The sequence below is a fragment of the Cupriavidus sp. FW216-B1 genome, assembly GCF_058789195.1.
On sequence record NZ_JBYTEL010000008.1, the window covers coordinates 57672 to 112544 of the forward strand.

56 protein-coding genes and 1 pseudogene (2 of these 57 running past the window's edge) are annotated in these 54873 nt (G+C 64.2%); 35 read left to right on the forward strand and 22 right to left on the reverse strand.

Annotation, left to right across the window (positions count from 1 at the left end):
- A protein-coding gene (gene guaA / locus AC3WXD_RS18275) for a glutamine-hydrolyzing GMP synthase (RefSeq protein ID WP_492324356.1) crosses the window boundary here: on the forward strand, positions 1–327 show its 3' portion. It extends 1293 nt beyond the left edge of the window; the window shows 327 of its 1620 coding nt (coding positions 1294–1620); its start codon lies off the left edge, out of view; its stop codon occupies positions 325–327.
- 307 nt (positions 328–634) lie between these two features.
- Positions 635–1837 carry a tyrosine-type recombinase/integrase gene (locus AC3WXD_RS18280; RefSeq protein ID WP_492324357.1) on the forward strand — a complete coding sequence of 401 codons (1203 nt, stop codon included), beginning with the start codon at positions 635–637 and terminating at the stop codon, positions 1835–1837.
- Between the two features lie 84 nt (positions 1838–1921).
- Here AC3WXD_RS18280 and AC3WXD_RS18285 read toward each other — a convergent pair whose 3' ends face one another.
- Positions 1922–2167, reverse strand: coding sequence for a helix-turn-helix transcriptional regulator (locus AC3WXD_RS18285; RefSeq protein ID WP_026437060.1), 246 nt, complete (start codon positions 2165–2167; stop codon positions 1922–1924).
- A 103-nt stretch (positions 2168–2270) separates the two neighbouring features.
- The gene (locus tag AC3WXD_RS18290) at positions 2271–3281 is read right to left on the reverse strand and encodes a LuxR family transcriptional regulator (RefSeq protein ID WP_492324358.1); all 1011 of its coding nucleotides are present in this window, start codon (positions 3279–3281) and stop codon (positions 2271–2273) included.
- A gap of 90 nt (positions 3282–3371) precedes the next feature.
- Between AC3WXD_RS18290 and AC3WXD_RS18295 the strand changes: the two genes are divergently transcribed.
- The 9 genes from AC3WXD_RS18295 to AC3WXD_RS18335 all read left to right on the forward strand — a co-directional run bounded on the left by AC3WXD_RS18295 (position 3372) and on the right by AC3WXD_RS18335 (position 9545).
- The gene (locus AC3WXD_RS18295; RefSeq protein WP_015039729.1) at positions 3372–3605 is read left to right on the forward strand and encodes a Plasmid-related protein; all 234 of its coding nucleotides are present in this window, start codon (positions 3372–3374) and stop codon (positions 3603–3605) included.
- 3 nt (positions 3606–3608) lie between these two features.
- Complete coding sequence (locus AC3WXD_RS18300; RefSeq protein ID WP_492324359.1) at positions 3609–4484, forward strand: helicase RepA family protein; 876 nt, start codon at positions 3609–3611, stop codon at positions 4482–4484.
- The gene (gene repC, locus AC3WXD_RS18305; RefSeq protein ID WP_492324360.1) at positions 4474–5343 is read left to right on the forward strand and encodes a replication protein C, IncQ-type; all 870 of its coding nucleotides are present in this window, start codon (positions 4474–4476) and stop codon (positions 5341–5343) included. Before AC3WXD_RS18300 ends, repC begins: the two co-directional genes overlap by 11 nt.
- 620 nt (positions 5344–5963) lie before the next feature.
- Positions 5964–6242, forward strand: coding sequence for a TraK family protein (locus tag AC3WXD_RS18310; RefSeq protein WP_492324361.1), 279 nt, complete (start codon positions 5964–5966; stop codon positions 6240–6242).
- A 349-nt stretch (positions 6243–6591) separates the two neighbouring features.
- Positions 6592–6963 (forward strand): conjugal transfer transcriptional regulator TraJ, encoded by a 372-nt coding sequence (gene traJ, locus AC3WXD_RS18315; RefSeq protein WP_492324362.1) that lies wholly within the window; start codon positions 6592–6594, stop codon positions 6961–6963.
- A 264-nt stretch (positions 6964–7227) separates the two neighbouring features.
- Complete coding sequence (gene trbJ / locus AC3WXD_RS18320; protein ID WP_492324363.1) at positions 7228–8013, forward strand: P-type conjugative transfer protein TrbJ; 786 nt, start codon at positions 7228–7230, stop codon at positions 8011–8013.
- A gap of 27 nt (positions 8014–8040) precedes the next feature.
- Positions 8041–8298, forward strand: a complete 258-nt coding sequence (trbK, locus tag AC3WXD_RS18325; RefSeq protein WP_492324364.1) for an entry exclusion lipoprotein TrbK — start codon at positions 8041–8043, stop codon at positions 8296–8298.
- On the forward strand, positions 8295–9245 hold the full coding sequence (gene trbL, locus AC3WXD_RS18330) for a P-type conjugative transfer protein TrbL (protein ID WP_492324365.1): 951 nt from the start codon (positions 8295–8297) through the stop codon (positions 9243–9245). Before trbK ends, trbL begins: the two co-directional genes overlap by 4 nt.
- Positions 9246–9308: 63 nt before the next feature.
- Positions 9309–9545: a type I toxin-antitoxin system ptaRNA1 family toxin gene (locus AC3WXD_RS18335; RefSeq protein WP_107431246.1), complete on the forward strand. Its 237-nt coding sequence runs from the start codon at positions 9309–9311 to the stop codon at positions 9543–9545.
- Positions 9546–9822: 277 nt separating this feature from the next.
- Here the strand turns inward: AC3WXD_RS18335 and AC3WXD_RS18340 are convergent, their stop codons facing one another.
- Positions 9823–10170, reverse strand: coding sequence for a helix-turn-helix domain-containing protein (locus tag AC3WXD_RS18340; protein ID WP_492324366.1), 348 nt, complete (start codon positions 10168–10170; stop codon positions 9823–9825).
- On the reverse strand, positions 10167–10523 hold the full coding sequence (locus AC3WXD_RS18345; protein ID WP_492324367.1) for a helix-turn-helix domain-containing protein: 357 nt from the start codon (positions 10521–10523) through the stop codon (positions 10167–10169). The genes AC3WXD_RS18340 and AC3WXD_RS18345 overlap by 4 nt, the downstream gene beginning before the upstream one ends.
- Positions 10524–10852: 329 nt before the next feature.
- On the opposite strand from AC3WXD_RS18345, the gene mads1 reads away from it, so the two are divergent.
- The 7 genes from mads1 to AC3WXD_RS18380 all read left to right on the forward strand — a co-directional run bounded on the left by mads1 (position 10853) and on the right by AC3WXD_RS18380 (position 21242).
- Complete coding sequence (gene mads1 / locus AC3WXD_RS18350; protein ID WP_492324368.1) at positions 10853–11053, forward strand: methylation-associated defense system helix-turn-helix domain-containing protein MAD1; 201 nt, start codon at positions 10853–10855, stop codon at positions 11051–11053.
- A gap of 58 nt (positions 11054–11111) precedes the next feature.
- Positions 11112–13904, forward strand: coding sequence for a class I SAM-dependent DNA methyltransferase (locus AC3WXD_RS18355; RefSeq protein WP_492324369.1), 2793 nt, complete (start codon positions 11112–11114; stop codon positions 13902–13904).
- The gene (locus AC3WXD_RS18360) at positions 13901–15955 is read left to right on the forward strand and encodes a DEAD/DEAH box helicase (protein WP_492324370.1); all 2055 of its coding nucleotides are present in this window, start codon (positions 13901–13903) and stop codon (positions 15953–15955) included. The genes AC3WXD_RS18355 and AC3WXD_RS18360 overlap by 4 nt, the downstream gene beginning before the upstream one ends.
- Positions 15948–17159: a GIY-YIG nuclease family protein gene (locus AC3WXD_RS18365; protein ID WP_492324371.1), complete on the forward strand. Its 1212-nt coding sequence runs from the start codon at positions 15948–15950 to the stop codon at positions 17157–17159. Before AC3WXD_RS18360 ends, AC3WXD_RS18365 begins: the two co-directional genes overlap by 8 nt.
- Positions 17156–19825, forward strand: coding sequence for a TrlF family AAA-like ATPase (locus AC3WXD_RS18370; protein WP_492324372.1), 2670 nt, complete (start codon positions 17156–17158; stop codon positions 19823–19825). Before AC3WXD_RS18365 ends, AC3WXD_RS18370 begins: the two co-directional genes overlap by 4 nt.
- Positions 19807–20982 (forward strand): RNA/DNA-binding domain-containing protein, encoded by a 1176-nt coding sequence (locus AC3WXD_RS18375; RefSeq protein ID WP_492324373.1) that lies wholly within the window; start codon positions 19807–19809, stop codon positions 20980–20982. Before AC3WXD_RS18370 ends, AC3WXD_RS18375 begins: the two co-directional genes overlap by 19 nt.
- Positions 20983–21044: 62 nt before the next feature.
- On the forward strand, positions 21045–21242 hold the full coding sequence (locus AC3WXD_RS18380) for a hypothetical protein (protein WP_492324374.1): 198 nt from the start codon (positions 21045–21047) through the stop codon (positions 21240–21242).
- Positions 21243–21793: 551 nt separating this feature from the next.
- Here the strand turns inward: AC3WXD_RS18380 and AC3WXD_RS18385 are convergent.
- Both AC3WXD_RS18385 and AC3WXD_RS18390 read right to left on the reverse strand, forming a co-directional pair.
- A pseudogene (locus AC3WXD_RS18385) lies at positions 21794–22320 on the reverse strand (SDR family NAD(P)-dependent oxidoreductase).
- A 178-nt stretch (positions 22321–22498) separates the two neighbouring features.
- Positions 22499–23554, reverse strand: a complete 1056-nt coding sequence (locus tag AC3WXD_RS18390) for an aldo/keto reductase (protein WP_492324375.1) — start codon at positions 23552–23554, stop codon at positions 22499–22501.
- Positions 23555–24169: 615 nt separating this feature from the next.
- Between AC3WXD_RS18390 and AC3WXD_RS18395 the strand changes: the two genes are divergently transcribed.
- A complete protein-coding gene (locus AC3WXD_RS18395; RefSeq protein WP_492324376.1) occupies positions 24170–25018 on the forward strand; it encodes an SDR family oxidoreductase in 849 nt (282 codons plus the stop codon).
- 203 nt (positions 25019–25221) lie between these two features.
- Here the strand turns inward: AC3WXD_RS18395 and AC3WXD_RS18400 are convergent, their stop codons facing one another.
- Positions 25222–26103, reverse strand: a complete 882-nt coding sequence (locus AC3WXD_RS18400) for a LysR family transcriptional regulator (RefSeq protein ID WP_059412794.1) — start codon at positions 26101–26103, stop codon at positions 25222–25224.
- Between the two features lie 142 nt (positions 26104–26245).
- On the opposite strand from AC3WXD_RS18400, the gene AC3WXD_RS18405 reads away from it, so the two are divergent.
- From AC3WXD_RS18405 to AC3WXD_RS18420, 4 genes are all read left to right on the forward strand, one after another.
- Entirely contained in the window at positions 26246–27019 is a 774-nt protein-coding gene (locus AC3WXD_RS18405; RefSeq protein WP_020201668.1) for an SDR family NAD(P)-dependent oxidoreductase, read from the forward strand.
- A gap of 237 nt (positions 27020–27256) precedes the next feature.
- Positions 27257–27604: a putative quinol monooxygenase gene (locus AC3WXD_RS18410; protein ID WP_059412793.1), complete on the forward strand. Its 348-nt coding sequence runs from the start codon at positions 27257–27259 to the stop codon at positions 27602–27604.
- 38 nt (positions 27605–27642) lie between these two features.
- Complete coding sequence (locus AC3WXD_RS18415; RefSeq protein ID WP_043365714.1) at positions 27643–28776, forward strand: NADH:flavin oxidoreductase/NADH oxidase; 1134 nt, start codon at positions 27643–27645, stop codon at positions 28774–28776.
- Between the two features lie 60 nt (positions 28777–28836).
- Positions 28837–29844, forward strand: a complete 1008-nt coding sequence (locus AC3WXD_RS18420) for a zinc-dependent alcohol dehydrogenase family protein (protein ID WP_492324377.1) — start codon at positions 28837–28839, stop codon at positions 29842–29844.
- A gap of 148 nt (positions 29845–29992) precedes the next feature.
- On the opposite strand, the gene AC3WXD_RS18425 is transcribed toward AC3WXD_RS18420, so the two are convergent.
- From AC3WXD_RS18425 to AC3WXD_RS18475, 11 genes are all read right to left on the reverse strand, one after another.
- Positions 29993–30925 (reverse strand): AraC family transcriptional regulator, encoded by a 933-nt coding sequence (locus tag AC3WXD_RS18425; protein WP_059412790.1) that lies wholly within the window; start codon positions 30923–30925, stop codon positions 29993–29995.
- A 306-nt stretch (positions 30926–31231) separates the two neighbouring features.
- Positions 31232–32191, reverse strand: a complete 960-nt coding sequence (locus AC3WXD_RS18430; protein WP_492324378.1) for a PDR/VanB family oxidoreductase — start codon at positions 32189–32191, stop codon at positions 31232–31234.
- Positions 32192–32217: 26 nt separating this feature from the next.
- Positions 32218–33117 (reverse strand): 2-hydroxy-3-oxopropionate reductase, encoded by a 900-nt coding sequence (locus AC3WXD_RS18435; RefSeq protein ID WP_492324379.1) that lies wholly within the window; start codon positions 33115–33117, stop codon positions 32218–32220.
- Positions 33114–33527: a RidA family protein gene (locus AC3WXD_RS18440; RefSeq protein WP_492324380.1), complete on the reverse strand. Its 414-nt coding sequence runs from the start codon at positions 33525–33527 to the stop codon at positions 33114–33116. The genes AC3WXD_RS18435 and AC3WXD_RS18440 overlap by 4 nt, the downstream gene beginning before the upstream one ends.
- 73 nt (positions 33528–33600) lie before the next feature.
- A complete protein-coding gene (locus AC3WXD_RS18445; protein ID WP_492324381.1) occupies positions 33601–34587 on the reverse strand; it encodes a D-2-hydroxyacid dehydrogenase in 987 nt (328 codons plus the stop codon).
- A gap of 9 nt (positions 34588–34596) precedes the next feature.
- Positions 34597–35100, reverse strand: coding sequence for an aromatic-ring-hydroxylating dioxygenase subunit beta (locus AC3WXD_RS18450; protein WP_492324382.1), 504 nt, complete (start codon positions 35098–35100; stop codon positions 34597–34599).
- A complete protein-coding gene (locus AC3WXD_RS18455) occupies positions 35093–36337 on the reverse strand; it encodes an aromatic ring-hydroxylating dioxygenase subunit alpha (protein WP_059412786.1) in 1245 nt (414 codons plus the stop codon). Before AC3WXD_RS18455 ends, AC3WXD_RS18450 begins: the two co-directional genes overlap by 8 nt.
- The gene (locus AC3WXD_RS18460; protein ID WP_020201657.1) at positions 36334–37329 is read right to left on the reverse strand and encodes an ABC transporter substrate-binding protein; all 996 of its coding nucleotides are present in this window, start codon (positions 37327–37329) and stop codon (positions 36334–36336) included. Before AC3WXD_RS18460 ends, AC3WXD_RS18455 begins: the two co-directional genes overlap by 4 nt.
- A 55-nt stretch (positions 37330–37384) precedes the next feature.
- Positions 37385–38200 carry an ABC transporter permease gene (locus AC3WXD_RS18465; RefSeq protein WP_020201656.1) on the reverse strand — a complete coding sequence of 272 codons (816 nt, stop codon included), beginning with the start codon at positions 38198–38200 and terminating at the stop codon, positions 37385–37387.
- A 10-nt stretch (positions 38201–38210) separates the two neighbouring features.
- Positions 38211–39020 (reverse strand): ABC transporter ATP-binding protein, encoded by an 810-nt coding sequence (locus tag AC3WXD_RS18470; RefSeq protein WP_020423699.1) that lies wholly within the window; start codon positions 39018–39020, stop codon positions 38211–38213.
- Positions 39017–39736 carry a GntR family transcriptional regulator gene (locus AC3WXD_RS18475; protein WP_231401571.1) on the reverse strand — a complete coding sequence of 240 codons (720 nt, stop codon included), beginning with the start codon at positions 39734–39736 and terminating at the stop codon, positions 39017–39019. The genes AC3WXD_RS18470 and AC3WXD_RS18475 overlap by 4 nt, the downstream gene beginning before the upstream one ends.
- Before the next feature lie 333 nt (positions 39737–40069).
- On the opposite strand from AC3WXD_RS18475, the gene AC3WXD_RS18480 reads away from it, so the two are divergent.
- Both AC3WXD_RS18480 and AC3WXD_RS18485 read left to right on the forward strand, forming a co-directional pair.
- On the forward strand, positions 40070–40693 hold the full coding sequence (locus AC3WXD_RS18480) for a TetR/AcrR family transcriptional regulator (RefSeq protein ID WP_492324383.1): 624 nt from the start codon (positions 40070–40072) through the stop codon (positions 40691–40693).
- 133 nt (positions 40694–40826) lie between these two features.
- Complete coding sequence (locus AC3WXD_RS18485) at positions 40827–41873, forward strand: aldo/keto reductase (RefSeq protein ID WP_020201652.1); 1047 nt, start codon at positions 40827–40829, stop codon at positions 41871–41873.
- A gap of 92 nt (positions 41874–41965) precedes the next feature.
- Here AC3WXD_RS18485 and AC3WXD_RS18490 read toward each other — a convergent pair whose 3' ends face one another.
- Positions 41966–42580 (reverse strand): TetR/AcrR family transcriptional regulator, encoded by a 615-nt coding sequence (locus tag AC3WXD_RS18490; RefSeq protein WP_059412783.1) that lies wholly within the window; start codon positions 42578–42580, stop codon positions 41966–41968.
- Positions 42581–42813: 233 nt separating this feature from the next.
- On the opposite strand from AC3WXD_RS18490, the gene AC3WXD_RS18495 reads away from it, so the two are divergent.
- Together AC3WXD_RS18495 and AC3WXD_RS18500 are read left to right on the forward strand one after the other, a co-directional pair.
- Positions 42814–44106, forward strand: a complete 1293-nt coding sequence (locus AC3WXD_RS18495) for an NADH:flavin oxidoreductase/NADH oxidase family protein (RefSeq protein WP_492324384.1) — start codon at positions 42814–42816, stop codon at positions 44104–44106.
- On the forward strand, positions 44103–45002 hold the full coding sequence (locus tag AC3WXD_RS18500; RefSeq protein ID WP_492324385.1) for an NAD-dependent epimerase/dehydratase family protein: 900 nt from the start codon (positions 44103–44105) through the stop codon (positions 45000–45002). Before AC3WXD_RS18495 ends, AC3WXD_RS18500 begins: the two co-directional genes overlap by 4 nt.
- A gap of 35 nt (positions 45003–45037) precedes the next feature.
- Here the strand turns inward: AC3WXD_RS18500 and AC3WXD_RS18505 are convergent, their stop codons facing one another.
- The gene (locus AC3WXD_RS18505; protein WP_020201648.1) at positions 45038–45445 is read right to left on the reverse strand and encodes a hypothetical protein; all 408 of its coding nucleotides are present in this window, start codon (positions 45443–45445) and stop codon (positions 45038–45040) included.
- Between the two features lie 56 nt (positions 45446–45501).
- Entirely contained in the window at positions 45502–46455 is a 954-nt protein-coding gene (locus AC3WXD_RS18510) for a LysR family transcriptional regulator (protein ID WP_492324386.1), read from the reverse strand.
- Positions 46456–46618: 163 nt separating this feature from the next.
- On the opposite strand from AC3WXD_RS18510, the gene AC3WXD_RS18515 reads away from it, so the two are divergent.
- The 8 genes from AC3WXD_RS18515 to AC3WXD_RS18550 all read left to right on the forward strand — a co-directional run bounded on the left by AC3WXD_RS18515 (position 46619) and on the right by AC3WXD_RS18550 (position 54307).
- Entirely contained in the window at positions 46619–47608 is a 990-nt protein-coding gene (locus AC3WXD_RS18515; protein ID WP_492324387.1) for an aldo/keto reductase, read from the forward strand.
- Between the two features lie 125 nt (positions 47609–47733).
- Entirely contained in the window at positions 47734–48240 is a 507-nt protein-coding gene (locus AC3WXD_RS18520) for a DUF1993 domain-containing protein (RefSeq protein WP_029043308.1), read from the forward strand.
- 61 nt (positions 48241–48301) lie between these two features.
- A complete protein-coding gene (locus AC3WXD_RS18525) occupies positions 48302–49267 on the forward strand; it encodes a LysR substrate-binding domain-containing protein (RefSeq protein WP_492324388.1) in 966 nt (321 codons plus the stop codon).
- Between the two features lie 234 nt (positions 49268–49501).
- Positions 49502–50149, forward strand: a complete 648-nt coding sequence (gene queE / locus AC3WXD_RS18530; RefSeq protein ID WP_454731654.1) for a 7-carboxy-7-deazaguanine synthase — start codon at positions 49502–49504, stop codon at positions 50147–50149.
- A 76-nt stretch (positions 50150–50225) separates the two neighbouring features.
- Positions 50226–50702, forward strand: a complete 477-nt coding sequence (gene queD / locus AC3WXD_RS18535) for a 6-carboxytetrahydropterin synthase QueD (RefSeq protein WP_020201641.1) — start codon at positions 50226–50228, stop codon at positions 50700–50702.
- A gap of 54 nt (positions 50703–50756) precedes the next feature.
- Positions 50757–51464, forward strand: a complete 708-nt coding sequence (gene tadA / locus AC3WXD_RS18540; protein WP_492324467.1) for a tRNA adenosine(34) deaminase TadA — start codon at positions 50757–50759, stop codon at positions 51462–51464.
- The gene (ldcA, locus tag AC3WXD_RS18545; protein WP_492324389.1) at positions 51461–52456 is read left to right on the forward strand and encodes a muramoyltetrapeptide carboxypeptidase; all 996 of its coding nucleotides are present in this window, start codon (positions 51461–51463) and stop codon (positions 52454–52456) included. Before tadA ends, ldcA begins: the two co-directional genes overlap by 4 nt.
- A gap of 228 nt (positions 52457–52684) precedes the next feature.
- The gene (locus tag AC3WXD_RS18550; RefSeq protein WP_059412776.1) at positions 52685–54307 is read left to right on the forward strand and encodes an ABC-F family ATPase; all 1623 of its coding nucleotides are present in this window, start codon (positions 52685–52687) and stop codon (positions 54305–54307) included.
- Positions 54308–54455: 148 nt separating this feature from the next.
- Here AC3WXD_RS18550 and AC3WXD_RS18555 read toward each other — a convergent pair whose 3' ends face one another.
- Positions 54456–54873, reverse strand: the 3' portion of a protein-coding gene (locus AC3WXD_RS18555; RefSeq protein ID WP_492324390.1) for a GIY-YIG nuclease family protein. The gene runs 356 nt beyond the window's last position; only the last 418 of its 774 coding nucleotides appear in the window; the start codon falls outside the window, past its right edge; its stop codon occupies positions 54456–54458.

The following is a 54873-nucleotide window of genomic DNA, read 5'->3' on the forward strand; positions in this document are numbered from 1 at the left end:
GCCACCATCGCCACCGAACAGGACGCCGCCGCCGGCCTGTGCGAACCCGCCCAGGTCGGCAAGAGCTGGTACGACCTGACCAGCCAGGCCTTCGCCGTGTTCCTGCCGGTCAAGTCCGTCGGCGTGATGGGCGACGGCCGCACCTACGACTACGTCGTCGCGCTGCGCGCGGTGCAGACCACCGACTTCATGACGGCGCATTGGGCGCATTTGCCGTATGCGTTGCTGGGGCGTTGCTCGAACCGGATTATCAACGAGGTACGTGGCTTGAACCGGGTGGTGTATGACGTTTCGGGGAAGCCGCCGGCTACGATTGAGTGGGAGTGATTCTACGTCTGGCACCGGCTGGCACCTGGTAGCAGGAAAACATAGATAATCCCGCGTCATTGCGGGCTTTTTTGTGATTTCATTCGGCACCGGCTGGCAATCTTTGGCATCGCCAAGCACCGTTTTTTCATGGCATGATGAATGGCATTGAATGCTTTAATGCCATGAGGTGTCATCGATACCATGTAGCTACCCTTCTAGCGATCATGGTATTGATCTGACGTAATGCAATGATTTCATTGTGTTTTTACGCCAGTATTGGACTGATTTTTGATCATGGTATTTGAGCCGAACTAGGGCGAGAACCATGCTGACCGATACCAAGCTGCGCAACCTCAAGCCGAGGGACAAGCTCTACAAGGAGAACGACCGTGACGGCCTCTATGTGGCCGTCACGCCCGCCGGGGCGATCTCATTCCGCTACAACTACTCAATCCACGGCCGGCAGGAGACCATCACTTTCGGCCGTTACGGTGTTGGGGGCATCACCCTGGCGGAAGCCCGCGAGCGGCTGGGCGAGGCCAAGAAGATGATCGCGGCCGGGAAGTCGCCTGCCAAGGAAAAGGCGCGGGACAAGGCCCGCGTCAAGGATGCGGAGACGTTCGGAGCCTGGGCAGAAAAGTGGCTGCGCGGCTACCAGATGGCCGACTCCACCCGCGACATGCGCCGCTCAGTTTACGAGCGCGACTTGAAGCCGAAATTCGGCAATCAGAAGCTGGTGGAGATTACCCACGAGGACTTGCGGGCACTGACCGATGCCATCGTGGAGCGCGGCGCGCCGGCAACGGCAGTGCATGTCCGCGAGGTGGTGATGCAGGTCTATCGCTGGGCCATCGAGCGTGGCCAGAAGGTCGAGAACCCGGCGGAGCTGGTGCGCCCAACGTCCATCGCCAAATTCGAGCCGCGCGACCGTGCGCTGACGCCCGACGAGATCGGCCTGTTGTACCAGTACATGGAGCGCATCGGCACAGCGCCATCCATTCGGGCGGCGGCCAAGCTGCTGCTGTTGACGATGGTGCGCAAGAGCGAGCTAACCAACGCGACCTGGAGCGAGATCAATTTCAGCGACGCGCTTTGGACGATCCCGAAGGAGCGGATGAAGCGGCGCAATCCGCACCTGGTGTTTCTGTCCCGCCAGGCGCTGGACATCTTCATTGCCCTGAAAACCTTCGCCGGTGGATCGGACTACGTGCTGCCGTCGCGGTACGACTCGGACCTACCCATGAGCAGCGCCACGCTCAACCAGGTGCTGACGCTGACGTATCGGCTGGCGCAGAAGGAAGGAAAGCCGCTCGCCAAGTTCGGGCCGCATGACTTGCGGCGCACGGCCAGCACGTTGTTGCACGAGGCCGGCTACAACACGGACTGGATCGAGAAGTGCCTGGCGCACGAACAGAGAGGCGTCAGGGCCGTCTACAACAAGGCCGAGTACCGTGAGCAGCGGACGGCGATGTTGCAGGACTGGGCGGACATGATCGACGAATGGACGCTCAAGCGGCCGAAGGCGTAAGTCAGAGGAGGGCGGCAGCGCCTCCAGAACAGTGACCTTGGCCTCGGCTGTCATTGACACTTGAGGGGCGCGGCGTTTTAGCGGCTAAAAAGCGGTGGCTGCGACCGACGGGGTGAAGCCGGGCCGCATGGCCTGCGTGCCCGATGACTTGCGTGCCTCGATCCACTCCTCGATTTCTGCCAAGTCCCAGGCGACGTTTCGGCTGGTGAGTGCGATCCGGCGCGGGAACTCCCCGCGCTGTTCCATGTTGAAGATCGTGCGCTCAGACAGCGGGATCATCGCCAGTAGCTTCTTCCGGTTGATGAGTGTCTTACTTGTGGTTGCCTGCATCCCCTGGCCTCTTCAGTCACTTGCGAATATGTGCCTGATGGTGCCTGTCAATGCGGATCGCTTCGGCCTAATGATTGACTCTTTTGGTTGACACCAAAAGAAATCAGCGGATGGGGCGCTTCTTCTTCAAGTGAAACATTGCGGGGATTGATGCCAGCGCCTTCGATACCGCTTGGCGCTCGATGCCCAACCTTCGCGCAATCTCCGACTGATTGAGTCCAGACCACTGGAGCATCAAGATCTGCTTCTTGCGATCGGATAGCTTCGAGTCCACCATCAGCCGCGCCTGGTTGCGCAGTTCCGCCTTGTCAGCCGGTTGCAACGTCTGGCGCATGACATAGTGGAAGAAGTAGCCGTCAACGAGTTGATCGCCCGATTTCACTTGCGGCGTTGCCGGCTTCGCGCATTGCTGGCTGAACCTGGCCAGCTCAAGTTCAAACTGCGCGAGTGATCGCTTCGCCTGTCTGTATGCGGGGTTCCATTCGCCATTCGTTAGCTTGGGTCGATGCCCCTCGCAATACTGGTGACTAAGTTCAAGCTTCTTGCGATTCTCAAGCTCCGCATCGTTGACCTGCTGCTCCGCAACCTTGGCCATGAACGCGGAAAACTCCGTCAGCTCTCCGCAGAAGTCGCAGAAGCCGTGTTTCCGTTGCGCATTGAGACTGACGCCCTGAGCGGGGGCAGACGTTTGCGGGCGTTTGCTGGCACAGCAGCAAACCAGTTCGATCAAGGCTTCGAGGGTCGCGGTAAAGCGATGATCCCTTGGTGTCTGTCGGTCTTCCGTTTTGATGAACTGGCGTAGCAACTGGCGCTGCACGCGAACCATCGCGTCAAGTCCTACCAGTCCAATGATCGCGCTGAAGCCCACACCCGTGCCGGCGCCGGGGACGTAGCCCGAGTAGCGTACTGGAAGGGTTGCCATGTAGGCGGCTACAGCAGGATCGATCACTTCCTGGATCAGTCGCCCGATGGGGTAGCGTCGCGAAGACGTGGAGTATGGCTTCCAACGTTCACGGAAATCTTTGATGGACTGAGAAACGGTGGGGTCGCAGCCTTCCCAGATGGGGATGTAGTAGCGACCAAGGCGCTTCTTTGCGTTCTCTTCGTTTTCCATGTCAACCATTATTGCCAACTAATAAGCTGCCATCAAGCCTGGCGCTGCGTAACCTTCGTTGCAATTCAGTTGATAACGGAGGTTTACGCAATGACGATGGAAGACACGCTGCTGCAACGCTTCGGCCCGCTGCTGAGCATCGCGCAGCTCGCCACTGTCCTGGATCGTTCGCCTGATGGGTTGCGGATCAGCTTGCGTGCGACGAACGAATGGACGCAGCGGATCAACAAGGCCCGCTTGAAGATCGGCCGGCGGGTCTACTTCCGAACCTCGCAGATCGCCGAGGTGCTGAGCGACGAGTCCCTGTACGGAACGGGGAACTGAGGAATGGCGATTGATGTACTGGCGGCGTTCGAGCACGAACCGCCGGTGCTGAACTTCATATGGCCTGGCTTCCTCGCGGGAACTGTCGGCGCGCTCGTCGCCCCAGGGGCCACGGGTAAGAGCTTCTGGGCGCTGGAAGCGGCCATGAGCATCGCATGCAGCGTCGCGGGTGGCGACCTCGTTGGCCTTGCTCCCGCGCACACCGGGCGCGTGGTCTATCTGGCTGGGGAAGACCCACCGCCCGCGCTTGTGCGGCGCATTCACGCCATCGGCCAGCACCTCGGGCACGCAGCCCGCCAGGCCATCGCGGAAAACCTCGCGTTGGAGTCAATCATGGGCAAGCGTCTGAACATCATGGACGATGCTCACTTGCGCCGTGTCATCGAGTACAGCGCCGGGGCGCGGCTGATCGTACTGGACACCCTGAGCCGTATTCACACCCTCGATGAGAACAGCAACGGCAACATGGCCCATCTCGTGGCCGTGCTGGAGCATGTTGCGGCTACTACAGGCGCGTCCGTGCTCTACCTGCACCACGTCAGCAAGGGAAGCGCCCGCGAAGGGCAGACCGACCAGCAACAGGCCGCGCGTGGCGCGTCCGCGCTGATCGATAACGCCAGGTGGTGCGGTTACGTCGCCCGCATGACCGAGGACGAGGGAAAGCGCCTCAGCGACCGCACCCATGACCGACAGCCCATCGGCAATGAGCGCCGCAGCTACTTCGTGCGTTTCGGCGTCAGCAAGCAGAACTACGACGCCACGCCGCTTGATCGCTGGTACATGCGGCAGACTGGCGGCGTTCTGGTGCCGGTGGAGCTGCATGAGGTCAGCAGGAATGAGAAGGGGCGCGATGACCGGAGGCGAGGCGATGGCTTTTGACCTCACCCATGCCAGGCACGATCCAATGCACTGCTTGGTTCCCGGCTTGTTCCGCAGTCTCAAGCGCGGTGAGCGGAAGAAGCTAAAGCTCGATGTGACGTATCACTACGCCGAGAATGCACAAGCGCGGTTCGTCGGCTTCGAGCCTCTTGGTGCTGATGACATGCGGCTGCTGCAAGGTCTTGTGGCTCTTGGAGGGCCGAAGGGCATCATCCTGACGCCAGAGCCATCAGGGGACTTGCCGAAGCAGCTCCGTCTACTTCTTGAACCGAAGTTCGATGCGGCAGGGGAGGATGCGCTTGTCGTGCGCGAGAGCATGACCAGTCTGCTCGGTGAGATCGGCTTGACCGATGGTGGCGACAACATCAGGGCGATCAGGGCGTGTTTGCTGCGCATGACAAACGTGACAGTGATGGTTACCAAAGGGATCAGACACAAGTCTTTTCACCTGATGAGCCATGACTTCGATGAGGAAGATGGGCGGCTATTCGTCGCGCTGAACCCTCAGATTACGGAGGCGATTCTTGGAAGGCGGCCGCATACCCGCATCGACATGGCCGAGGTACGGTCGTTACAAACCGACCCGGCCCGCTTGATTCACCAGCGTCTATGCGGCTGGATCGACCCGGGCAAAGCTGGGCGCGTGGAGCTGGATACTCTTTCTGGTTACGTCTGGCCGGACGAGGCGAACGCCGAGGCCATGAAGAAGCGCCGCCAGAAGGCTCGCAAGGCTCTGGCTGAGCTTGCCGCCGTGGGCTGGAAGGTGAGCGAGTATGCGGCAGGAAAGTGGGAAATCGGCAGGCCAAAGCCCGTAGTAACGTTCCCCAACCTCCGTAGCAACGCTCCCCTTCACCCGTAGCAACGTTCCCCCGCCAAAACTGAAAAATACAGCAACGGTGCGGGTTTGCGGCTAGTCCGTGAATTCCATCCATGATCTTCCAAGATCGTCCACTAGGCGCGGCACTTGTCGCCGCCCTTTAGGGCGACGCCAAGCCCTTGCCGATGGGACGGCCATTCGGTCTTCAAGTTTTACGCCAGAAGGGTAGTCGGCTCCGACCGCTCTTTTTAGCGGCTAAAACGCTGCGCCCCTCAAGTGTCAATGACTGGCGTTGTATGTTGTAGCACGATACAACATACAACAGGGCCATTCGTTGCCCGACCGCGACATGAGGCTGGCCAATTTTTCGCGCGCAGGCCGAACTGCAGCATCGTCATTTCTGGCGAGGCTGGCCACCATCACCGTTTCCCACGATGGCGGCCCGAACTGTTTGTTGACACTTGAGGGGCCGCGCGGGGCTCGGGGAACCTCCCTCTTGGCGTTCAACTTTTCCGTGATGCTGGGCCGCCATCGCTATTTCGATGGGTTATGTCTGTGCCATCGGCTCTATGTCAACCAATTCGGCCAATTATTGGAATGTTGTGTAGGCCGGTACTCCGTAACCTTCGGAGTAGTTCAGTTGATAACGGAGGTTTACGGAAATGGGTACCGAACTTGAACAAAGGCTGGCTGCGGTTATCGCGCACGAGCTGAAGACCGGAACGTTGAGGCGGATGAACTACCCGCCTGCGTTCATGTTGGCTCGCGAGGATGTGATGGAGGCAATGGCCGCAGGCTTCGATCTGAAGACCATCTGGGAGCACATGCGCGAGACCAGGCGCATTCCGTTTCGCTACGAGACTTTTCTGAAATACGTCCGTAGGTACATCACCAATGCGCCGGCTGGCAGCACGGCCACTGGTTTGGCGAAGCGGAGTTGAACCCGATATCCCTGCAATGAGGAGCGTTCGAAAAGGCCCACGCTCAATCGCTACAAGCACATGGCTGAAACGCTGCCAATGGCAATTGGATCGCTGCAAGCACACGGAAATTGGAAATTTCCGTTCATTGTCGCGCTGTTGGTGCGCTATTGCGCGCCAATGGCTGCTTATAGCGCGAGATTCGATGCTTCATACGATGCGAAATCAACGCCGTAAGGCGGGCAGGATAGGTGAAGTAGGCCCACCCGCAAGCGGGTTGTCCTTCTTCACTTCCCCTTATTCGCGCCGGGGGCGCTCAACGGGGCATCCTGCTCTGCGAGGCTGCCGGCTACCGCCGGCTGGAGAACGAATGGACGACGAGAAGAGGGTCACGCGGAAGAACAGCCCGCCCATCAAGGTGTACTGCCTTCCCGAAGAGCGCGAGCTGATCGAGGAGAACGCCAAGAGGGCGGGGATTAGCGTGGCGCGTTACCTGCGCGACGTGGGCCAGGGCTACCAGGTCAAGGGCGTCATGGACTACCACTACGTGCGCGAGCTGGTGCGCGTGAATGGCGACCTTGGCCGTCTGGGCGGCTTGCTCAAACTATGGCTCACCGACGACCCGCGCACGGCCCGCTTCGGCGATGCCACGATCCTCGCCCTGCTGGGTCGGATTGAGGCCACCCAGGACGACATGAGCCGGCTTATGAGGTCGGTGGTGCAGCCGAGGGCTAAGCCTTGAGCGTTTTAGCGGCTAAATTACCGTGTGCTGGACGCGACACAAGGCCCTTCCAGGCCATCGGCTGGAGCGTTATCAACTCTCGGGAGGACGCATAAGGCCAGGGACACCCCATAGGGCCGAGAACAGAAACACCGAAGTCCGGGCCTCAGTGCCAAGGGCGATACCGATTGGCTAGTGGCGTAGCTCTTCGATGAAACCTTGCTGTGGGCAAGCGCGAGCTTGGTCAAGGCATTGCCTTTCTTTCATCGAATGGAGATTGCGACCATGAAACACGTCCGTTTTTTAGCGGCTAAAACCACGCTCGCTGCCGTCCTTGCCGGCAGCATCATCATCACCCCGGCGCAGGCTGGCATTCCCGTCATCGACGGCGGGAACCTAGTGCAGAACGTCATGACGGCCATCGAGTCGGTGGCGCAGACGCTCAAGCAGATCGAGCAGTACCAGACCCAATTGCAGCAGTACGAGAACATGCTGCAAAACACGATGGCCCCGGCGGCCTACATCTGGGATCAGGCGCAGTCCACCATCAACGGGTTGATGAACGCCGTCAACACGCTGGACTACTACAGGAACCAGCTCGGCAGTCTCGACGCCTACCTGGGCAAGTTCCAGGACGTGAGCTACTACCGCAGCTCGCCGTGCTTCTCGGCCGCCGGGTGCTCGGATGCCGAGCGCGCCGCGATGGAGCAAAACCGCCGCCTGGCGAGCGAGAGCCAGAAGAAGGCGAACGACGCGCTTTTCAAGGGTCTGGAGCAACAGCAGCGCAACCTTACCGCCGACGCTCGCCAGCTCGAACGGCTCCAGTCAGCGGCACAGGGCGCGACCGGCCAGATGCAGGCCATCGGCTTCGCCAACCAGCTTGCCGCCAACCAGGCAAACCAGCTCCTGCAAATCCGTGGCTTGCTGATCGCGCAGCAGAACGCCGCGACCGCCAGGATGCAGGCGCAGGCCGACCTTGAGGCGCAACAGCAGGCCGCCGGCGCGACTTCCAGGGAATCCAGGATTGAGCGCACGGCCAGCCCGAGAAACTGGCTCGAACTGACCCGCTGACGGAGGCCCTGCACCATGAATAAAACGATGCTGCTTGCCGGCCTCGTGGTTGTGCTGCTGGCCGGCTGCGACAACAAGCCGGCCATCCCGCCCATGCCAGAGGTCAATGACACCAATTGCCAGATCGAGGCGATCAAGAAGATCGAGGACAGGGCCATGCGCGAGAAATTCGCCGGGCTGTGCTCGCGCCGGTCGCCGGCCGCCGGCGGCATCGCGCCGACCGAGAAGCCCATGAACTGGCTCGAACTGGCCGACCCGAAAGACCAGAAGGAGGTGAAGCCATGAAAGCACTGCACAAGGCGGCGCTAATCGGCGTCGCCCTCGCGCTTTACTCCTCCGCCGCATCGGCCCAGCTCACCAACCAGGGGATGCTTGACCAGGTGGTGACGGAGTTCGCCACGCGGGCCACGTCCTGGCAGACGGTGGTTATGAATGCCGCGATGTTCCTGTTCTGGACGCTGGGCACGATCTCGCTGGTTTTTACGTTCGGCTTCATGGCGCTACGCAAGGCCGACATTGGCGAGTTCTTCGCCGAGTTCATCCGCTTCATTCTGTTCTTCGGCTTTTTCCTCTGGCTGCTGCGCAACGGCCCCGCCTTTGCCAACTCGATAATCCAGTCACTGGCCCGGATCGGTGAGCAGGCATCCGGGGTGGCATCGGTGACACCCTCGGGCATCGTGGATATCGGCTTCATGATCTTGAAGCAGGCATTCACAAACTCGTCGATCTGGTCGCCCGTGGATAGCTTCATCGGTGTGGCCTTGAGCGTTGGCATCCTGATCCTGCTAGCAGTTGTCGCCGTGAATATGCTGCTGCTGCTCGTCTCGGGCTGGCTGCTGATGTACGCCGGCATCTTCTTCCTCGGCTTCGGTGGTTCGCGTTGGACGTCCGACATGGCGATCAACTACTACAAGACCGTGCTGGGCGTGGCCGTGCAGATCATGACGATGGTGCTGCTGGTCGGCATCGGGAACGACCTGCTTTCCAGCTTCTACGCCAGGATGAACACCGGCACGCTGAATTTTGAAGAGCTGGAGTGTGAACGGCCTGGCGATCAATCAACCGAGCTTGATGCAGCGGCGGAAGTTTCGGCCTTTGTTGATCGCTCTGCTCCGTCGGCCATCGAGGCCACCAGGGCAGCGGCCAGATCATCGGACAGCAGCTACACCGGTAGCAACAGGAACACGCCGCTGGCAGAAGCTGCCGGCTTCTACAGCAGCGGCCAGCGGTAAAGCGCGCCGGCCGGCGTGGGGCCGGCCGACACTTCCACAACCCACCTACCACAGAGGTGAATCATGGCAACTTTAAATCCTACCAATGCAATCGCAACCCAGGCAGTTCATCATGCGGCCGCGCAGCTCGCGGCCCTGGACTGGATCGACCAAGAGGCGGCGCGGCAGCTCTCACCAATGGCCGAGGCCGTGGCCAATATGTTCATGGTGCTGTACTACCAAGCCGAGACGGGCCAGGCCACCCGGGATGATTTTCGCCAGGCCCTGGACGCGGTGCGGCAATCTATGCACATCGCGTAGTCTCACGGCGGGTAAGAATAAGAATAAGAAGAATATTCTTCTTCTTACCGATCGACTAACCCACTGGGAAGGACAAGGGCGGCTACTAGGCCGCCCTTGTCTTTTCCGGTCATACCTCGTCAAAGGTGATGGTGCGCGTCGGTATGCTCGAGCATCGCCATGTCGGATGATGATGGCCGCTCTAGGCTGCTTCCTTGGCGTGGGTTCTCGCATCGGCATTTCCGGCGATGAGATCCACCTGCCGCACCGCCAGGCATGACGATGCTGGCCTGCTTCCCTACTTGATGCCGTGCATGGCCCGCGCACATGCCGCGACTTCGCGGGCGTGCTGGATATAGGCCGGGTCGGCCGTGGTTTCGGCATCGGCCAGGAACGCGGCTATGGCTTCGACGGTTTGCAAGTCCTCGGGCAGCAGCTCACGGCCAACGGCCGGTGCATCCCCCCATTCGCGCTGCTCCGGCGGCAATGGATACTGGCCGGATGCTTCGGCTTCGGCCAGCAACTCTTCGAGCGTGTAGCGCACCCGGTCGGCCGAGACGGCGCGGGCCGGGTCGGCTTTCAGTGCGTCATGGGCCGGGCCGGCCTTCTCATGCAGCCAGGTTTCCAGGTTCTTCGGGTCAATCATCGGCCGGCCTCATCGAGCAGCGCCGCCAAGCCTTCCAGGCCATCGACCGAATGCGCACGGAACCGGCCGGCCAGCAACTCGCCCAGCGTCAATCCAAGAGCCGCCGCCGCTTGGTCGTTCGACAACTGCCGTGCCGTGATGGCCTGACCAATCTTGGTTACGAGCGTGGCCTTGGCCTGCATTTCGTCCGCGTCGGGGCGGCCCAGGTCGGCATAGATGTTCGTGCTGCCTTCATGAATTTCCGGCGTGTCGTCGGCGTTCAGGTCGGCGAACAGGGCTTCGACGAAATCGAACCGCTTCAAGCCGCCCCGTCGGGCTTCTTCAATTGCTTCCTCGGTTTCCTTTCTGCCCATCGCACACCTCACGCTGATTTGCCTAGCCCGTCTCATCCAGATGAGGCCACAGAGAGCACGGCTGTGAAGGCCAAAGGGTACTACGTTGCGTGTTTGCCCTGGAAAAAGACACGCCGACCACCTTCTTGGCGTAACCCATCTACGACCTGCTGGCTAAAGCACATGACCTTGCCATCGAGCTGGTGCCACGAGTGCGCCGCAACGCATGGCGCCTGCCGAATCTATGGCTTTGCGCACATGAGATTAGAGGTTCATTTGGGTGGATCGGATGGTAAACTTGGCCAAACTTTGGAAAACTTCGCCGTGCGACACCAAGCGAGCCGCCTGACATGAACCAACCCGATAGCGAAATTCTCACGCTGGACGAAGTGGCGGTCTACCTCAAGGCAGGGAAGAAGACCGTGTACCGGCTGGCGCAGCAGGGGGATATACCGGGATTCAAGCTGGGCGGCACCTGGCGGTTTCGTCGCAGCGAGTTGGATCGCTGGATTGCCGCGCAGATAGCCGAGAAAACGCAGGACAAGACATGAGCACCCCGCAGAACAACAGCAGCCAGGCGGCCTCGCTCAGAGGGAGGGCTACACGCCCATGAACGCCGTAGAAATCGAACAAGCCATCACAGACTTGGCGGAGCAGCCGTTCGACAGCGCAGAGTTCCCCTATGCCTTCCTTGAGGCGTTCGGCAACAAAGCGACGACCATCAAGCGCCTGCGCGCGGGGGCGTCGAACAAGTCCGACCTCGGCGGCATTCTTCAGACCAGCAACATCCACATGCTGACCTGCGACGCAGGGCGGGTCACGCAGACGCTGGCCGCCCTCAAGGCCAGCCCTGCGACGGCCAAGGCCAAGGCGAAGTTCATCCTTGCTACGGACGGCGCGGACTTCGAGGCCGAAGACCTGACCAGCGGCGAGACCGTCGCCTGCGCCTTCAAGGACTTTCCCGATCACTTCGGCTTCTTCCTGCCGCTGGCGGGAATCAGCACCGTCCGCCAGATCAGTGAAAACGCTTTCGACATCCGGGCTACCAGTCGCCTGAACCGGCTGTACGTTGAATTGTTGAAAGACAACCCGGCCTGGGGCACAGCGGAGCGCCGCCACGACATGAACAAGCTCATGGCGCGGCTGATCTTTTGCTTCTTCGCCGAGGACACCGATATCTTTGGCGGCAGGGGCAAGTTCACCGAGACCGTCGCGCGGATGAGTGCGGGGGATTCGACCAATACGCACGAGGTCATCGCCACGCTGTTCCGCACCATGAACACCAAGCGTGAGGACCGGGCGACCGCAGGGCTTCCCCGGTGGGCGAATATCGACGATTTCCCCTACGTCAACGGGCAGTTGTTCTCTGGCGGCGACGAAGTGCCGCGATTCAGCAAGATTGCCCGGTCCTACCTGCTGCACGTCGGCGGGCTGGACTGGACCAAGATCAACCCGGACATCTTCGGATCGATGATCCAGGCCGTCGCCGAGGACGAGGAACGCGGCGAGCTGGGGATGCACTACACCAGTGTTCCCAACATCCTGAAGGTGCTGAACCCGCTGTTCCTGGACGACCTGCGAGCCAAGCTTGAAGAGGCAGGCGATAACCCTCGCATGTTGCTGAACCTGCGCAAGCGCATGGCAAGGATCAGAGTCTTCGATCCGGCCTGCGGTTCGGGCAACTTCCTTGTCATCGCCTATAAGGAGATGCGCGCCATCGAGGCCGAGATCAACAGGCGACGAGGCGAACCTGACTTGTGTTCGGTTATCCCGCTCACGAATTTTCGCGGAATCGAGGTGCGTGACTTTCCGGCGGAGATTGCGCGCCTTGCGCTGGTTATCGCTGAGTACCAGTGCGACGTGCTCTATCGTGGGCAGAAGCTGGCCTTGGCCGAGTTTCTGCCCTTGCGCAGCGAGAATTGGATCACCTGCGGCAATGCGTTGCGGCTCGACTGGTTGAGCTTAATGGATGTCGGCGGCTCAGGGGTGAAGCTAGTTTCTGACGATCTTCTGCAAACACCGCTTGATCAGGCTGAGATCGACTTCGAGAACGAAGGGGGGGAGACGTATATCTGCGGGAACCCGCCTTACGCCGGTCTGAGTTCCCAAACTCCGGAGCAGAAAGCCGACCTCAAGTGGCTCTTCGAAGGCCATAGTCAATATTGGAAGTCGTTCGACTACGTAATGGGCTGGTTTTGGAAAGCGCATGAGTTCATGCAACATCAGACGGCCAAAGCGGCCTTCGTTGCGACGAACTCAATCTGCCAAGGGCAGCTCGTCCACATGTTCTGGCCGCTGCTCCTGGACGCTTCGTCACGCATCTTCTTTGCCTACTCATCGTTTAAATGGCGCAACCTGGCTGCGCACAATGCTGGCGTCACCGTCCTAATCATTGGTCTGACCACCGACACAGGTAGGGGGGCACGACTCTTCGAAGCCTCGGATGGTGAGGAGGTCATCGAGAAATTCGTTCCGAACATCAACGCATACATAGTGCCCGGACCAAATCTTTACGTTGATGCGGCAAGTAGAGCGCCAACGGGTCGCCCGGACATGTACTGGGGCAACAAGCCCACAGACGGCGGAAATCTGATCTTGTCGCCCGATGAGGCGCGGCAGATCACCCGTGAGTCGCCGACTGCTAAAAAATTTTTGCGGCCCTACTTTGGTTCGGATGAGTTCATCAAGGGTTCGCCTCGCGTTTGCATTTGGGTCAATGATGCTGACGAAAGCGAGGCCAGTTCCGTCCCGAGCCTTGCTCTCCGCTTTGAACAGGTGAGGGAGTTTCGGGAAAGTAGCAAGGCGAAGGAAACGCGCCCCGCTGCGCAGTACCCGCACAGATTCCGGCAGATTCAGGGCAAACCGGGCAACCAGTCAATCATCGTTCCGATCCATTCGAGCGAGTCTCGGCCGTATCTTCCAGTTGGGCTGCTCCCAACAGGTGGCATTATTTCCAATGCTGCGTATGGCCTGTACGACGCGCCTCTATGGAACATGGCGCTCATCGCCTCGCGCCTGCATCTTGTATGGATCGCCACCGTCTGCGGCAAGCTGGAAACGCGCTACCGCTACTCCAACACCCTCGGCTGGAACACGTTTCCGGTGCCGACGCTGACCGAGAAAAACAAGGCCGATCTCACTCGCTGCGCGGAGGACGTCCTGCTGGCGCGGGAACGTCACTTCCCAGCGACCATCGCGGACCTGTACGACCCCGAAAACATGCCCGCCGACCTGCGAGCCACCCATGATCGCAACGATGAAGTGCTGGAGCGCATCTACATCGGTCGGCGCTTCAAGAACGACACAGAACGGCTGGAAAAGCTGTTTGACCTCTACACCAAGATGACTGCTTCGGCTGCACCGGACAAGGGCAAGAAGCGTAAAGCGGGAGCCAACGCATGAGCGACAAGATCAAGTCCGTACCGTCCGTTTCCGTCACCTACGCCCGAAACGGCGCATCGACTAAAGCCAATGCGCTTGGGATGCGGCCCATGCAGGAGCGCGCCTACGAAAAGCGGGGCGAGCAGTACCTGCTCATCAAGTCGCCGCCCGCATCGGGTAAGAGCCGTGCGCTGATGTTCGTGGCACTCGACAAGCTCAAGAACCAAGGCATCAAGCAGGCCATCATCGTCGTGCCCGAGAAGTCCATCGGGGCCAGTTTCAACGACGAGCCGCTGTCGAAGTACGGCTTCTGGGCTGATTGGCACGTCGAACCCAAGTGGAACCTGTGCAACGCGCCGGGCAACGACAACGGCGGCAAGGTCAAGTCGCTGGGCGCCTTCCTCGAAGGCGACGACAAGGTGCTGGTCTGCACCCATGCGACCTTCCGCTTCGCGGTCGATGCCTACGGCGTGGATGCGTTCGACGACCGACTGATTGCGGTCGATGAGTTCCACCACGTTTCGGCGAACCCGGACAACAAGCTTGGCTTGCACCTGGGGCAGTTCTTCGCGCGGGGCAAGACGCACATTGTTGCCATGACCGGCTCCTACTTTCGTGGCGACGCCGAGGCCGTGCTGTCCCCGCAGGACGAGTCGAAGTTCGATACCGTTACCTACACGTATTACGAGCAACTAAACGGCTACGAGTACCTCAAGCAACTCGACATCGGCTACTTCTTCTACAGCGGGCCTTACGTCGATGACATCCTCAACGTCCTCGATCCCGCCGAGAAGACCATCATTCACATCCCGAACGTCAATTCGCGCGAGAGCACGAAGGACAAGATGCGAGAGGTGGAGCACATCATCGAGGCACTGGGTGAATGGCAAGGCATCGACCCAGCGACCGGCTTCCAGCGTGTCAAGCGCCCGGATGGCCGCGTGCTGCGGATCGCCGATCTGGTCGATGACGATGCCGCCAAGCGCGAGCGCGTGTCCGCGTCGCTCAAAGACCCGGCGCAGAAGAACAACCGCGACCATGTGGACATCATCATCGCGCTTGGCATGGCGAAGGAAGGCTTCGACTGGATTTGGTGCGAACATGCGCTGACCGTGGGCTACCGCGCCAGCCTGACCGAGATCGTTCAGATCATCGGCCGAGCCACCCGCGACGCACCCGGCAAGACCCGCGCGAGGTTCACCAACCTGATTGCCGAGCCGGATGCAGCCGAGGAAGCGGTCACCGAGGCGGTCAACGATACGTTGAAGGCCATCGCGGCGAGTCTGCTCATGGAGCAGGTACTGGCTCCGCGCTTTGAGTTCAAGCCCAAGAACCCTGACAGTGGCCCGACGCCAGGTTTTAACTACGGTGAGGGTGGCTACGACTCGGACCGCTGCAATGTCGGCGTCAATGAGCAGACAGGGGCCTACCAGATCGAGATCAAGGGCCTCGCCGAGCCCAAGAGCAGGGAAGCGGCGCGAATCTGTCAGGAAGACCTGAACGAAGTCATCGCGGCCTTCGTGCAGGACAAGCCCACCATTGAGCGCGGCCTGTTCGATGAGGAGCTGGTGCCCGAGGAACTGACGCAGGTTCGCATGGGCAAGATCATCAAGGACAAGTATCCCGAGCTTGACGCCGAAGATCAGGAGGCCGTGCGCCAGCACGCCATCGCCGCCCTCAACCTCACGCAGCAGGCCAAGCGGCTTGTCACCGAAGGCGAGAGCGATGGGTCGCCCAACACCGCGCTGATCGACGGCGTGCGCCGCTTCGCGATGGACGTGCGCGAGTTGGACATCGACCTGATCGACCGAATCAACCCCTTCGGGGAAGCCTACGCAATCCTTGCCAAGACCATGAGCGAGGACAGCTTGAAACAGGTCGCGGCAGCCATCTCGGCCAAGCGCACGAGCCTGACGCCGGACGAGGCGAAGGAGATGGCCGTTCGCGCCGTCCAGTTCAAAAAGGAGCGCGGGCGCATTCCAGCGCTCGATTCCCAGGATGCCTGGGAGCGACGCATGGCCGAAGGCGCGGCCGCCTTCATGCGCTTCAAGGCGGAGGGGCGCTATGAGTAACTCCGATCTTGACGCACTCGCCGCGGAGCTTGCCGAGTTCGCCCCGCCCGAGAAGAAGGGCGGACGCCCGTCCAGCGAGGAGCGCATCATCGCGGGCTTCGAGGAAATCCAACGCTTCACCGAAAAGCACGGCCGTGAGCCGCAGCACGGTGAAGACCGCGACATATTCGAGCGCCTTTACGCCGTGCGCCTGGACCGCTTGCGCGCGCTCCCGGACTGCCGCGCCCTGCTGGAGCCGCTGGACCATCAGAGCTTGCTTGCGGGGGCGCCTACCGTTGCCGCTTCGGCAGATGAACCCATCGACATCGACGACCTGGCCGCCGAGCTGGCGGGCGTAGCCGACGCGGACGACATCACGGTCCTACGCCATGTCCGCACCAGCGCCGACAAGCGCGCCGCCGAGGAGATCGCGGATCGCAAACCTTGCGAAGACTTCGAGGCGTTCAAGCCACTGTTCGAGCGCGTAGCGACGGAGGTCAAGACTGGCTTGCGCCAGTCCCAGCCCATAGAGGCGGGCCGCCGCGCGATTGAAGCCGGGGATTTTTTCGTTCTCGATGGCATCACGCTCTACGTTGCCGAGGTCGGCGAGCCGTTGAAGACCACCGCCGGGGAAGTGGACCGTCGCCTGCGCCTCATCTTCTCCAACGGCACCGAAAGCAATCTGTTGCTGCGCTCGCTCCAGCGCGCTTTCTACAACGACCCCGCCGCGCGGCGGTTGGCCTCGCCCGATAGCGGGCAACTCTCTTTCGGCGGTGAGCTTGAGGCCGATGATGTCGAAAGCGGCACGATCTACGTTCTGCGCTCCCTCTCCGATCACCCCTATGTCGCGCAGCACCGCGACATCATCCACAAGATGGGCGTGACCGGCGGCAGGGTGGAGACGCGCATCGCCAATGCCGAACACGACTCCACCTACCTGCTGGCGAAGGTCGAAGTGGTGGCAACCTACAAGCTCGCGGGCATCAACCGCACCCGGATGGAGAACCTGTTCCACAGGCTGTTCGCACCCGCACGGTTGAATATCACCATCAACGACCGCTTCGGTCACCCCGTGCAGCCCGAGGAATGGTTCCTCGTGCCACTTCATGTGATCGACGAGGCGGTTCAGCGCATTCGAGATGGATCGATCACCGAGTTTATCTATGACCCGCAGACCGCTCGACTGGTGGGCTACGCGCGGACTCACTATAAGGATGAACCATGATGGAAAGTCTGCGACCGAAGCAGTCAGAGGCTCGATCCATGGTCTTTGCAGAAGGGGCGCAGTGGGTCCGTGCTGACTTTCATCTGCATACCCGAGCGGACCGAGAATTCAAGTTCACGGGAGATGACAATTTCTACAACAGCAACTATGTGGATGCGTTGGAGAAAGCGGACATCCGATTGGGTGTCATCACCAACCACAACAAGTTCGACTTCGAAGAATTCAAAGCACTGCGCAAGACGGCCCAGAAGAGGGGTATTGCGCTGCTGCCAGGCGTTGAGTTGTCGGTCAATGACGGGGCTAATGGCATCCACACGCTTGTTGTGTTCTCCGACGAATGGATCGATGAACACAATTACATCAACCCCTTTCTGACCAGCGCATTCGAAGGTAAAACGCCCGCGCAGTACGAGCAGGAGAACGGGCGCACTTCATGGTCGCTTCTGGAGACCATCAAGAAGCTGGAAGGCTATCACCGGGACTTCTTTCTTGTCTTCGCCCATGTCGAAGCCCCGAGTGGCCTGTGGGCGGAGCTGGATGGCGGCCGGCTGACTGAATTTGGGCAAAACGAGTTCTTCCGACGCAGAACGCTGGCTTTTCAGAAGGTACGCACGCACGACGGCGCAGGCAAAGACAAACCCTGCCGCACCAAGATTCAAAGCTGGCTACAGAGCTGGTACCCCGCCGAACTGGAAGGCAGCGACCCCAAGAGTGTCGATGAAATCGGTCGAGGCAAAGCCAGTTACCTGAAGCTGGGCGAACTGTCCTTCGAGGCGGTCAAGTTTGCCTTGAGCGATCCGGCTGGGCGCGTAGCGATGGAGCTGGAAAAACATCAAGCGTCGCACATCCGCAGCATCCGCTTCGACGGCGGCATTCTCGACGGGCAGGTGCTGCATTTCTCTTCCGAACTCAACACGTTGATCGGCATCCGAGGCAGCGGCAAATCATCCATTCTGGAGGCAGTGCGCTACGCCCTCGACATTCCACGCGGCGAGAAGGCGCAGGACACCAAGTACAAGGATGAGTTGATCCGCCATACCCTTGGCAGCGGCGGCAAGGTGACGCTGACAGCATACGACGTGTACGGACAGGAATTCACCATCTCGCGCATCTTCCGCGAAGCTCCAAATGTCTATTTAGGCGGCAAGTTGCAACCCGGCGTGTCGATCCGGGAGACCATACTGCGACGCCCGATCTACTTCGGCCAGAAGGATCTTTCCAGCACCGGCGAAGGCTTCGAGACCGATCTGGTGGAAAAGCTGGTTGGCGAGAAGCTGCGTGTGCTGCGTGACGAAATCGAGGTTCAACGCCAGCGCGTGCGCGACGCTGCTCAGCGCTGGCTCAAGCTCAGCAACACGGCCGAACTCAAGCGCGACTTCGAGACCCAACTAAATGATGCCAACTTCCGTCTGACCAAGTTCGCGGAGCACGGCGTCGCCGACAAGCTCCAAAAGCGCCTCGGCTTCCAGCAGGACGCTACTGCGCTAGCACGCATGAAGGAGCGGGCAGACAGCTTCCTCGTCGCCTTAGGGCAATTGATTGCCGAGCATGAGGACGAGTTGCGCAACGCGACGAGTTACGTGTCCAAGCAGAACCCGGATTTCTTCGCGGCCTACTACGTCGAGTTCTCCAACCTCGTGGCCAAGGTCGATCAGCTCAAGCAGATCGAGCAAGACGCGCGAGCCATTGCGGGGCGCCTCAAGACAAAGCAGAGTGAGTTTGAAGGTGCAAGCAAGAACCTTCAGGAGGAGTTCGCACAAGTTGAGCGCCAACTAGCCCAGGAACTCAAGCAAACCGGCATGACAGCCATTCAGCCGGACGACTTCCTGGCCCAGCAGCAGCGCAAAACCAAGGCGGAACAAATGCTGGAGGCGCTGGCCAAGCAGGAATCGCAGCAAACCAGCATCCGCGACGCGCTGTTTACGGAGATCGACAAACTCAATGATCTATGGCTACGCGAGTTCAACACCATCAAGGTAGAGCTGGACCGAGTGAACGCTGGCCACACCGCCCTGCAGATCGAAGCGGACTTCAAGGGCGACAAGGAAGCCTCCATCAGCTTCATGCAGCAGCTCTTCAAGGGCAGCAGCATCCGCGAAACCACGCTGCGCGCAGTGATGGAGGACTATGCCGATTTCGGAGGCCTCCTGCGTGCCCTGCCGGGAGCCTTGGCGAAGGCCGGCAGCACCCCCGAGGTCTTCGAAAGGACCTTCATGCAGAATCTGACCGAGTTCGTCACTTGGCAGGTGCCCAACCGCTTCGTCATCCGCTATCGCGGCAAAGAGTTGAAGCACCACTCTCTCGGGCAGCGCGCTTCCGCGCTGTTGCTGTACGTGCTCAGCCAACGCCAGAACGACGTGATCATCATCGACCAACCGGAAGACGACCTGGACAACCAGACCATCTACGACGATGTGATCAAGCTGCTACGGGAAATGAAGCCTCACGCCCAATTCATCTTCGCCACCCACAACGCCAACTTCCCGGTGCTGGGTGACGCGGAACAGGTGCACGCCTGCCAATACCAGGACGAGAAGGTCGCCACGCGAAGCGGCAGCATCGATGCTCGCCCGGTGCAGGACGCCATCATCAACATCATGGAAGGAGGCCAGGAAGCCTTCAACCGTCGCAAAGAGGTCTACAACCTATGGAAACCACAGAGCTGATCGACCTGCTCAGCCGGGGCGAGGACAGTCGGCAGCAGTTCAAGACGGACATGAACAATGCCGACGCCTTGGCAGCAGAGATCGTTGCCTTCAGCAACACCGCTGGCGGTCGCATCTTCATTGGTGTGAACGACGACGGTTCGGTGCGCGGCCTATCCGGCGCCGACGTTGCTCGTCTCAATATGCTCATCGCCAACGTGGCCTCACAGGCCGTGCGTCCCGCCGTGAACCCGCTCACGGAAAACGTGCCCCACCCGGCAGGCACGGTGCTGGTGCTCTCCATTGCTGAAGGCGTCAACAAGCCCTACATGGACAAGAACGGCGCGATTTGGGTGAAGAACGGCTCGGACAAGCGCCGCGCCACCTCGCGCGAGGAATTGCAGCGCCTGTTCCAGCAGGCGGGCTTGGTGCACGCCGACGAAACGCCCGTAGCGGGCTTGAGCGCGGGCGATGTGGACATGCCCTATTTCGAAACCTTCTTCGAGCAGCAATTCGGTGAGCCGCTCGCCCAGCATAACCAGTCGCTGCCGCAGTTGCTGACCAACATGAACCTGATGAACCAGGGGCAGCTCAACGTGGCGGGCGGTCTGCTGTTCGCCAAATCACCGCACTATGCGCTACCCGCCTTCATCGTCAAGGCCGTCGCCTTTGTCGGCACCGAGATTGAGGACGAACGCTACATCGACAGCCGTGACATCGCCGGCAAGCTGGCCGACGTGTTCCAGCAGACGCTGGGCTTTATTGTCGCCAACACCCGCGCAGCGCAGGGCGAGCAGGGCTTCAACTCACAGGGGCAGCCTGAGATTCCCCGCATCGTCTGGGAAGAGCTGGTCGCCAACGCCCTCATTCACCGCGACTACTTCGTCAGCGCGCCGATCCGCGTACTGGTCTTCGCGGATCGTGTCGAGATCATCAGCCCTGGCCACCTGCCCAACAACCTGACTATCGAGAACATCAAGGCCGGCAACTCCAATATGCGCAACCCCATCCTGGCGTCCTTTGCCGCCAAGCTCCTGCCTTATCGCGGATTGGGTAGCGGCCTGCTGCGCTCACTGCGGGCATGGCCGCAGATCGAACTCATCGATGATCGGGCCGGCAATCTTTTCAAGGCTATCGTGGCGCGTCCCAGGGTGCTGGAGTCGGCCGGAAGTTCTTGACTGATCGGCTGGGAGGGAGATGGATAGTCTTCTCGTTTTTGGAACGTCTCTATGGTGTCAGCATGAAACTGCACGAAGAAAACGAACCGCTCTTCCTCACCGAGGAGATCGCTGCCGAGATGGCTGCTACCGGCTACGAGTTCAAGCCCCCCGGCCATGCCAGAACGAAGAGCGTCCGCGACCTGTACGGATGGCAGCCCGGCGAGACGCTGGAAGAGGCCATTGCCCGGCACCAGAGCACGCAGCGTTCATCTTCTTGATCTGAGTATGGCATTTTTCATGGCATCAACTGAGAATTTTCACGCAAGTTGTTGTTATATAAGTTATTTTAATGCTCATAGATAATCGAGTGGGTGAAATCAGGTCCTTCGGGGACTATCGCCAGCAATCGAAAAATCGCCGTAAGTCGTTGATTAATAATAATTTACGTCTCGGCGACTATCGGTGGCTATCGCCGGCAAGCAAAACGGGTTGACGGTAGAACTGACGGTAAGAACCGGAGGCCGGATTAAGACCCTCCCGTTTACTATTGAGGCCAGATCGGTCTTTGACGGTAAAAGTTTCCTCTGGAAAGCATGATTTCATGCGGCTTTCCGGGCATCAGCAGGTCTCCTGGTCCCTGACGGCAAATGCCGTCAAAAAACAAGAGGAAAGCCTCGTATTTCCCGACGCTGCATTGCGCATCCTCAAGCCCAACTCCAAGATTTACAGGGCTTCTGACTGCGAAGGGATGTACGTGACGGTATCGCCTACCGGTACCTTCAGGCCAAGTCATCAGGACTTGGAGACTTGACCTGGATATGGTGTGGCTTCAAAGCGTATAGCCATCGTCGGCCAGGAAGTCCGCGCCGGTCACGAAGGCGCTTTCGTTCGAGATCAGGTGGAGCGCCAGCGATGCGATGTCCTCCGGGCGCCCCAACGATTCAGGACAGCGTCCCTGGCTGCCTGCTGATTCATCTCAGGCGAGTTGGCGGCCAGGATGCTGGTGTCGATGAAGCCGGGCAGAATCGCGTTGACTCGTATGTCATATTCACCGAGTTCCGCTGCCGCCGTTTTAGTCAGACTGCGGATTACCCATTTGGCGCCGTTGTAAGCGATACAGCCGCGGATGCCCCGGATGCCGCAAATCGACGAGGTGTTGACGATCGAACCGCGCCCATTCTTCTTCATTTTGGCGGCGGCATACTTCATGCCGAGGAGGGTGCCTTTCTGGTTGATGGCGACCTGTCTGTCGAAGGTTTCCTCGGTCGTCTCCTCAAGTGAACCCGGCCGGTAGATACCGGCGTTGTTGATCAGCCCGTCCAGACGACCGAAGCGCGCAATGGTGGCGGCGATCACTCACCGCGCGAGCAGTTCCGCTTCCGCTCGGCCGATGCCGTTCGCAGTGCCGGTAATGATGATGACCTTGCCGTGTATGGAAGCCATGATTCGGATTCCTTGTCGTAGCAGCCGAGTCCGAGCCATAAGCGGCTCGCACTCGGTTGAACGATGGCAGCGTGAGATGCTCGCGCAGGCCTCAGGAGGCGTTGGCCGCTGACCACAGATCGACAGGGCCCAGCCGGTCGGCACCTTGGGTGTTCAACATCCAGCCTGGATACTCCGGCGGCAGCGCGCTGACTTCGTCGAGCTGGCGCAATTCATCCTCGGTCAGCTTCAGGTCGATAGCCGCGAGGTTGTCCTCGAGCTGGTCCATGCGTTTCGCGCCCATGATCACGGAGGTAACGACTGGCCGGGACAGCAGCCAGGCGAGCGCGACGCGCGCCGGGCTGCAACCGTGGGCCTGCGCGATGGGTACGAGGGCGTCGATGATGTTCCAGGCCCTCTCACGGTCGACGATAGGGAAGTCGAACTCGGAGCGTCGCGAATCCTCGGGTTTCTGGTTGTTGCGGTTGAACTTGCCGGAGAGCAGGCCGCCGGCGAGTGGGCTCCAGACCAGCAGGCCAATCTTCTCCGCTTCCAGCAACGGGCCAAGCTCTCGTTCGAGGTCACGGCCAGCGAGCGAGTAGTAGGCCTGCAAAGTCTCGAAACGTGCCAAGTTCAGATGCCCGGAGATCCCCAGCGAACGAGCGATCTTCCAGGCTTGCCAGTTCGAGACGCCGATATAGCGGATCTTGCCCTGCCGGAGCAGGTCGTCGAGCGCGCGCAGCGTCTCTTCCACCGGCGTCACGATGTCGTTGGCATGGATCTGGTACAGGTCGATATGATCGGTCTGCAGCCGCTTCAGGCTCGCTTCGACGGCGTCCATGATGTGCCCGCGCGACGCGCCCACGTCGTTGCGCCCCTGGCCCATGCGGCTGTACACCTTGGTGGCGAGGACGAAGTCCTTGCGGGCAATGCCAAGATTCTTGAAGGCATGGCCCAGCACCTGTTCGCTGGCGCCGTTGGAGTAGACATCGGCGGTGTCGAAGAAATTTACGCCAGCCTCCAGGGCGGCCTTGACGAGATCGTCGGCCTCTTTCTGTCCGGACGCGCCGATGTGTTTGTAGATGCCGCTGCCGTCGCCAAACGTCATGGTGCCCAGGCACAGGCGGGACACGAGCAGGCCGGTGTTGCCCAGAGTCTTGTATTTCATGATGTATCTCCAGTCGGAAGGATGTTGATGAAAAGACTGCCTGACAGGTGGCGTGGCGGTATGGATATCCGGTAAGTCCTGGATGCATCCATCCGACGCATCGCGGCCACCGGCTCAGACCGTTGACGGTTGTGCGCGCCATGCCGCCGGATCTTCACCTCCGACAGATGGTATTGCCCGAGCCGGAGCGTATGTTTGCGGCGTGTCACCATCCATCGTCCACGTGGATTGGGCGAGAGGTGGTTCCAGCGCCGGCAGCTATCCGCACTATCCGGTAAACCAGCCTGGTTGAGCTGTCTGTTCTTCCGGAGTTAGTGCACAAAAATCCGAATGTTGGGCAAGGATAAGCGAGCCTGCGACGGCCGCCGATGGCCAAGGGCGTCAGGATTGTTCTTCAAGTGGATTCGGATTTTTGTGCATCATTAATCGCCGATCGTGCATCGCGATGGATGGGGTGGGGGAAGATAATTGGTCAGCCAGCGCCGCGACCGCCTTTCTTTCATGCGCTATCCGTGATCGCGGCCAGATACCGCAGCGGCACTGCCATGCCGCGCCCATTGCGGTTTCGCCGCTGTTATCCAATCCCCCCAATCCCCCCCATTTACTAGGACCATCATGAGTCAAAATGAGAAAACCTGGTTTGTCACCGGCGCCTCGAAAGGAATCGGCCTGTCGCTCGTGCGCAAGCTTCTGGACGGTGGCGCCAACGTGGTTGCCACCTCGCGCACGCTGGCTTCGCTCGTCGATCTGATCGGACCCGCTTCGGATACGTTTCTGCCTGTACAGGTGGATCTCGCCGATGAACGCAGCGTGCAGGCCAGCATCGCGCAAGCCATTTCCCGATTCGGGCGGATCGATGCCGTCGTCAACAACGCCGGCTATGGCCTGCAAGGCACCATAGAGGGAATATCCGACGAGGAATTGCGTCGCAACTTCGAAGTCAACGTCTTCGCGCCGGCGCATGTCCTCCGCCACGTACTGCCTCATATGCGTCGGCAGCGCGGCGGGCACGTCTTCAATGTCGGTTCGATTGCCGGCTTTCAGGGTGGCTATGCAGGATGGGGCATCTACGCGGCCACCAAGTTCGCTCTTGCGGGGCTTACGGAAGCGCTCGCGGCCGAGGTTGCGGAATTCGGCATCAAGGCAACCCTGGTCTATCCGGGGCCTGTTCGTACCGAGTTCCTGTCGTCGGGCTCGCTGGTCATCGCACAGCACAACATTCGGGAATACACCGCCGCACAGGCTTTGCTCGACGTGCACCTGGATGAGATGGCTGGAAAGCAAGCCGGGGATCCGGACAAGCTGGCCTCGATGATCGTTCAAGCCGCAGGCGCATCCGAGCCCCCGCTGCATCTGTTCGCGGGAAAGATTGCGAACGGCCTTGCACTCCAGAAACTGGCCGCGGTGGAGAGGGATCTGGCCGCATGGCGCGAAATTTCGGACGCCACCGATTATCCTGATTGAGCGTGGTGCATGTCCCGATAAGTTTTACCCAGGGCAGGCATTCACCGGCCGCAATGATGATTCCGGTGCGCCGTCAGGAATAAAACGGAACGGATGCCATGAAATATCGCCGACTCGGCGGTAGCAATCTGCGGGGCCGGGTGTTGGCCAATCCACTGGCATATCGATGGCGCAACTGTCCACCGCCTGGCCGTGGCGCAGCCTTATGCTTTCATCGCCTCAATCAACGCTCTAAGCCCTGCCGATTGATGCTTGCGGCTTGGGAAATAGAGAAATACGCTTTCGTCGACGGTACACCAGTCTTCGAGGCAGCGCTGGAGCCGGCCGTCGCGAAGATATGGCGCCGCCCGGTTCTCCCATATGTATGCCAGGCCCAGCCCCCGCGCCGCGGCGTCAGCCATCAATTCCTGGCTATCGACCGTCAAGGGGCCGGCAACCTCGACCTTTACTTCTTCTCCGTCCTTGACGAATTCCCAATTCAAGATCGTCCCGCTGGGAAATGCGTATCGGATGCAATCGTGGCTATGCAGATCGTGGGGCGTCATGGGCGCCCGATTTTTCTCAAAATAGCGCGGTGAGCCGACGACGGCGAATCGGAATTTCGGCTTGATTCGTACCGCGATCATGTCCTGCGACAGGCGTTCGCCGAAGCGGATACCGGCATCGAATCCTTCCTGCACGATATCGACCAGCGAGTCGGTGGCGACGACTTCCAGCTTCAGCCCGGCATGGCTGGCCAGGAGTTCCATCGCATCGCCCAGGACGTAGAGTGCAATCGAGTTTGGAACATTGAGTCTGATGGTGCCAAACGGCGTGGCGCGGAACGAGTTCAATCCATCCAGGGCGGCTCGCATACCGGCCATCGCCGGCTCCAACCGGGTGTACAGCGCTTCTCCGGCTTCGGTCAGGGACACGCTGCGCGTGGTGCGATGGAAAAGGCGCACGCCCACGCGGCTTTCGAGGCTACGTATCGAATGACTTACCGCCGAGGCGGACGTACCCCGTTCGGTGGCCGCCTGACGGAAGCTCAGGTGCCTCGCCACCGATGCAAACACGGCCAGCTCAGCGAGTTCCGCGGTCTCCATTGGTGAACCTCATTCATCATAGTAAGAAACATTGGCTACTTTATCATATCAATTAAACGCTCCAGAATGGTCTTCAAGAAATGAGCAGGAAACAGGATCTCTTTCTTCTTGCGAGTCCAACACGTTGAATCTGGAGAAACAAATGAGCATTCAAGCCTCGCCGCAAACGCTTTCCGGGAAAGTCGCGCTGGTGACCGGAGCAAGCTCTGGCATTGGCCGGGCCACGGCCATCGAACTCGCCCGCCGAGGTGCCAAAGTCGTCGTCAGTGCACGCCGCCGCGCCGAAATCGAGGCGCTCGCCGCCGAGATCAGGAACGGCGGCTACGAAGTGACGGCTGCTGTCGCCGACATCAACGTCGAACAGGACGTGATCAATTTGGTCGCAACGACGATCTCGACCTATGGGCGGATCGACGTGGCTTTCAATAACGCGGGCACCGAAGGCGAGTTCACGCCGTTCGTCGACCAGTCGAATGAGGTCTACGAGACGATCTTCAACGCCAACGTCCGCGGCGTCTTCTGGTCGATGAAGCACGAAGCGAAAGCCATGCTGGCGCAAGGCGGTGGCACCATCATCAACAATGCATCGATGGGCGGCGTGATCGGCTTTGCCAACGCTGGCCTCTATATCGCCAGCAAGCATGCGGTGCTGGGCCTGACCAAGACCGCATCGATCGAACTGTTCAAGCAGGGCGTGCGCGTCAATGCCGTCAATCCCGGCATCATCGACACGCCGTTCCAGGACCGCATCTGGCCGAGCGCCGAAGCGAAGGACGCTTTCGCGGCTTCGACCGTACCCGGCCGGGCGGGTTCTCCGGAAGAGGTCGCGACGGTGGTGGCGTTCCTGGCTTCCGATGACGCTTCGTTCGTATCGGGCCACGGTCTGCTGGTCGACGCCGGCTACTCGATTGCCTGATCGAAGACGGCGTCGATAAATATCGAAACCTGGCGCGTCCGCTCGCCGAAGGCGCAGGCGGTCCGCACTTCGTTGCCGACCTCGATCCGCCGCCGTCGCCGAATGCCGTTGAGTCGAGGGGCGAGCGCGAAGCGGGAGTGCTGGATACGCCCGCGCACATTGCCCCGACCAAGGGCTGCGGGATGTCGCAACCTGGACTGCCCGCGGCGTCATTTCCCTGATCTGGAACGCTAACCCATGACCGCACAATCCTCCCACGCCATACCGGCTCCGGCCAACGGCGCGCAACTTACGCTCATCGCATTCATCCGGGCAAAGCCCGGCCGCGGCGACGAGCTGGGACGCCGTCTCGGCGCCTTGGTCGAGCCCTCGCGCGCCGAGGCCGGCAACATCAACTACGACCTGCACCGCTCGAACGACGACCCGGATGTCTGGGTGCTATACGAAAACTGGCAGACCGCCGCCGATCTGACGTCGCATTTCGAGCAACCCTACATGAAAGCATTCGTCGCGGCGCTTCCCGAGGTGCTGGACGGCGAAATGGATCTGCGCCGTTGCGCGATGGTCACCAAGGTCGCCGCATAGGCTTGGCGACGGCAAACGCCATTCAAAGGACCAGTAACGTGAAACTTTTCGAACCTGTCGCGCTGCGTGACGTCACACTGCGCAACCGCCTGCTCGTTTCTCCCATGTGCCAGTACTCGGCGCGGGACGGCCATGTCAACGATCATCACCTGATCAACCTCGGCCGATTCGCGATGGGCGGCTTTGGCTTGGTCATCGTCGAAGCGACCGGGGTCGTGCCCGAAGGCCGGATTACCCACGGCGATCTTGGCATCTGGTCGGACGACCACATACCTGGCCTGCGACGCATCGCGGATGCACTCAAGATGTATGGTGCTGTGGCCGGTATTCAGATTGCCCACGCCGGACCGAAGGCTGCCAGCCAGCGTCCTTGGCAGGGCAATGGGGCGCTCGACGACGACGATGTCCGGCGCGGCGAGCGGCCTTGGCCTGTGGTTTCCGCTTCCGGCAAGCCGTACGCCGACGGCTGGCTCAAGCCTGCGGCGTTGACGAGCGCAACGATGGCGGAGGTGAAACGAGCTTTCGTCGACGCGGCCCGGCGTGCCGATGCGGCCGGCTTCGATGTGATCGAGGTGCATTGTGCGCACGGTTATCTGCTCAACAGCTTTCTGTCACCCGTGACCAACGACCGAAAGGACGAATACGGCGGAGATCTCGACGGCAGGATGCGCTTTCCCCTGGAAGTCGTGCAGGCGGTGCGGGCGGCATGGCCGCAGGGTAAGCCGCTTTTCGTGCGGGTCTCCGCCGTCGATGGCCTGCGCGAGGGCATGTCCATCGAGGACACGGTGGTCTTTTCGCGTCGCCTCAAGGCGCTCGACGTAGATATCGTCGACTGCTCGTCGGGCGGCATCGCGCCGCGCTACGAGTACCCGTCCAGCTATGGCTATCAGGTTCCATACGCGCAGAAGGTGCGCAGCGAAGCAGGCATCGGCACCGCTGCGGTCGGTCTGATCGTCAACGGTCGTCAGGCCGAGGCTATCGTGGCGAGCGGCCAGGCAGACCTTGTCGCGATCGGCCGCGAGGCGCTGGCCGATCCGAATTTCGCCCTTCATGCGGAAGCCGAACTTGGCGCTGTCGATCCGCAAGTCCCGTTTGCGTCGTGGCCAACGCAGGTCGGCTGGTGGCTGCAGGGCCGGGCCGCGCAGATCCGGACATTCAGTGCGCAGTCGTGAGCGGCTACGTGATCGGGCTACACCCGCTGCGTAACCGAACCTTCCACCAGGAGTAGCAAAATGAAAGCATGGCAACTGAAGGGCTTCGGCCTCAACAACCTCGTCCTCGGTGAAACAGAAACTCCTCGACCCAAGGCTGGCGAACTGCTGGTCAAGGTGGGTGCGGTGTCACTGAACTTCCGCGACAAGGCCATCGTCGATGGCATCTACGAGCCGCATCTGGTCCCACGGAACCTGATCCCGGTCAGCGACGCCGCAGGAACGGTCGTGGCGGTGGGCGAGGGCGTGACGCGTTTCCAGGTCGGTGACCGCGTCAATTCGCACCTGTACTCCCGCTGGCTCGATGGCGCTCCCGGTCCGGACGAACCGGCCTACTGCGTCGGCTCGCCGCTACCCGGCGGGCTGGCCGAGTACATGATCATTCATGAGCAAGGCGCGGTTCGGGCGCCCGGTTCGATGTCCGATGAGGAGGCATCGACGCTCCCGATCGCCGCATTGACCGCCTGGTACTCGCTGGTGGACTTCGGTCAAATCCAGTCGGGCCAGAGTGTTCTGGTTCAGGGTACCGGCGGCGTTTCGATTTTCGCCGTCCAGATGGCTCGCGCCATGGGGGCCAAGGTGATTGCGACCTCCAGCCGGGACGAAAACCTGCAGGCCGCGATGGAGCTCGGCGCTTCCGCCGGCATCAACTATCGCAAGACGCCGAACTGGGAAACCGAGGTGCTGGCGCTCACGGACGGCAAGGGCGTGGACCTCACTCTCGATGTGGCAGGGGGCGAAGGCATCAATCAATCGGTCGCAGCCACCAAGGCGGCCGGCCGTATCGCTCAGATCGGCTTTCTCGCCGGCCAGACGACGCAATTGAATCTGATGCCCCTGATCTTTCGCCAGACCACCTTGCGAGGCATCGCGGTCGCGCCGCGTTCCTCGTTCGACCGCATGAATCCGTTCCTGGACGAGCACCGCATTCGCCCCGTCATCGATCATGTCTACCCGTTCGGGCAGGCGCGCGAAGCGTTCGAGCACCTCGCGCGCGGTCCCTTCGGCAAGGTCGTCATAAAGGTGTGAGCCGCCGACGCGCACGGCTATGGCGTCTCACGCCTCACGCCTCACGCCTCACACTGGCCTGGTTGTTTTCCACGCGCGCAGTGAGCTTCCGCCATCGTTGTTGTGATGCTGCGCCAGCGAACTGGCCCCGCGGCTCCGGGTGGCGCGGCTAGGCCGAGTCGGTGCGCAACCGCACGGCATCCTGGATCGGCGGTGCTCCGAACAGGCGCTTGTATTCGCGGTGGAATTGCGACAGGTTATCGTAGCCAACGGCCGAGGCGACGATGCCCACGTCGCTCGCGCGCTTCAGCAACAGGCGACGTGCCTCGAACAGGCGCAGGCGTTTCTGGTATTGCAGCGGGCTCAGTCCGGTGGCGTCCTTGAAATGCTGGTGCAGCGAGGAAACGCTCATGTTGACGTGCCGGGCAAGTTCGTCGATGCGCATGGGCATCTCGTAATGGGCCTTGATCCATTCGACCGCGCGGGTAATCTTGAATGCACGGCTGTCCGCCACCAGGGCTTGCCTGAGGCGCAGGCCCTGGCTGCTCATCAGCAGGCGATAGATGATCTCCTGTTCGATCAAGGGCGCCAGCACCGGGATGTGCTTGGGTGTGTCAAGCAGCCGCGTCAGCCGGTAGGCCGCCTCAAGCAGGTCCAGCGACAGCTCTCCTGCGCTGATGCCCAATCCGGTCGACGATTCGTCCGGCGGCGGCAATTCGTGCGCCGCGACCAGATCGGCGACCTGCCGCAGGTCGATCTCGAAATTGAAACAGAGATAGGGATGCTCGCGGCTGGCCTGTTCTACCTTGCCGATGACCGGCATATCGATCGACGTGAGCAGGTAGTGCTCCGTGTCGTAGTGATAAGAAGCGTCGCCGGCGATGACGGTCTTGGCGCCCTGTGCGGCGAAGATCAGCGCCACCTTGCTGAAGGATGCTTCCTCCTTGCTCGGCGCCGAATAGCGGAAGAATCTCAGTGATGGAATCGCGGCCATCTGGTGCTCGCCGTCGATCGGCGTGAAGCGACCGGCGATGGCGGCGAGCGCGGCGGTGATGCCGGCCCGGGTCATTGGCAGCGGCGGCGTCGGGGGTGTCGTGTCCATATCCATGGCGTCCAGAAAGGTGTCGCCACTATCGGCTGTTTACCTGTGTCTTGTGAATCGTCCCACACGCATGTTCGGAGAATCGTACACAAAATAAAGAGGAACATGGATCCGGTCGGAGCGCGCCCGATGAAGAATGTTGCCGCTGTGCCACGCCATGCCGGACAACGCGCGCCATCGGTTCCCATGCCCCCACGCTGCCGGCGAACCGCGGGTCCAACCGCTCGCGGAAGACACAGGCGCCACAGCCTGGCTCCGGTACCTGCATCAACCGCAACCCCGCCAGCCCCGCCCGGAAATCCAGACTCAAAGATCCAGCACCAGCCTGGCCGACCGGCAGCCGGACACGCACACCAGCATGGTGTTGCCCGCGGCGCGCTCCTCGGCGGACAGCAGGCAATCCCGGTGGTCGATGTCGCCGGCCAGCACGGCGGTCTCGCACGAGCCGCACGCGCCTTCCTGGCAGCTGTAGGCGACGTCGATGCCGGCCTTCAGCAGCACGTCGAGCAGCGACTGGCCGGCGTGCACGGTCAGGTGGTGCCCCGAGCGGGCCAGTTCGACTTCATAGTCCGCGTCCTGGGCCGCGGGGCTCGGCGTTTCCGCGCCGAACCGTTCGATGAAGCTGTTCTTGTAGCCGAGCGCCGAGCATGCTTTCTCGAAGGCGTCCAGCATGCCGGCGGGGCCGCAGCAATAGTAGTTGGCGTCCGGGTCGCCGCCGGCGAGCAGCTTGCGCAGGTCCGGCGGGCCGGCGGCGTCGTCGAAGCAGGTTTCCACCCGCGCGGCCTTCGCCTTGGCGAGCGCCTCGATTTCCCGGAGGAACGCGGCATGCTCGCGGGATCTGGCGCAGTAGATGAGCCGGACCTGCTCGCCGCGCGCGGCCAGGGTCTGGAGCATGGCGTAGATGGGGGTGATGCCGATGCCGCCGGCCACCAGCACGCTGTTGCCGTTGCCGGCGCGCAGGGCGAAGTGGTTGCGCGGCGCGCTGATGGTCAGTTCGTCGCCTTCCCGGATGCGGTCGTGCACGTGGCGCGAGCCGCCGCGGCCGGCGGCTTCCCGCTGTACCGCGATGCCGTAGGCGGAGCCGTCGGACGGGCGATACAGGGAGTAGCTGCGGTGCAGGCCGTCGGCGAGCAGCAGGTCGACGTGCGAGCCGCTGTCCGCCGGGGGCAGCGGCCGCGCGGCGTCCACCGGCACGAGTTCGAGGCTGACGATGCCGGTCGCTTCGGTGCGAATCCGCGCGACCTTGATCTGATGGGTGGCATGCATGGACAGGTCTTCTCCGTCTTCGATTGCTAGGCCGCCCGCGGGAGGGACCGCTGCGAGAGAAGCTCCACGGCCTGCACCAGCGCGGCGTGGTCCTGGTCGCCCAGGCCGAGCGCCTTGGCCGTGGACATGAGCTGCATCACGCCGGCGGTCTGGGGCAATGCCACGCCGAGGCCGCGGGCGGCGTCCAGGGCGATGGAGAGGTCCTTGCGGTGCAGGTCGATGCGAAAGCCCGGATCGAAGGCGCGGCTGACCATGCGCTCGCCGTGCACCTCCAGCACGCGCGAGGCGGCAAAGCCGCCCAGCAGCGCCTGGCGCACCGTCGCCGGGTCGGCGCCGGCGCCGGCCGCGAAGACCAGCGCTTCGGCGACGGCGGCGATGTTCAGCGCCACGATCATCTGGTTCGCGGCCTTGCAGACCTGCCCGGCGCCGGGGCCGCCCACGAGGTTGATGTTCTTGCCCATGCGCTCGAACAACGGCCTGGCGCGCGCGAACGCCGCGGGCGATCCGCCCGCCATGAAGGTCAGGCTGGCCGCCTTTGCGCCGACCTCGCCGCCCGAGACCGGCGCATCGAGATAGTCGCAGCCGAGCGCCTGCACCGCTTCGGCGAAGCGCCGCGTCGCCACCGGCGAGATGGTGCTCATGTCGATCACGAGCTTGCCGGGCGCCAGTCCCGCCGCCACGCCGCGCTCGCCCCACAGCACGGCCTCCACGTCGGGCGTGTCGGGCAGCATCAGCAGCACGATGTCGGACTGCCGCGCGACCGTCTCGCTGGAGTCGCAGGGGGCAAGGCCGTCCGCCAGCAGGGCCGCCGGCAGGCCCTTCCTGCCATATGCGCACAGCGGGTATCCGGCGCGCAGGAGGTGGCCGGCCATCGGCGCGCCCATCACGCCCAGGCCGATGAAGCCGAGCCGCGGCGTGGCCGTCATGCCTGGCCTCCCGCGCCGGGGCGGCGCGCGACCATGTCGATCTCGATGAGCGCGTCCTTGGCCAGTCCCGTCACGCCCACGCAGGTGCGGGCGGGGCGCCTGCCGGCGGGGAAGTAGGAGGCATAGACCGCGTTCATGCGGTCGTAGTCGCGCTGGAATTCCGTGAGGTACACCCGGACCTGCAGCACGTGTTCGAGGCCGAGTCCGCAACCTTCCAGCACGGTCGCGAGATTCTTCATGACCCGGTGCGTCTGCGCCTCGATGCCGTCGGGATAGCCGGATTCCAGCCCCGTGCCGAGAAACGGCATCTGGCCGGTGACGAGGACCCAGCCGTCCGACTCGACGGCGTGGCTGAACGGCGCCACGGGATCGGGGGCGCCGGCGAGCATGTGAAAAACGGGTGCGTTCATGTCTGTGTCTACCTGGAGTATTCGGTGGAGCGTTCGGTGAAATATTCGGTGGGCGGGCGGGATGCCTGCCTGTTCAGTAGCCTTGCGCGCGGTCGACCTGGTTGCGCAGCGCTTCGCCTGCCCGCAGGCGGCGGAAGTTGTCGAACCACAGGTCGAGGACGCGCTGGCCGTAGTCAGGGGCATCGCAGGTGATGTGCGGCGTCACCACGAGCCGGGGCACGTCCCAGTACGCGGATTCGGGCGGCAGCGGCTCGTTGTCGAAGACGTCCAGCACCGCGCCGCCCAGCAGGCCGTCGCGCAGGCGCTGTGCCAGCGCCGGGTAGTCCACCAGCGCGGCCCGGGCCATGTTCACGATGCCGGCATGGGGCGGCAGCAGCGCCAGCCGCGCCGCGCTCATCAGGTTGCGCGTCTCTTCGGTCAGCGGCGCCGTCACCACGACGAAGTCCGCCGTGGGCAGCAGCGCGTCCAGCCTCGCGGTGGGCGCGACGGGAATGCCGGGCGCTTCCGCCTTGGGCGTTCCGCTGCGCGTGACCGCCGTCACCGCCAGCCCCAGGTTCTGCGCCGCCAGGCCCACGGCCTGGCCGATGTCGCCGAAGCCGATCAGCACGAGCCGCTTGCCGCGGATCGGCCCGGTCATGAGGCTGTGCCAGGCGCGCGCGCGCTGGTTCGCCATGACTTCGGGCATGCGCGCGTTGAGCATCAGCAGGGCCATCAGGGCGGACTCGCCGGCCTTGTCGCTGTGGATGCCGCTGCTGTTGGTCAGCGCGAGGTCCGGCCGGAAATCGGAGATCGGCATCAGGTGGTCCACGCCGGCGCCCGTCGTATGGATCCAGCGCAGCCGCGGCGCCGCATTGACGGCCTTCCGGTCGAAGCCCGAGGCGATCAGCGCATCCGCCGAGGACAAATGCTCGTGGAGCCGCTCGCCGTCCCAGCTGAACGAGACGTCGACCAGCGCGGCCAGTTCGGGATGCCGCGCGGCAGCCCTGGCCCACGCGGCCGCGTCCAGGTGGAAAGCCGGCGGCTTGGCGCGCTTGCTGTCGAGGTGCAATCGAAACGTCACGTGCGCCCCTCAGATCGGAAGGGCGACCAGCGTGTCGAAGCGCGCCGAATCGGCCACCACGACGCGCGAGCGCAGCAGCGCCTGGCCGCCCTCGAAAACCAGATGGTCGACATAGCGGCCGGCGCTGAACACGGTCATGTCGCCATCCACATCGGTCCGCACGACGAGGTAGCTGGTTTCGCAGCGGGCTTCCTCGCCGCCCAGGCTCAGCACCTCGGTGGCGCCGGTCATGTGCCGGTAGACGTGCGGCTCGTAGATGTTCACGCCGCGGATCGCCTGGACGCGGTCTTCGAGCATGCCGCGGTTGTTGCAGTACCAGACGCCGAAGTCGCGCCCCGCCTCGTAGTCGGTCCGCGTCGTGATGCGGTAGACGCCATCCTCGGTAAACAGCGTTGGCCAGACTTCGTACTCGCCGTTGTCGATGGCCGATGCGTAGCGCGCCATCAGCCGGTCGATGCTCGTTTTCGTGGCCGTCGGCAATTCCAGCGCCGGATCCCTGGTGATGCTAGACATTCATCAACTCCCGATAGAACTCCCAGAAACCGCGCACCGAGGTCTCGGTCGCGCGCGTGGGCATGGAACCCGTGCCCTTGCCCCCCATCTCGATCACCGCCGATTCGTCCTCGGAGCCCTTGATCCCCTTCTCGACGAGGTAGCCGATCATGCCGTCCTCCATCGACACCAGCCCGGCCGGCCCGACGAGGTTGTTCTGCTTGCGGCGCACCTGCGTCTGCTCGGGCGTGTCTTCCTCGAAGCCGATCTGGGTCCAGACCAGCTCGCACTTGTCCGGGCCGAGCGGGATGCACTGGCGCACGCCCAGCGCGTTCATGATCTGGTGCAGCACGAAGCCGGGGAAGAGGCTCTGGATTGCGTTGGTGATGTTGTCCGGATATTCCATCCACTGGTCGATCAGCGACGGGTCCCGCAGCCCGACGTCGTCCTTCATCGCGCGCAGGATGCCCGAGTCGTAGGCCTGGTGGCCCACGTCGGTGAAGCGCTTGGTGAAGCTGATGTGGTGGCGGCTGTGATCGTCCTGGATGGTGCCGCCTTCGGCGGACAGCCGGTTGATCTTGAAGGTCGCGAAGAACGCATGCAGCAGGCTGGGGTGGTAGTTGTCGCGGCTGTTCTCGATGTACAGCTTCCAGTTGTTGTGCATGATCTGGCTGCTGCGCCCGAGGATCTTGACCTTCCCGTACAGCGTGCGCTCGATGTGGGCCACCATCTCCGGCCCGAGATAGGTGCGCAGGTCCGCGACGGTGTCGCTGAAGGTGCCGAACACCAGCCCGCGGATGGTTTCCACGCGCAGCGCCTTGAGGCCGTGGTTCTTCTTGTCGAAGTCCTCCGGCATGCCGCCGCCGCCGGCGATGCCGTGCTCGAAGGCGACGCCGGTCAGCCGGCCGTTGAGGTCATAGACCCAGTTGTGGTACGGGCACACCAGGTTCGGGCGCTTGCGGTTGCCGCGCGCTTCGTGGCACAGCACGGAGCCCTTGTGGATGCACTTGTTGACCAGGGACTTGATCGCGCCGTCCGGGCTGCGGATGACCACCACGGACGAATGGCCCACCTTGGTGGTGACGTAGTCGCCCACGTTGGGGATGTCGGCCTCGAGGCAGAGGAAGTTCCACACCGGCCCGCGGAAGATGGCCTGCTGCTCCTTCATGTAGGTGTCCTGGTCCGAATAGATGCGGTACGGCACGCGTGTCGCGCCCGCTTCGGGCCATCGGATGGTTTGCTCTTGAACAGTGCTCATTTCAGTGCCTTTGCATCGTTGTAGGGTCGGGCCAGGAAGATGTCGGCGGGCATGTTGCCCTTGAGGATGCCTTCGGCCTTGAAGATGTCGAAGGTCCGCTTGAGGGTGTCGATGTCGGCCGGCTCCAGGGACACCGCGTTCATGCCCAGCCACCGGTCGGCATACATCCTGGCGCCCGATTCCGGCAGGTTGCCGGCCTTCTTGAGGATCTCGACGACGGCCGCGCCGTTCCTGGCGCCGAAGTTCAGCGTGTCGCGCATGGCGGCCACGGCCCGGGCCGCGCCGTCCGGGTACTTCTTCATCCAGTCGTCGCGCATGATGGCCACCCCGATGTACGGCAGCGACTTGGACTTCGTCATGGTCTGCCACTCGTCGCGGAACGTGGCGAGCGTGCGCAGCTTGCCCGCGTCATGCCCCAGCTGGGCGATGGTGGTGGAGCGCAGCGCCGCGGCGTCGACGTCCTTTTGCAGCACGAATTGCACGAGGCGCGATTCGTTGCCGGGCACGAAGCTGTAGTCCTTGGGGGACAGGCCGTGATTGGCCTGCAGCGTGGCCGTGCCGACCGAGGTCGTGGCGCTGCCGGTCGGCGCCATGCCGATCTTCTTGCCCTTGAGATCGGCCATCGTCTTGATGGGCGAGTCGGCCGGCACGACGAACTCGGCCTCGACGATCTGCGTGGCCAGGATGATCTTCACCGGCACGCCCTGGTCGCCCAGGCTGAAGGCGCCGGCCAGGCTGGCGCCGAAGGCCAGGTCGATGGTGTTGGCCGCGATCGCCTTGGTGGGGCCGTTGACGTCGGGGAAGTAGACGAACTCCGGTTCGAAGCCGCGTGCCTGCAACTGTTTCTGCGCTTCCATCACGGCGCCGAAGCCGAGGCTGACGCCGCTGGTCCAGTAGCCGACGCGGATCGGCGTGGCGGCCGACGCGCCGGCCGCCGACATGGCCAGACCGAGCGCGCAGGCACTCATGCGGATGAGTTGGGAGAATTTCATGCGGAACTCCATTGGGGGCGGTGGGGGGAGGGGGACGGTACGGCGATGCGTCTGTTCAGACGTCTTTTTTCCAGCGGAAGAGATGGCGCTCCAGCGGCTTGAGCAGGCCCAGTTCGATGACCAGCATCATCGCCACCAGGGTGAAGGTCCAGGCGAAGACCTGATCGGTCAGCACGAGGTCGGCGGCCTGCCGCAGGCGATAGCCGATCCCGCTGGTGGAGCCGATCGTCTCGGCCACCAGGCTGACCCGCCAGCCGAAGCCGAAGGCCAGCCGCGCGCCGGCGAAGAAGTGGGGCAGCACGGTGGGCAGGTAGACCTTCCAGAGCACCTGGCGGCCCGACATGCGGAAGGCGCGGGCCAGCTCCACGAAGTCCGCGTTCACGGTGCGCGTGCCCTGCCAGACGTTGGTCAGGATCAGCGGCATGGCGGTCATGAACACGACGAAGATGGTCGTCATGTTGGAGATGCCGAACCAGATCAGCGCGAAGATCGCCCAGATGGCCGACGACACGGTGTTGACCACCGCCAGGATGGGCTCGAAGAAATCGGCGAGCCGCTTGTTGGCGCCCAGCACGATGCCCAGCGGCACGCCGACGACCACGGCCATCAGGAAGCCGGAGACGACGCGGCCGAAGGTCATGCGGATGTCGGTGAAGAAGCTGCCGTTGTCGATCATGGTCCGCATGGCGTCCAGCGTGCGCTGGGGGCTCGGGAAGACGTAGGCGGGCGCCTTGAGCGAGGCGACCCACCAGCCGGCGAGCAGCAGCAGCGCGAGCGCGAGGCGCTGGGTGGCGAGGCCGGCGGACGGCCGCGCCTTCGCGGGGGCTTCGGCGATATCGGAGGGAGGGGAGTTGGACGCGGTGGTGGACATGGCGGGGGCCTCAGAGCAGTTGGCGCAGTTCACGAACCTTGTCCACGAACGGTTGGCCGAGATAGTTGCGGGGGCGCGGGATGTCGATGTCGACGATCTCCTTGACGCGCCCCGGGCGCGGGGACAGCACGACCACCCTGTCGGCCAGTACCACGGCTTCCTCCACGTCGTGCGTGACGAACACGACCGTCAGGTGCTTGAGCCGGTGGATGCGCAGGATTTCCTCGTGCATCTGTGTGCGGATGGAGGGGTCGAGCTTCGAGAACGGCTCGTCCATCAGCAGGATCTTCGGCTCGCCGATCAGGCTGCGCGCCAGCGCCACGCGGCTGCGCATGCCGCCGGAGAGTTGGTGCGGATAGGCGTCGGCGAATGCCTGGAGCCCGACCAGCTCGAGCAGCGCGCCCGCGCGCTCGCGGCGCTCGCGCTTGGGCATGGATCCGGCTTCGAGGCCGAAGGCGACGTTGTCGATCGTCGTGCGCCACGGCAGCAGGCGGTCTTCCTGGAACATGTAGGTGACCTTGCTCCAGTCGTCGAAGTCCTTGCCCACCTTGCCGTCGTAGGTGATGCTGCCGCGGTCGGCCTTGATCAGGCCCGAGACGATGTTCAGCAAGGTGCTCTTGCCGCAGCCGGAGGTGCCCACCAGGGCCACCACGGAGCCGCGCGGCACCTCGAAGCTGATGTCCTTGAGCACGGTCAGCCCGTTGGGCTCGTGGGTGTCGAACCACTTGCTCACGTTCTCGACGCGCACCGCGACATCCGCCTGCTTCGACGGCTCGCAGGCCTGCGCCTTCGCCGCGGCCATCGCGATCACCGCGTTCATTGCCCGCCCCCGAGATGCACGTTGGCCAGCGACATGGACTCGCTCTGCGCGCGGATGCTCTTCATGACCTTGTCCAGCGTCATGTCGCGGAAGGTCTGGATATGCCGCTTGACGATCCGCTCGGCGGCGGTGCCATCGCCGCGTTCGAGCGCGGCGATCAGCTCCATGTGGTCGTGGTCGATCTCGGCGCTGCCGCCCTGCCGGCCGAAGCCGAGCGCCACCAGGCGCTTCATCTCGTCGAGCAGGACCGAGATGTTCTGCGCCAGCCGGCCGTTGCCGGATGCCGTGGCGATTGCCAGGTGGAACTCGCGGTTGGCGTCGAGGAAGAAGCCCATGCGGTTTCCGGCATCGCGCGAAGCCGTGTTGTTGCGCGCCGAGCCCTCGATCTGCCGGAGCAGCCGGATGTCCGCCTTGCCCGCGGCCAGCTTGGCGGCGGCCGACTCCAGCAGGAGGCGCATGGCGAACAGTTCCTCGACGTCCTTGAGCGTGATCGGCGTGACGATGTAACCGTGGCGCGGCACGGAGCGCACGAACCCCTCCTGGACCAGCCGGGCCAGCGCGAGGCGGCAGGTGGCCCGGCCGACCTTGTACTTCTCCATCAGGGAGGCTTCGGTCAGCGAGCTGCCCATCGCCAGCTTGCACGAGAGGATTTCCTGCCGCAGGCTGTGATAGGTCGATTCGCCGAGCGAGGGGTGAACGGATACCAGTTGTCCCAACTGTCCATCTCTGTCTGAATCGCTCTTCGTGGTCACTGTGAGCACCTCAAAATGTAGTGGTGATAGGTTCACCAGAAGATCAAGCATGATCTGTGCCAGTGTTGAGCAAAGGCAAAACACGGAGAAGTCCCCTGGTGTAGGAGGGGCAAGGCGCGAAATCCCGTGCATGCCGGCCCGCCTCGCACCATGACGATGCGGGGGCGTGCCCGCGCGCGCACTGGAATGGGTAGGCCGCGCTGCGCGGCGATCCGGTGGCGGGGCCGCGACGCCGCCTTGTTGCGGATAGATGGTGATCGCCATATAATCGGCCGCATCGCTCAACCGGAGAACCCCATGAGAGTCAGCCGTGCCCAGGCGGAAGAGAACCGGCGCACCGTCATCGAGGCGGCCGGGCGGCTGTTCCGCGAACATGGTTTCGATGGCGTGGGCCTGAACGACCTGATGGGGGCCGCGGGCCTGACCCAGGGGGGCTTCTACAAGCAGTTCCGGTCGAAGGACGATCTCGCGGCGCAGGCCTGCGACCGCGCGATGGCCGACAGTGCCCGGGAATGGGCGCACACGGTGGAAAGCGGCGGCGACGAAGCGCTGGCCAGGCTGGTCGGCAAGTACCTGTCGTGCGGCCACCGCGACCATATCGGCGAGGGCTGCGCGTTCGCGGCGCTCGGCCCCGATGCCGCCCGGCACAGCCCGGAACTGGTCCGCAGTTTCGAGGCGGGCCTCAGGTCGCATCTCGAGATCCTCGGCCACGCCATGCGCGCCGCGCCTGCTCGCGCGGACCAAGGGCAGGGCGATCCCGTCGTCGTGCTCTCGACGATGGTGGGCGCGCTGCTCTTGTCCCGCATCGTCGAGGACGAGGCCCTTTCCCGGCAAATACTCGACTCCGCGGTCGGCAGCGTGCTCGGCCGCGAGGGCGCGGCCAGCCACGCCGGCCACGCCGGCGAGCCGCCGGACTCATAAGCGTCCGGCCGCTGTCATCACCATCGTTGTTCCAGGCAGTGCGTTACGCGGTAACGCCGCTGCGTCCTTGTTCGCCTTGTTCTTGTCCGCCTTCACGTCGGACTCGACGTTTCACATCAATGGAGATGGATCCATGCGCTACAAACTCTTCGGCAAACACAGCGGCCTGCGGGTCTCCGAGCTGGTGCTGGGAACCGGGAATTTCGGGACCAGATGGGGTCATGGCACCGAACCCGGCGAGGCCCGCCGCATCTTCGATGCCTACGCGGACGCGGGCGGCAATTTCATCGACACGGCCAACAGCTACCAGTTCGGCCAGTCCGAGGAAATCCTGGGCGAGCTGCTGGCCGGACGGCGCGACGATTTCGTGCTGGCGACGAAGTTCACGCTGGGGACCGATCCCAAGGCCGGCCTCTTTACCACCGGCAACAGCCGCAAGGCGATGATCGCGTCGGTCGAGATGAGCCTGAAGCGGCTCAAGACCGACCGGATCGACCTTTACTGGGCCCACATGGCCGATGGCGTGACCCCGATCGAGGAAATCGTGCGGGGCTTCGACGATCTCGCGCGGGCCGGCAAGATCCTCTACGCGGGTCTTTCGGACTTTCCGGCGTGGCGGGTGGCGCGGGCCGCGACCATCGCCGAGCTGCGCGGCGCGGTGCCCATCGCCGGTCTCCAGGTCGAGCACAGCCTGGTCGAGCGCACCACCGAGCAGGAGCTCCTGCCGGCCGGCGAAGCGCTCGGCCTTGGCGTGGTGGCTTGGTCGCCGCTCGGCGGCGGCATGCTGACCGGCAAGTACCGGCAGGGCGAGAAGGGCCGCGCCGAAGGCTTCGGCGGCAAGGTATTCCAGCCGGAGAATTCGCCGCAGCGCACCGCGATTCTCGACACGCTGATCGCGGTCGCCCAGGAGGCCGGCGTCACGCCCGGCGAGATTGCCATCGCCTGGGTCGCGGCCAAGGGCTCGCTGCCGATCATCGGGCCGCGCACGCTGGCACATCTGGAGAACAATCTCGCCGCGGCAAAGGTGGCGTTGTCGCCCGCGCAGATCGCGCGGCTCGACGCGGTGAGCGCGATCCCGGCGGTCTTCCCGTACTCGGTCATCAACGATCCGGGAACGCGGCAAGGCTTCGCCGGCGGAAAGTCAGATCGGTTCGATTTCCCGGCCGGACCCGTGGTCTGATCCTGGCCGCGCGTTGCCTGGCGCGCGTGGCTGCATGGCTGCGCACGCCTGACGAACTTCCCCCTGGATAGCCTCCGTCCTCCGGAGCGCCGTCAGAAATACCCGGCCCGCAGCAGCGCGAGCATGTCCCGGGCCGCGCCTTTCACCCGCGCCGCGATGTCGTCCTCGGACGGCTGGCGAATCCCCAGCAGCACGTCGTCGAACAGCCCCGCCTTCAACAGTCCGGCGAAGGCCTGGGCGGCGGCGCGCTGGTCGCCGACGCGCCAGCCTTCGCGCGCGCTCCACAAGTCCAGGTAGCCGGCGAACCTGGCGTCCCGCACGCCCGCCGTCTGCTCGAGATAGCGCTGTCCCAGCTCGGGAAAGCGGTGCGCATCGCGCACCACGACCCGGTAGAGCGCCAGCTGCTCCGGCGACAGGACATGGCGCAGGTATTCCTCGCCGGCCAGCGGCAGCGCCTCGGCGGGCGCGGCGGCATACCAGGCCGGCGGCGCCTCGTCATGTCCGGCGTGGGCCGTGCCCGGCATCTTGCCGCACGCCGCCTGCATCACGGCGCTGAACAGGTCGTCCTTGCTTTCGAAGTGCCGGTACAGGGTCTTGATCGACACGCCGGCGTCGGCGGCGATGCGGTTGACCGACGCCTGCGCGTAGCCCGCTTCCAGGAATGCCTTGAGCGCGGCCCCGACGATGAGGGCCTGCTTGCGTGCCATCAGCGCCGCTTTCGGATTGTCCGTTGACCAGGTTTTTGCCATGTGCCTCCCTGTTGCCTCTTGACAGTTTATACGACAGCGATCATTGTCGTATATACGACAGCGATTGCTGTCGAATTGAGGGGGCTGCTGCCGTTCACGCCGCTTTCGCCGCTTTCGCCGTTATTGTCACTGTTTTCGCCACCGCTCTCGCCACTTCTCGCCACTTTCCCCGGAACCGCACCGTACACGCCATGACGATTTCTCTCGACCAGCCGCTTGACCTGCCCTGCGGCGCCACGCTCGCCAACCGTCTTGCCAAGGCGGCGATGAGCGAAGGGCTCGCCGATGCCGCCAACCATGCCACGCCGCGGCTGGAGGCGCTGTACCGCCGCTGGGCGGGCTCGGGCGCGGCTCTCCTGCTGACTGGCAACATCCAGGTCGACCGCTGGCACCTGGAGCGCCCGAACAACATCGTGATCGACGACGGTGGCGGGCGCCGCCAGCTTGCCGCGCTCGCGCGGGCGGGCACGGCGCGGGGCGCGCATTTCTGGGCGCAGCTCAGCCATACCGGGCGCCAGGTCAGCAGCCACATCAATCCCGCGCCGCTGTCGTGCTCGGACGTGGAGATCGACGTGATCCGCAGCGCCGGCTTCAGCTTCGCCAGGCCCAGGCCGATGACCGAGGCGGAGATCGCCCACGCCATCGGCCAGTTCGCCTTCGCCGCGAAGGCGGTGAAGGACGCCGGCTTCACCGGCCTGTCGCTCCATGCCGCGCACGGCTACCTGATTTCGCAGTTCCTCAGCCCGCTGTCCAACCGCCGCGGCGATGGCTGGGGCGGCAGCCTCGAGAACCGCGCGCGCTTCCTGGTCGAGGTGATCGCCGCCGTGCGCGGCGCGGTCGGGCCGCGCTTTCCGGTCGGCATCAAGCTCAATGCCTCGGACTTCCAGCGCGGCGGCTTTACCCACGCCGAATGCGTCGAGCTGGTGAAGCGGCTCGACGATACCGGCCTCGACCTGCTGGAACTGTCGGGCGGGTCGCTGGAGCAGCCCAAGGTGGTAGGCGTCGCGGTGAAGGACGAGGGCGAGGACGGCCCCCGCGCCGGCAGCGCCGCGCGCGAAGCGTATTTCGTGGCGTTCGCGGGCGCGGTGCGCAAGGTCGCCAGGATGCCGGTGATGGTCACTGGCGGCTTCCGCAGCGCCGCGGCGATGCGGGAGGCCCTGGCAGCGGGCGACCTCGACGTGGTCGGCCTCGGCCGTCCGCTGATCGCCGATCCCGAGTCGCCGCGGCGCCTGCTCGCCGGCGAGATCGACCGGCTGGCGGCGCCGGAAGCCGCGCTGAACCTGTTCCATATCCTGCCGTGGAACAACATGCAGCTCGAGCGGCTCGGCGATGGCCTCGATCCCGACCTCCTGATGACCGGCGAGGCCGCCGCGGCCGCGTTCACCGAGCGGGAAGGCCGGAACATGGCGGCGCTGCTGGAGCATCGCCGGCGCCTGGCGGGCGCGAATTCCTCCCAACCCTCTGCAAGCGGAGCAGCAGCATGAAGATCTTCATTACCGGCGCGGCCGGCTACATCGGCGGCTCGGTCGCCGCAAAGCTCGTGGCCGCGGGCCATGACGTGACGGGCCTGGCGAGGTCGGCGGAACAGGTTCCGCTGCTGGAAGCGCGCGGCATCCGCGCGGTGGCTGGCACGCTGGACGACGCCGAGGTGCTCGCCGCGGCCGCCCGCGCCGCCGATGCCGTGATCCACGCGGCGAACGCCGACCACGCCGGCGCGCTGCTGACCCTGGCCGCGGCGCTGGAGCGCAGCGGCAAGCTGCTGATCCACACCACCGGCTCGGCCATCGTCGCGGACCATGCCGACGGCGCCTGTGCCGCGCAGACGCCGCTCACCGAGGACGACGCCTTCGAGCCGGTTCCCTACCGGTGCCCGCGCGTCGACATGAACCGCTACGTGCGCCAGGCGGCGATCGAGAAGGGCATCCGCTCCGTGGTCATCTGCCCGGGCATGGTCTACGGCGCCGGGCGCGGCATCCAGGCCGACAGCGACCAGATTCCGAAGCTGGTCGCGCTGTCCCGGCAGGCCGGCGCGGGCGTCTATTTCGGCCAGGGCCTCAACCGCTATTCGAACGTCCACATCGACGACCTCGTGGATCTTTACCTGCTGGCAATGGAAAAGGCGCCGGGCGGGTCCTTCTTCTTTGCCGAGAACGGCCACGCCGCCTTCAACGAGATCGCCGTGCTGATCAGCGACCATCTCGGCTTCGGCGGCAAGACCATCGGCCTGCCCATCGAGCACGTGATCCGCGAGTACGGCGAGGCCGGCCGCCTGGGCGTCGGCTCGAACAGTTTCGTGCGCGCCGCCAATGCGCGGCGCCTGGGCTGGTCGCCGCGGGCGCCCTCGCTGGCGGCATGGTTCCGGGCGCTGCCGGCGGCCTGACGGTGCGGCCGCGCCGGTGAAATGGGGTGCGCGGGCTACTCCCGCGTGCCGCCCAGCAGATCGTGCGCGTCGAGAATCGCATACGCGATCTCGGGCCTGGCATCCAGGCAGCGGCGGATGGCCGCGGGGATGGCCTGCCGGGTCTTGCGGCACAAGCCGGGCTGGTCTTCCACCCGGATGCTGATCCCGCGCGTGGTGCGCACTTCGTGGATGCTGGGCGTGATGGTGACGACGATGCCCAGCAGCGCCCGCATGCGCTCTTCCATCTTGCGCAGGTCGGCAAGGCTGGCGAGGCTTTCCAGGCGCGCCACCAGCCTTTTTTCTTCTTCCTGCGTGAGCTGCAGGATGCGGATGTCGGCGCGCGGGTCGCTCAGCAGCGCCTCGCGATTGCAGTTGCAGGCGCCAGGCGGGCATTCCTTGCGAATCGGAAACGGGGCGTTCATGTGGTCGTCGGGGCGGCGTGTGCCTCAGCCGGGGGGCGGTAGCCGCTTATCTTAAATCAGGATGCCGGCAGGGCCTCGGCCCGTTCGGCGGCGCCGGGCTCCCGCTCCGGCGCCGCCGCGCCGCGGCCGACCAGCAGTTCCAGGAAGGCGCCCGGCGCCGCATCGAGGCCGTGGCTGTCCGTCTTGCCGTGCTCGGCGTAGGCCACCACCAGTTCCCAGCAGATCTCGGGCGCCGCGAGGGGGACGAAGGACAGCGTCGCGCCGCGCGCCTCGGCCACCGCCTGCGGCACCAGCGCCACGCCGAGCCCGCGCGCCACCAGCGCCAGCAGGGTGTCGAGATCGCTGACCTCGAAGGCGATGCGCCGCTCCACGCCGGCTTCGCCGAAGCCGCGGTCGGCCAGCCGGCGCGTGCCGTGCGCCGGCTCGAAGTCGACGAAGGGCTCGCCGGCGAGCGTGGCCAGCGAGACTTCCGCCATGCCCGCCAGCCGGTGGCCGCGCGCGCACGCGAGCACCAGGCTTTCGCAGGCGATCTGCGTGGTCGCGAGCTGGGCCGGCGGCTCGCCGATCGGCAGGATGGCGAAGTCGAGCTTGCCGGCGCGCACCTTGTCCATCAGGTGCGAGGCGCTGCCCTGGCACAGGTGGACCTCGATGTCCGGGTACTGGCCGTGAAAGCGCGCCAGCAGCGCCGGCAGGTCGACGAAGGCCGGCAGGCTCTGGACCGTGCCGATGCTGAGCTTGCCGCGCCGCAGCGCCGCGATGTCGGCGACCATCTCGCGGCCCTGGCGGATCGCGTCGAGCGCTTCCCTGGCCTTGCCGAGGAAGGCGCGCCCGGCGGCGGTCAGGCGCACGTGGCGTGTGGTGCGGGCGAACAGTTTCGCGTCCAGTTCGTCCTCGAGCGAGCGGACCGAGGTCGACAGCGCCGACTGCACGATGTTCATGCGCTGCGCGGCGACGGTGAAGCTGCCTTCCTCGGCGACCGCCACGAAATGCCGCAACTGTCTAAGCTCCATGCGTTTCCTTGCTTTCCAGTGATTTATCTCCGTATGGGATAAATCGAATCTCTATCTTCTATTGGAAAGATAAGCGCGCAGCGGGCATATTGCAACGGTGCGGCGGGTTTGCCCCTTGACCGAAGGGGCGGCCGGCTCGCAGCCACACTTGACGGAGCCATGCATGGAACAGATTGAAATCGGCAGCTCGGGCATCCGGGCCTCGCGCATCGGCCTCGGTACCTGGGCCATCGGCGGCTGGATGTGGGGCGGCATCGACGAGCGCGAGGCCATCGCGACGATCCAGCGCGCGGTGGAGCTGGGCGTGACGCTGATCGATACCGCGCCGGTCTACGGCTTCGGCCGCTCGGAAGAGATCGTCGGCAAGGCGCTGAAGGAAGCCGGCCTGCGCGGCAAGGTGCAGATCGCCACCAAGGCCGGGCTCGACTGGAAGGACGGCAAGGTCTTCCGCGATTCGCGCGCCGCGCGCCTGCGCACGGAGGTCGAGGACTCGCTGCGCCGGCTGCAGACCGACGTGCTCGACGTCTACCAGATCCACTGGCCCGACCTCGAAACCCCGCTCGAGGAAACCGCGCACGTGCTGGAAGACCTGCGCCGCGAGGGCAAGATCCGCGCGATCGGCGTGAGCAACTTCTCGCCGGCGCAGATGGACGCGTTCCGCGCCGTCGCCACGCTGGACGCCGTGCAGCCGCCGTACAACCTGTTCGAGCGCGACATCGAGGCCGACGTGCTGCCCTACGCCGCGCGGACCGGGCTGACGGTGCTGAGCTACGGCGCGATCTGCCGCGGCCTGCTGTCGGGCAGGATCGACGCGTCGACCACGTATGAAGGCGACGACCTGCGCAAGATCGACCCCAAGTTCTCGGGCGAGCGCTTCCAGGAATACCTGGCCGCGGTGCAGGCGCTCGAGGCGCTGGCGCGCGAGCGCTTCGGCAAGTCGGTGCTGGCGCTGGCGGTGCGCTGGGTGCTCGACAAGGGCCCGACCATCGCGCTGTGGGGCGCGCGCCGCCCGCAGCAGCTCGATCCGGTCGGCGAGATCCTCGGCTGGCACATCGACGCGCAGAGCATGGCCGACATCGACGCGATCCTGGCGCGCTGCGTCCGCGAGCCGATCGCGCCGACCTACATGGCGCCGCCGGTGAAGCGGCCCTGAAGCAGGGGGGCGGGGGCGGGGAGGGCGCCGGCGCGGCCCTGCGCAAAGCCGGCAAACGGTTTATGCTCGCGGTCGCGCGTCCGCCCCGGTGCGGGCGCCCGCCAACCCCAGCCAAGGACACCCCCATGTCACTTTCCATGTATGAAGCTTCGATCCCGGTATTCCTGCGGGCCTTCGGCAATCTGTCGGCCATCCTGGACAAGGGCGCCGCGTTCGCGCAGGCGCAGGGCATGGATCCGTCGGACCTGATCCAGACCCGCCTGGTGGCGGACATGGACCCGCTGCCGGCCCAGGTGCAGCGCGCCAGCGACAGCGCCAAGGGCTGCGCGGCGCGGCTGGCCGGCATCGAGATGCCGTCGTTCGCCGACAACGAAGCCACGTTCCCGGAACTGCAGGAGCGCATCGCCAGGACGGTCGCTTTCCTGAAGACCATCCAGCCGGCGCAGCTGGAAGGCAGCGACACCCGCATCGTCGAGCTCAAGCTGCGGCCAGAGCCGGTCAAGTTCGACGGCAAGTCCTACCTGCTGGGCTTCGCGCTGCCGAACTTTTTTTTCCACGTGACCACGGCCTACGACATCCTGCGCCACAAGGGCGTGCCGATCGGCAAGCGCGACTATCTCGGCCTGCCCTGAGCCGCCGGCATGGCCCGGACCCGAATACGGCGGCGCCGCTTCGGCGCGCTAGTATTCGGGAATGAAGATCACACTCGAAGAACTCCAGGCCTTCGCCACCGTGGTGGACAGCGGCTCCATCACCGCCGCCGCCGAGCAACTGGGGCAGACCGTGTCCGGCATCAGCCGGGCGCTCGGCCGCCTCGAGGACAAGGTCGGCACCACCTTGCTGCACCGGACCACGCGCCGGCTGGCGCTGAGCGAGGAGGGCGAGGCGCTGCTGGCCCACGCGCGCAGCATCCTGGCCTCGGTGGAGCTGGCCGAGGAGCAGATGGCGGTGCGCCGCGAGCGGCCCGCCGGGCGGCTGCGGGTGAACGCGGCGTCGCCGTTCATGCTCCACGTGGTGGTGCCGCTGGTGGGCGAGTTCCGCCGCGCCTACCCGGAGATCGAGCTGGAGCTCAACACCAACGACCAGATCATCGACCTGCTCGAGCACCGCACCGACGTGGCCATCCGCATCGGCACGCTGCGCGACTCCACGCTGCACGCGCGTCCGCTGGCCAGCAGCCGCGTGCGCGTGCTGGCCAGCCCGGCCTATCTCAAGGCGCGCGGGCGGCCCGAATCGGTGGACGACCTCGCCGGCCACAGCCTGATCGGCTTCAACCAGCCGGAGTCGCTCAACCGCTGGCCGCTGCGCGGCGCGATGGGCGAGGAAGTGCACGTCACGCCGCACCTGACCGCATCGAGCGGCGAGACCCTGCGCCAGCTCGCGCTCGCCGGCGAGGGGCTGGTCTGCCTGTCGGACTTCATGACCGAGGCGGACCGCCGGCGCGGCGACCTGGTGCAGGTGCTGATGCGCGACACCATCGAGGAGCGGCAGTCGATCAACGCGGTCTACTACCTCAATACGCAGCTGTCGGCGCGCATCGCCTGTTTCCTGGACTTCGTCGGCGCGCGGCTGCGGGCGGCGCAGTGGGCCAAGGTGCCGCCGGGAGCGCGCCGCGCGGCCGGCACGGCTGGAGCCGATCCGCTACCTGTGCGAAAATAGCGAGTTAGCCGCAGTAGCCTGGCCATTGGCCATCGATTCCGGGTGGCCGCCAGCTTGCCGGCCGCCCGCGCGGGATTGCCGTTCCGGCATCGCCGCCCGCCGGCCCGATCCGTCCGCCGGCCTTCCGCCGCCGCCCGTATCCGCAGCCACGCACGTCTGCCGCGAATGGCTGCCGCGCACCCGCAAAGACACACGACAGACTCACAACCGCCTTACCATCGCATCGCCATCAGCATGACTTACGCCGTCAAGGAAATCTTCTACACACTGCAGGGCGAAGGCGCCAACGCCGGCCGCGCCGCGGTGTTCTGCCGCTTCTCCGGATGCAACCTCTGGAGCGGGCGCGAAGAAGACCGGGCCGGCGCGGTCTGCCAGTTCTGCGACACCGATTTCGTCGGCACCGACGGCACCGAGGGCGGCAAGTACCGCACCGCCGAGGCGCTCGCCGACAAGGTCGCGGCGCACTGGCCACGGGACGTGGAGGCCGGCGCCGCCGGCCGCCCGCTGGTGGTCTGCACCGGCGGCGAGCCGCTGCTGCAGCTCGACGCGCCGCTGATCGGCGCGCTGCACGCGCGCGGCTTCGAGATCGCCATCGAGACCAACGGCACGCTGCCGGTGCCGGACGGCGTGGACTGGGTCTGCGTCAGCCCCAAGATGGGTGCCGAGCTGGTGGTTACGCGCGGCGACGAGCTCAAGGTGGTGATCCCGCAGGACGGCCAGGATTTCGCCGCATACGAGCGGCTCGATTTCCGCCATTTCCTGGTGCAGGCGATGGACGGCCCGCTGGCGCGGCAGAATACCGCGCTGGCGGTGGCGTTCTGCCAGCGCCGCCCGCGCTGGCGCCTGTCGCTGCAGACTCACAAGCTGCTAGGTATCCGGTGATCCCGGCCAATCGTCCAGACCCTCGTCCCGAACGTTTCGTCCGCCCCGATCACCGCACCTGCACATACCGGCATCCATGAACAAGCAAGTCTCCATCACCCGCCGGCTGGAATTCGATTCCGGCCACCGCATTCCCAACCACGGCGGCCAGTGCCGCAACATCCACGGCCACCGCTATCGCCTGGACCTCACGCTGTCGGGCGAAGTGCTGCGCAGCGCGGGTGCCTCGGACGAAGGCATGATCCTGGACTTCGGTGACATCAAGGCGCTGGCCAACGCGCACCTGGTCGACAAGTGGGACCACGCCTTCCTGATCCATCGCGGCGATACCGCGCTGCTGAATTTCCTGCAGTCGATGGAAGGGCACAAGACGGTGGTGCTGGAAGCCGTTCCCACCGTGGAAAACCTGGCGCAGATCGCCTTCGACATCCTCGCGCCGGTGTTCAAGGACTGCTTCGGCCACCAGTTGCAGCTCACGCGCCTGGTGCTGTTCGAGACGCCGAACTGCTGGGCCGAGGTCAGCGCCGCGTTCAGCCTGCCCGCGCAGGACTGAGGCGCCGCGCCGCGCATGCCAGACCCGAAAGATCCGACCGACCCGACCGATCCGATGAACGCGCCGCTACCGCCCGCAGCCGGGCAGCCCGACGAAGCCGCCGGGGCCGGCGAGGCCGATCCCGCCGCCGAGCGCGACCGCCGCTACATGCGGGCCGCGCTGGCCGAGGCGCGCCTGGCCGAGGCCGCCGGCGAGGTGCCGGTGGGCGCGGTGGTGGTGTGGAACGACGCCATCATCGCGCGCGGCCACAACCTGCCGATCCGCTCGGTCGATCCTTCGGCGCACGCCGAGATGCAGGCGCTGCGCGCCGCCGCGCAGGTGGTCGGCAACTACCGCATGCCGGAGTGCGAGCTGTACGTGACGCTGGAGCCGTGCGTGATGTGCAGCGGCGCGATTCTCCACGCGCGCATCCGCCACGTGGTGTTCGGCGCGGCCGACCCCAAGACCGGCGCGGCCGGCAGCGTGCTCGACCTGTTCGGGCAGGCGCAGCTGAACCACCAGACCACCATCGCCGGCGGCGTGCTGGCCGACGAATGCGGCGGCATGCTCAAGGCGTTCTTCGGGGCGAAGCGGCGCGCGCAGAAGGCGGCGCAGAAGGATGCGCAGCAGTCTGCCCAATCCACCGGACAACCGGCGCCACAACCGGAGCCACAGCCGGCGGCACAGGCGCCCGATGCCGCGCCCACGGCCTGCGCGCGCTGTGGTACAACCACCGGCGACAACCCAAGCCACCCCGACCCCAGCCCGGATCCAGACGCATGAGCCAGTCGATGCCGAACCCAGCGCAGCCAGCCAACCCCGCCACGCCGCCGACCGAGGTCCGCCTGATCGCCTCGTCGGGGTATCCGCACGACGTCGCCATCGCCGCGCGCGGCTGCGCCTGGCTCCGGCAGCATGGCTTCCACGTCGGCAACCCGGACGTGCTGGCGCGCCGCTACCTGCGCTTTGGCGGCACCGACGACGAGCGCCTCGCGGACCTGCACGCCATCGGCACCGGCGCGCCGCGCGAACTGACGCTGGCCGTGCGCGGCGGCTACGGCATCGCGCGGCTGCTGGAGCGCGTGGACTTCGCCCGCATCGCCGAGCAGGCGCGCGCCGCCGGCACGCCCATCGTCGGCCACAGCGACTTCACCGCGTTCCAGCTGGCCTACCTGGCGGCCACCGGCGGCGTGACCTTCGCCGGGCCGATGCTGCTGGCGGACTTCGGCACCGAGGTGGTCGACCCCTTCATGTGGGAACACTTCGCCGGCGTGATGCACGATGCGGCCTACACCATCGGCGTGGACGCGCCGCAGGCCGGCGGCCAGCCGTTCAGCGGCACCGTGTCCGGCACGCTGTGGGGCGGCAATATGGCCATGCTGTGCAGCCTGCTGGGCACGCGCTTCATGCCGGCCATCGAGGGCGGCATCCTGTTCCTGGAGGACGTCAACGAGCCGCCGTACCGCGTCGAGCGCATGCTGCTGCAGCTCGACCAGGCCGGCGTGCTGGGCGCGCAGCGCGCCATCGTGCTGGGCGACTTCTCCAGCTACCGCGTGACCGACTACGACAACGGCTACGACCTGCCCGCGGTGGTGGCCTACCTGCGCGAGCGCCTGGCGGTGCCGGTGCTGACCGGCCTGCCGTTCGGCCACTGCCCGCGCAAGCTGACGCTGCCGGTGGGCGGCCAGGCGCAGTTGAGCGCACGCGCGGACGGCTTCTCGCTGGCGCTGTCGGGTTATCCGGTGTTGAAAGCGGCCGCTTCCGCCCCTATCTGATGCCCATCGGGGGCTGATCGCTTCTTTCCCGGGCCCGCGGATGGTAAAATCGCGGGTTATTTCCCGGTCTCCGGCCGGGATTCTGTCGGGCTTCCCGGCCGCATGCCGGGACCGCGCACCGCGCCCTTCGCCGCGTGCGCGCGTTCCGCGGCATCGCCGCGCCGGTTCCGTGCCGTGCGCACCGGTGCCGCGCCGCCCGCGCCCCCTCATTCATACAAGGTTCCAGACGTGCTTTCTACCGCAAACATCACCATGCAGTTCGGCCCCAAGCCGTTGTTCGAGAATATCTCGGTCAAGTTCGGCGAGGGCAACCGCTACGGCTTGATCGGCGCGAACGGCTGCGGCAAGTCCACCTTCATGAAGATCCTCGGCGGCGACCTCGAGCCGTCCTCGGGCAACGTCATCCTCGAGCCTGGCGTGCGCCTGGGTAAGCTGCGCCAGGACCAGTTCGCCTATGAAGACATGCGCGTGCTGGACGTGGTCATGATGGGGCACACCGAGATGTGGGCCGCCGCCGCCGAGCGCGACGCCATCTACGCCAACCCGGACGCCACCGACGAGGACTACATGAAGGCCGCCGACCTGGAGGCCAAGTATGCCGAGTACGACGGCTACACCGCCGAGGCGCGCGCCGGCGAGCTGCTGCTGGGCGTGGGCATTCCCACCGACCAGCACCAGGGCACCATGAGCAGCGTGGCGCCGGGCTGGAAGCTGCGCGTGCTGCTGGCGCAGGCGCTGTTCTCGAACCCGGACGTGCTGCTGCTCGACGAGCCGACCAACAACCTCGACATCAACACCATCCGCTGGCTGGAGGACGTGCTCAACGAGCGCAACTCCACCATGATCATCATTTCCCACGATCGCCACTTCCTGAACTCCGTGTGCACCCACATGGCGGACATGGACTACGGCACGCTCAAGGTCTACCCGGGCAACTACGACGACTACATGGAAGCCTCCATGCAGGCGCGCGAGCGCCAGATGGCGGCCAACGCGCGCGCCAAGGAGCGCATCGGCGAACTGCAGGACTTCGTGCGCCGCTTCTCGGCCAACAAGTCCAAGGCGCGCCAGGCCACCTCGCGCCTCAAGCAGATCGACAAGATCAAGGTCGAGGACCTCAAGCCGTCGTCGCGCCAGAACCCGTTCATCCGCTTCGAGTTCGAGAAGAAGCTGCACAACCTCGCGGTGGAAGCGGACGGCGTCACCAAGACCTACGACCGCAAGATCATCGACAACCTGTCGATGGCGATCCAGGCCGGCGAGCGCGTGGCCATCATCGGCGAGAACGGCGCCGGCAAGACCACGCTGCTGCGCAGCCTGCTCAACCAGGCCGTGCAGAACGGCGTGCAGCGCGGCGTGGAAGTCGACCGCGGCGCCATCAAGTGGGCCGAGAACGCCAACGTCGGCTACATGCCGCAGGACACCTACGAGGAATTCCCGGACGACCGCGACCTGATGGACTGGATGAGCCAGTGGACCCAGGCCGGCGACGACGACCAGTCGCTGCGCGGCACGATGGGCCGCCTGCTGTTCTCGGCCGACGACATCAAGAAGTCGGTCAAGGTGCTGTCGGGCGGCGAGAAGGGCCGCATGATCTGGGGCAAGCTGATGCTGGGCCGCCACAACGTGCTGGCGCTCGACGAGCCGACCAACCACATGGACATGGAGTCGATCGAGTCGCTGCAGATCGCGCTGGACAAGTTCACCGGCACGCTGATCTTCGTCTCGCACGACCGCGTGTTCGTCAGCGGCCTGGCCACGCGCGTGATCGAGGTGCGCACCGACGGCACGCTGACCGACTACCTGGGCACGTATGACGAGTACCTGGAGTCGCAGGGCATCGCGGGCTGAGTTGCCTTGACCGGTTGACGGAAGAAGAGGGCCGCCGTGTGCGGCCCTTTTTTTCTTTTGCATTTCGCAGCCAGGATGAGCGAGGATTGCTCCGTTCCTGATGTCCCCAAGTGGAGGGAGCTTGGGACATCCCTTGTCGCCCGTTAACTCAGAACGTTTCCGGTAACTGGCTGGTTTGCGCCTGCTCGAATTGCTTGTATGTCTCGCCGGTATTGGTCCTCCAAGCGTCTCGCCCGTTGATTGAGTAGCCAACGATGATCGCCGCCCCTTGGGACGGACTCGAGAACGGGTAGTCGCGAGTGAACTGGAGCTTTGCCCCAGCGTCAACCAGAGTTCCTTCAGCGATAAGGCGCTCTTTCTTTGCCTTGTATCCGCCGGATAGACTCGGAGCGTCAACTTTCGTAGCTTCGGACCCAGCAAGTACTACCAATCCTTCGTCTCCTCGCATAGCTTGTGCAGAGATGCCCCCCATTTTGAGGTGAAAGACAGGACTTGCTGCGCTGCTTCCCAGGCTTGCAGTGTCTGCTGTGATTGGATCAAGCTGTTTCGCTGTCTGGATGCTGAGT

What these genes read in the sequence shown, in the direction of transcription:
- AC3WXD_RS18280 (WP_492324357.1), top strand. Translation starts at nt 635, where the DNA reads ATGCTGACCGATACCAAGCTGCGCAACCTCAAGCCGAGGGACAAGCTC.
- AC3WXD_RS18285 (WP_026437060.1), bottom strand. Translation starts at nt 2,167, where the DNA reads ATGCAGGCAACCACAAGTAAGACACTCATCAACCGGAAGAAGCTACTG.
- AC3WXD_RS18290 (WP_492324358.1), bottom strand. Translation starts at nt 3,281, where the DNA reads ATGGAAAACGAAGAGAACGCAAAGAAGCGCCTTGGTCGCTACTACATC.
- AC3WXD_RS18295 (WP_015039729.1), top strand. Translation starts at nt 3,372, where the DNA reads ATGACGATGGAAGACACGCTGCTGCAACGCTTCGGCCCGCTGCTGAGC.
- AC3WXD_RS18300 (WP_492324359.1), top strand. Translation starts at nt 3,609, where the DNA reads ATGGCGATTGATGTACTGGCGGCGTTCGAGCACGAACCGCCGGTGCTG.
- repC (WP_492324360.1), top strand. Translation starts at nt 4,474, where the DNA reads ATGGCTTTTGACCTCACCCATGCCAGGCACGATCCAATGCACTGCTTG.
- AC3WXD_RS18310 (WP_492324361.1), top strand. Translation starts at nt 5,964, where the DNA reads ATGGGTACCGAACTTGAACAAAGGCTGGCTGCGGTTATCGCGCACGAG.
- traJ (WP_492324362.1), top strand. Translation starts at nt 6,592, where the DNA reads ATGGACGACGAGAAGAGGGTCACGCGGAAGAACAGCCCGCCCATCAAG.
- trbJ (WP_492324363.1), top strand. Translation starts at nt 7,228, where the DNA reads ATGAAACACGTCCGTTTTTTAGCGGCTAAAACCACGCTCGCTGCCGTC.
- trbK (WP_492324364.1), top strand. Translation starts at nt 8,041, where the DNA reads ATGCTGCTTGCCGGCCTCGTGGTTGTGCTGCTGGCCGGCTGCGACAAC.
- trbL (WP_492324365.1), top strand. Translation starts at nt 8,295, where the DNA reads ATGAAAGCACTGCACAAGGCGGCGCTAATCGGCGTCGCCCTCGCGCTT.
- AC3WXD_RS18335 (WP_107431246.1), top strand. Translation starts at nt 9,309, where the DNA reads ATGGCAACTTTAAATCCTACCAATGCAATCGCAACCCAGGCAGTTCAT.
- AC3WXD_RS18340 (WP_492324366.1), bottom strand. Translation starts at nt 10,170, where the DNA reads ATGATTGACCCGAAGAACCTGGAAACCTGGCTGCATGAGAAGGCCGGC.
- AC3WXD_RS18345 (WP_492324367.1), bottom strand. Translation starts at nt 10,523, where the DNA reads ATGGGCAGAAAGGAAACCGAGGAAGCAATTGAAGAAGCCCGACGGGGC.
- mads1 (WP_492324368.1), top strand. Translation starts at nt 10,853, where the DNA reads ATGAACCAACCCGATAGCGAAATTCTCACGCTGGACGAAGTGGCGGTC.
- AC3WXD_RS18355 (WP_492324369.1), top strand. Translation starts at nt 11,112, where the DNA reads ATGAACGCCGTAGAAATCGAACAAGCCATCACAGACTTGGCGGAGCAG.
- AC3WXD_RS18360 (WP_492324370.1), top strand. Translation starts at nt 13,901, where the DNA reads ATGAGCGACAAGATCAAGTCCGTACCGTCCGTTTCCGTCACCTACGCC.
- AC3WXD_RS18365 (WP_492324371.1), top strand. Translation starts at nt 15,948, where the DNA reads ATGAGTAACTCCGATCTTGACGCACTCGCCGCGGAGCTTGCCGAGTTC.
- AC3WXD_RS18370 (WP_492324372.1), top strand. Translation starts at nt 17,156, where the DNA reads ATGATGGAAAGTCTGCGACCGAAGCAGTCAGAGGCTCGATCCATGGTC.
- AC3WXD_RS18375 (WP_492324373.1), top strand. Translation starts at nt 19,807, where the DNA reads ATGGAAACCACAGAGCTGATCGACCTGCTCAGCCGGGGCGAGGACAGT.
- AC3WXD_RS18380 (WP_492324374.1), top strand. Translation starts at nt 21,045, where the DNA reads ATGAAACTGCACGAAGAAAACGAACCGCTCTTCCTCACCGAGGAGATC.
- AC3WXD_RS18390 (WP_492324375.1), bottom strand. Translation starts at nt 23,554, where the DNA reads ATGAAATACAAGACTCTGGGCAACACCGGCCTGCTCGTGTCCCGCCTG.
- AC3WXD_RS18395 (WP_492324376.1), top strand. Translation starts at nt 24,170, where the DNA reads ATGAGTCAAAATGAGAAAACCTGGTTTGTCACCGGCGCCTCGAAAGGA.
- AC3WXD_RS18400 (WP_059412794.1), bottom strand. Translation starts at nt 26,103, where the DNA reads ATGGAGACCGCGGAACTCGCTGAGCTGGCCGTGTTTGCATCGGTGGCG.
- AC3WXD_RS18405 (WP_020201668.1), top strand. Translation starts at nt 26,246, where the DNA reads ATGAGCATTCAAGCCTCGCCGCAAACGCTTTCCGGGAAAGTCGCGCTG.
- AC3WXD_RS18410 (WP_059412793.1), top strand. Translation starts at nt 27,257, where the DNA reads ATGACCGCACAATCCTCCCACGCCATACCGGCTCCGGCCAACGGCGCG.
- AC3WXD_RS18420 (WP_492324377.1), top strand. Translation starts at nt 28,837, where the DNA reads ATGAAAGCATGGCAACTGAAGGGCTTCGGCCTCAACAACCTCGTCCTC.
- AC3WXD_RS18425 (WP_059412790.1), bottom strand. Translation starts at nt 30,925, where the DNA reads ATGGACACGACACCCCCGACGCCGCCGCTGCCAATGACCCGGGCCGGC.
- AC3WXD_RS18430 (WP_492324378.1), bottom strand. Translation starts at nt 32,191, where the DNA reads ATGCATGCCACCCATCAGATCAAGGTCGCGCGGATTCGCACCGAAGCG.
- AC3WXD_RS18435 (WP_492324379.1), bottom strand. Translation starts at nt 33,117, where the DNA reads ATGACGGCCACGCCGCGGCTCGGCTTCATCGGCCTGGGCGTGATGGGC.
- AC3WXD_RS18440 (WP_492324380.1), bottom strand. Translation starts at nt 33,527, where the DNA reads ATGAACGCACCCGTTTTTCACATGCTCGCCGGCGCCCCCGATCCCGTG.
- AC3WXD_RS18450 (WP_492324382.1), bottom strand. Translation starts at nt 35,100, where the DNA reads ATGTCTAGCATCACCAGGGATCCGGCGCTGGAATTGCCGACGGCCACG.
- AC3WXD_RS18455 (WP_059412786.1), bottom strand. Translation starts at nt 36,337, where the DNA reads ATGAGCACTGTTCAAGAGCAAACCATCCGATGGCCCGAAGCGGGCGCG.
- AC3WXD_RS18460 (WP_020201657.1), bottom strand. Translation starts at nt 37,329, where the DNA reads ATGAAATTCTCCCAACTCATCCGCATGAGTGCCTGCGCGCTCGGTCTG.
- AC3WXD_RS18465 (WP_020201656.1), bottom strand. Translation starts at nt 38,200, where the DNA reads ATGTCCACCACCGCGTCCAACTCCCCTCCCTCCGATATCGCCGAAGCC.
- AC3WXD_RS18470 (WP_020423699.1), bottom strand. Translation starts at nt 39,020, where the DNA reads ATGAACGCGGTGATCGCGATGGCCGCGGCGAAGGCGCAGGCCTGCGAG.
- AC3WXD_RS18480 (WP_492324383.1), top strand. Translation starts at nt 40,070, where the DNA reads ATGAGAGTCAGCCGTGCCCAGGCGGAAGAGAACCGGCGCACCGTCATC.
- AC3WXD_RS18485 (WP_020201652.1), top strand. Translation starts at nt 40,827, where the DNA reads ATGCGCTACAAACTCTTCGGCAAACACAGCGGCCTGCGGGTCTCCGAG.
- AC3WXD_RS18490 (WP_059412783.1), bottom strand. Translation starts at nt 42,580, where the DNA reads ATGGCACGCAAGCAGGCCCTCATCGTCGGGGCCGCGCTCAAGGCATTC.
- AC3WXD_RS18495 (WP_492324384.1), top strand. Translation starts at nt 42,814, where the DNA reads ATGACGATTTCTCTCGACCAGCCGCTTGACCTGCCCTGCGGCGCCACG.
- AC3WXD_RS18500 (WP_492324385.1), top strand. Translation starts at nt 44,103, where the DNA reads ATGAAGATCTTCATTACCGGCGCGGCCGGCTACATCGGCGGCTCGGTC.
- AC3WXD_RS18505 (WP_020201648.1), bottom strand. Translation starts at nt 45,445, where the DNA reads ATGAACGCCCCGTTTCCGATTCGCAAGGAATGCCCGCCTGGCGCCTGC.
- AC3WXD_RS18510 (WP_492324386.1), bottom strand. Translation starts at nt 46,455, where the DNA reads ATGGAGCTTAGACAGTTGCGGCATTTCGTGGCGGTCGCCGAGGAAGGC.
- AC3WXD_RS18515 (WP_492324387.1), top strand. Translation starts at nt 46,619, where the DNA reads ATGGAACAGATTGAAATCGGCAGCTCGGGCATCCGGGCCTCGCGCATC.
- AC3WXD_RS18520 (WP_029043308.1), top strand. Translation starts at nt 47,734, where the DNA reads ATGTCACTTTCCATGTATGAAGCTTCGATCCCGGTATTCCTGCGGGCC.
- AC3WXD_RS18525 (WP_492324388.1), top strand. Translation starts at nt 48,302, where the DNA reads ATGAAGATCACACTCGAAGAACTCCAGGCCTTCGCCACCGTGGTGGAC.
- queE (WP_454731654.1), top strand. Translation starts at nt 49,502, where the DNA reads ATGACTTACGCCGTCAAGGAAATCTTCTACACACTGCAGGGCGAAGGC.
- queD (WP_020201641.1), top strand. Translation starts at nt 50,226, where the DNA reads ATGAACAAGCAAGTCTCCATCACCCGCCGGCTGGAATTCGATTCCGGC.
- tadA (WP_492324467.1), top strand. Translation starts at nt 50,757, where the DNA reads ATGAACGCGCCGCTACCGCCCGCAGCCGGGCAGCCCGACGAAGCCGCC.
- ldcA (WP_492324389.1), top strand. Translation starts at nt 51,461, where the DNA reads ATGAGCCAGTCGATGCCGAACCCAGCGCAGCCAGCCAACCCCGCCACG.